The 57671-nt window shown below is 44.0% G+C and carries 59 protein-coding genes, 2 tRNA genes and 1 rRNA gene (1 of these 62 running past the window's edge); 3 read left to right on the forward strand and 59 right to left on the reverse strand.

The genetic code is table 11. The features are described from left to right. From JOD03_RS10800 to JOD03_RS10885, 18 genes are all read right to left on the reverse strand, one after another. Nucleotides 1–63, reverse strand: a 16S ribosomal RNA gene (locus tag JOD03_RS10800); the annotation flags it as partial. 506 nt (nucleotides 64–569) lie between these two features. After that, complete coding sequence (gene lysS / locus JOD03_RS10805) at nucleotides 570–2060, reverse strand: lysine--tRNA ligase (RefSeq protein ID WP_204591015.1); 1491 nt, start codon at nucleotides 2058–2060, stop codon at nucleotides 570–572. Nucleotides 2061–2207: 147 nt separating this feature from the next. Then, nucleotides 2208–3182 (reverse strand): tRNA dihydrouridine synthase DusB, encoded by a 975-nt coding sequence (gene dusB / locus JOD03_RS10810; protein WP_204591123.1) that lies wholly within the window; start codon nucleotides 3180–3182, stop codon nucleotides 2208–2210. 34 nt (nucleotides 3183–3216) lie between these two features. Next, nucleotides 3217–3444, reverse strand: a complete 228-nt coding sequence (locus JOD03_RS10815) for a helix-turn-helix domain-containing protein (RefSeq protein ID WP_204591016.1) — start codon at nucleotides 3442–3444, stop codon at nucleotides 3217–3219. After that, on the reverse strand, nucleotides 3396–3902 hold the full coding sequence (folK, locus tag JOD03_RS10820; RefSeq protein ID WP_204591017.1) for a 2-amino-4-hydroxy-6-hydroxymethyldihydropteridine diphosphokinase: 507 nt from the start codon (nucleotides 3900–3902) through the stop codon (nucleotides 3396–3398). Before folK ends, JOD03_RS10815 begins: the two co-directional genes overlap by 49 nt. Next, the gene (folB, locus tag JOD03_RS10825; protein ID WP_204591018.1) at nucleotides 3899–4264 is read right to left on the reverse strand and encodes a dihydroneopterin aldolase; all 366 of its coding nucleotides are present in this window, start codon (nucleotides 4262–4264) and stop codon (nucleotides 3899–3901) included. The genes folK and folB overlap by 4 nt, the downstream gene beginning before the upstream one ends. Then, nucleotides 4264–5106 (reverse strand): dihydropteroate synthase, encoded by an 843-nt coding sequence (folP, locus tag JOD03_RS10830; protein WP_204591019.1) that lies wholly within the window; start codon nucleotides 5104–5106, stop codon nucleotides 4264–4266. The genes folB and folP overlap by 1 nt, the downstream gene beginning before the upstream one ends. Next, entirely contained in the window at nucleotides 5103–5954 is an 852-nt protein-coding gene (gene pabC, locus JOD03_RS10835; protein WP_204591021.1) for an aminodeoxychorismate lyase, read from the reverse strand. Before pabC ends, folP begins: the two co-directional genes overlap by 4 nt. After that, a complete protein-coding gene (pabA, locus tag JOD03_RS10840) occupies nucleotides 5954–6544 on the reverse strand; it encodes an aminodeoxychorismate/anthranilate synthase component II (RefSeq protein WP_204591023.1) in 591 nt (196 codons plus the stop codon). Before pabA ends, pabC begins: the two co-directional genes overlap by 1 nt. Further along, nucleotides 6541–7953, reverse strand: coding sequence for a chorismate-binding protein (locus JOD03_RS10845; protein WP_204591125.1), 1413 nt, complete (start codon nucleotides 7951–7953; stop codon nucleotides 6541–6543). The genes pabA and JOD03_RS10845 overlap by 4 nt, the downstream gene beginning before the upstream one ends. Before the next feature lie 108 nt (nucleotides 7954–8061). Further along, nucleotides 8062–8988: a cysteine synthase A gene (gene cysK, locus JOD03_RS10850; RefSeq protein WP_204591025.1), complete on the reverse strand. Its 927-nt coding sequence runs from the start codon at nucleotides 8986–8988 to the stop codon at nucleotides 8062–8064. A gap of 71 nt (nucleotides 8989–9059) precedes the next feature. Further along, entirely contained in the window at nucleotides 9060–9986 is a 927-nt protein-coding gene (locus JOD03_RS10855; RefSeq protein ID WP_204591027.1) for a peptidyl-prolyl cis-trans isomerase, read from the reverse strand. Further along, entirely contained in the window at nucleotides 9964–10851 is an 888-nt protein-coding gene (hslO, locus tag JOD03_RS10860) for an Hsp33 family molecular chaperone HslO (protein WP_204591029.1), read from the reverse strand. The genes JOD03_RS10855 and hslO overlap by 23 nt, the downstream gene beginning before the upstream one ends. Then, nucleotides 10844–11629: a type III pantothenate kinase gene (locus JOD03_RS10865; RefSeq protein ID WP_204591031.1), complete on the reverse strand. Its 786-nt coding sequence runs from the start codon at nucleotides 11627–11629 to the stop codon at nucleotides 10844–10846. The genes hslO and JOD03_RS10865 overlap by 8 nt, the downstream gene beginning before the upstream one ends. An 87-nt stretch (nucleotides 11630–11716) precedes the next feature. After that, nucleotides 11717–13693, reverse strand: coding sequence for an ATP-dependent zinc metalloprotease FtsH (gene ftsH, locus JOD03_RS10870; RefSeq protein ID WP_204591033.1), 1977 nt, complete (start codon nucleotides 13691–13693; stop codon nucleotides 11717–11719). A 177-nt stretch (nucleotides 13694–13870) separates the two neighbouring features. Next, nucleotides 13871–14413, reverse strand: coding sequence for a hypoxanthine phosphoribosyltransferase (gene hpt, locus JOD03_RS10875; protein ID WP_204591035.1), 543 nt, complete (start codon nucleotides 14411–14413; stop codon nucleotides 13871–13873). Continuing rightward, nucleotides 14407–15765 carry a tRNA lysidine(34) synthetase TilS gene (gene tilS, locus JOD03_RS10880; protein ID WP_204591037.1) on the reverse strand — a complete coding sequence of 453 codons (1359 nt, stop codon included), beginning with the start codon at nucleotides 15763–15765 and terminating at the stop codon, nucleotides 14407–14409. The genes hpt and tilS overlap by 7 nt, the downstream gene beginning before the upstream one ends. 19 nt (nucleotides 15766–15784) lie before the next feature. Further along, on the reverse strand, nucleotides 15785–16096 hold the full coding sequence (locus JOD03_RS10885; RefSeq protein ID WP_204591039.1) for a hypothetical protein: 312 nt from the start codon (nucleotides 16094–16096) through the stop codon (nucleotides 15785–15787). A 252-nt stretch (nucleotides 16097–16348) separates the two neighbouring features. Between JOD03_RS10885 and JOD03_RS10890 the strand changes: the two genes are divergently transcribed. Next, nucleotides 16349–16425: transfer RNA gene (locus JOD03_RS10890), tRNA-Met, on the forward strand. A gap of 10 nt (nucleotides 16426–16435) precedes the next feature. Continuing rightward, nucleotides 16436–16507: transfer RNA gene (locus JOD03_RS10895), tRNA-Glu, on the forward strand. A gap of 492 nt (nucleotides 16508–16999) precedes the next feature. On the opposite strand, the gene JOD03_RS10900 is transcribed toward JOD03_RS10895, so the two are convergent. The 21 genes from JOD03_RS10900 to metG all read right to left on the reverse strand — a co-directional run bounded on the left by JOD03_RS10900 (nucleotide 17000) and on the right by metG (nucleotide 38836). Next, on the reverse strand, nucleotides 17000–17437 hold the full coding sequence (locus JOD03_RS10900; protein WP_204591041.1) for a S1 domain-containing RNA-binding protein: 438 nt from the start codon (nucleotides 17435–17437) through the stop codon (nucleotides 17000–17002). A 97-nt stretch (nucleotides 17438–17534) separates the two neighbouring features. After that, complete coding sequence (locus JOD03_RS10905; protein ID WP_204591043.1) at nucleotides 17535–17945, reverse strand: FtsB family cell division protein; 411 nt, start codon at nucleotides 17943–17945, stop codon at nucleotides 17535–17537. A 433-nt stretch (nucleotides 17946–18378) separates the two neighbouring features. Further along, nucleotides 18379–18669 (reverse strand): RNA-binding S4 domain-containing protein, encoded by a 291-nt coding sequence (locus JOD03_RS10910; RefSeq protein WP_204591045.1) that lies wholly within the window; start codon nucleotides 18667–18669, stop codon nucleotides 18379–18381. 1 nt (nucleotide 18670) lies between these two features. Beyond that, on the reverse strand, nucleotides 18671–20131 hold the full coding sequence (yabN, locus tag JOD03_RS10915; protein WP_204591047.1) for a bifunctional methyltransferase/pyrophosphohydrolase YabN: 1461 nt from the start codon (nucleotides 20129–20131) through the stop codon (nucleotides 18671–18673). Nucleotides 20132–20138: 7 nt separating this feature from the next. Beyond that, nucleotides 20139–21749: a putative polysaccharide biosynthesis protein gene (locus JOD03_RS10920; RefSeq protein ID WP_204591049.1), complete on the reverse strand. Its 1611-nt coding sequence runs from the start codon at nucleotides 21747–21749 to the stop codon at nucleotides 20139–20141. Between the two features lie 256 nt (nucleotides 21750–22005). Beyond that, nucleotides 22006–25527: a transcription-repair coupling factor gene (mfd, locus tag JOD03_RS10925; protein WP_204591051.1), complete on the reverse strand. Its 3522-nt coding sequence runs from the start codon at nucleotides 25525–25527 to the stop codon at nucleotides 22006–22008. A gap of 53 nt (nucleotides 25528–25580) precedes the next feature. Further along, nucleotides 25581–25805 carry an anti-sigma-F factor Fin gene (locus JOD03_RS10930; protein ID WP_204591053.1) on the reverse strand — a complete coding sequence of 75 codons (225 nt, stop codon included), beginning with the start codon at nucleotides 25803–25805 and terminating at the stop codon, nucleotides 25581–25583. Between the two features lie 47 nt (nucleotides 25806–25852). Beyond that, entirely contained in the window at nucleotides 25853–26416 is a 564-nt protein-coding gene (pth, locus tag JOD03_RS10935) for an aminoacyl-tRNA hydrolase (protein ID WP_204591055.1), read from the reverse strand. A 96-nt stretch (nucleotides 26417–26512) separates the two neighbouring features. Next, on the reverse strand, nucleotides 26513–27151 hold the full coding sequence (locus JOD03_RS10940) for a 50S ribosomal protein L25/general stress protein Ctc (protein ID WP_239584955.1): 639 nt from the start codon (nucleotides 27149–27151) through the stop codon (nucleotides 26513–26515). 64 nt (nucleotides 27152–27215) lie between these two features. Beyond that, the gene (locus JOD03_RS10945) at nucleotides 27216–28175 is read right to left on the reverse strand and encodes a ribose-phosphate diphosphokinase (RefSeq protein WP_204591060.1); all 960 of its coding nucleotides are present in this window, start codon (nucleotides 28173–28175) and stop codon (nucleotides 27216–27218) included. 31 nt (nucleotides 28176–28206) lie between these two features. Next, the gene (glmU, locus tag JOD03_RS10950) at nucleotides 28207–29571 is read right to left on the reverse strand and encodes a bifunctional UDP-N-acetylglucosamine diphosphorylase/glucosamine-1-phosphate N-acetyltransferase GlmU (protein ID WP_204591062.1); all 1365 of its coding nucleotides are present in this window, start codon (nucleotides 29569–29571) and stop codon (nucleotides 28207–28209) included. 476 nt (nucleotides 29572–30047) lie between these two features. Next, the gene (gene spoVG, locus JOD03_RS10955) at nucleotides 30048–30353 is read right to left on the reverse strand and encodes a septation regulator SpoVG (protein WP_204591127.1); all 306 of its coding nucleotides are present in this window, start codon (nucleotides 30351–30353) and stop codon (nucleotides 30048–30050) included. A gap of 177 nt (nucleotides 30354–30530) precedes the next feature. Beyond that, entirely contained in the window at nucleotides 30531–30908 is a 378-nt protein-coding gene (locus JOD03_RS10960) for a RidA family protein (protein ID WP_204591064.1), read from the reverse strand. Continuing rightward, nucleotides 30905–31738, reverse strand: a complete 834-nt coding sequence (gene purR / locus JOD03_RS10965) for a pur operon repressor (protein WP_204591066.1) — start codon at nucleotides 31736–31738, stop codon at nucleotides 30905–30907. Before purR ends, JOD03_RS10960 begins: the two co-directional genes overlap by 4 nt. A 63-nt stretch (nucleotides 31739–31801) precedes the next feature. Beyond that, nucleotides 31802–32659, reverse strand: coding sequence for a 4-(cytidine 5'-diphospho)-2-C-methyl-D-erythritol kinase (gene ispE, locus JOD03_RS10970; RefSeq protein ID WP_204591069.1), 858 nt, complete (start codon nucleotides 32657–32659; stop codon nucleotides 31802–31804). Between the two features lie 126 nt (nucleotides 32660–32785). Continuing rightward, entirely contained in the window at nucleotides 32786–33049 is a 264-nt protein-coding gene (gene veg / locus JOD03_RS10975; protein WP_204591071.1) for a biofilm formation stimulator Veg, read from the reverse strand. A 94-nt stretch (nucleotides 33050–33143) separates the two neighbouring features. Beyond that, nucleotides 33144–34043, reverse strand: a complete 900-nt coding sequence (gene rsmA / locus JOD03_RS10980; RefSeq protein WP_204591073.1) for a 16S rRNA (adenine(1518)-N(6)/adenine(1519)-N(6))-dimethyltransferase RsmA — start codon at nucleotides 34041–34043, stop codon at nucleotides 33144–33146. Beyond that, the gene (gene rnmV, locus JOD03_RS10985) at nucleotides 34040–34597 is read right to left on the reverse strand and encodes a ribonuclease M5 (protein ID WP_204591075.1); all 558 of its coding nucleotides are present in this window, start codon (nucleotides 34595–34597) and stop codon (nucleotides 34040–34042) included. Before rnmV ends, rsmA begins: the two co-directional genes overlap by 4 nt. A gap of 71 nt (nucleotides 34598–34668) precedes the next feature. Next, nucleotides 34669–35910, reverse strand: a complete 1242-nt coding sequence (locus JOD03_RS10990; RefSeq protein ID WP_204591077.1) for a ubiquitin-like domain-containing protein — start codon at nucleotides 35908–35910, stop codon at nucleotides 34669–34671. A gap of 136 nt (nucleotides 35911–36046) precedes the next feature. Beyond that, nucleotides 36047–36814 (reverse strand): TatD family hydrolase, encoded by a 768-nt coding sequence (locus JOD03_RS10995; protein ID WP_204591079.1) that lies wholly within the window; start codon nucleotides 36812–36814, stop codon nucleotides 36047–36049. Between the two features lie 66 nt (nucleotides 36815–36880). Then, nucleotides 36881–38836: a methionine--tRNA ligase gene (metG, locus tag JOD03_RS11000; RefSeq protein ID WP_204591081.1), complete on the reverse strand. Its 1956-nt coding sequence runs from the start codon at nucleotides 38834–38836 to the stop codon at nucleotides 36881–36883. Nucleotides 38837–39181: 345 nt separating this feature from the next. On the opposite strand from metG, the gene JOD03_RS11005 reads away from it, so the two are divergent. Beyond that, entirely contained in the window at nucleotides 39182–39460 is a 279-nt protein-coding gene (locus JOD03_RS11005; protein ID WP_204591083.1) for an AbrB/MazE/SpoVT family DNA-binding domain-containing protein, read from the forward strand. A gap of 54 nt (nucleotides 39461–39514) precedes the next feature. Here JOD03_RS11005 and rsmI read toward each other — a convergent pair whose 3' ends face one another. From rsmI to JOD03_RS11105, 20 genes are all read right to left on the reverse strand, one after another. Continuing rightward, nucleotides 39515–40402, reverse strand: a complete 888-nt coding sequence (gene rsmI / locus JOD03_RS11010; protein WP_204591085.1) for a 16S rRNA (cytidine(1402)-2'-O)-methyltransferase — start codon at nucleotides 40400–40402, stop codon at nucleotides 39515–39517. Further along, nucleotides 40374–40664 carry a GIY-YIG nuclease family protein gene (locus tag JOD03_RS11015; RefSeq protein WP_204591087.1) on the reverse strand — a complete coding sequence of 97 codons (291 nt, stop codon included), beginning with the start codon at nucleotides 40662–40664 and terminating at the stop codon, nucleotides 40374–40376. Before JOD03_RS11015 ends, rsmI begins: the two co-directional genes overlap by 29 nt. Then, nucleotides 40648–41394, reverse strand: coding sequence for a tRNA1(Val) (adenine(37)-N6)-methyltransferase (locus JOD03_RS11020; protein ID WP_204591090.1), 747 nt, complete (start codon nucleotides 41392–41394; stop codon nucleotides 40648–40650). Before JOD03_RS11020 ends, JOD03_RS11015 begins: the two co-directional genes overlap by 17 nt. Before the next feature lie 61 nt (nucleotides 41395–41455). Next, on the reverse strand, nucleotides 41456–41806 hold the full coding sequence (yabA, locus tag JOD03_RS11025) for a DNA replication initiation control protein YabA (RefSeq protein WP_338032469.1): 351 nt from the start codon (nucleotides 41804–41806) through the stop codon (nucleotides 41456–41458). 25 nt (nucleotides 41807–41831) lie between these two features. Then, nucleotides 41832–42635: a PSP1 domain-containing protein gene (locus JOD03_RS11030; protein WP_204591094.1), complete on the reverse strand. Its 804-nt coding sequence runs from the start codon at nucleotides 42633–42635 to the stop codon at nucleotides 41832–41834. Then, nucleotides 42628–43629 carry a DNA polymerase III subunit delta' gene (holB, locus tag JOD03_RS11035; RefSeq protein ID WP_204591096.1) on the reverse strand — a complete coding sequence of 334 codons (1002 nt, stop codon included), beginning with the start codon at nucleotides 43627–43629 and terminating at the stop codon, nucleotides 42628–42630. Before holB ends, JOD03_RS11030 begins: the two co-directional genes overlap by 8 nt. A 226-nt stretch (nucleotides 43630–43855) precedes the next feature. Then, nucleotides 43856–44185: a cyclic-di-AMP receptor gene (locus JOD03_RS11040; RefSeq protein WP_094941883.1), complete on the reverse strand. Its 330-nt coding sequence runs from the start codon at nucleotides 44183–44185 to the stop codon at nucleotides 43856–43858. A gap of 20 nt (nucleotides 44186–44205) precedes the next feature. Continuing rightward, on the reverse strand, nucleotides 44206–44841 hold the full coding sequence (gene tmk, locus JOD03_RS11045) for a dTMP kinase (protein ID WP_204591098.1): 636 nt from the start codon (nucleotides 44839–44841) through the stop codon (nucleotides 44206–44208). 1 nt (nucleotide 44842) lies between these two features. After that, the gene (locus JOD03_RS11050; RefSeq protein ID WP_338032470.1) at nucleotides 44843–46261 is read right to left on the reverse strand and encodes an aminotransferase class I/II-fold pyridoxal phosphate-dependent enzyme; all 1419 of its coding nucleotides are present in this window, start codon (nucleotides 46259–46261) and stop codon (nucleotides 44843–44845) included. Between the two features lie 40 nt (nucleotides 46262–46301). After that, nucleotides 46302–46724 (reverse strand): MarR family winged helix-turn-helix transcriptional regulator, encoded by a 423-nt coding sequence (locus JOD03_RS11055; protein WP_204591102.1) that lies wholly within the window; start codon nucleotides 46722–46724, stop codon nucleotides 46302–46304. A gap of 299 nt (nucleotides 46725–47023) precedes the next feature. Continuing rightward, a complete protein-coding gene (locus tag JOD03_RS11060) occupies nucleotides 47024–47752 on the reverse strand; it encodes an amino acid ABC transporter ATP-binding protein (RefSeq protein WP_275580386.1) in 729 nt (242 codons plus the stop codon). After that, on the reverse strand, nucleotides 47749–48372 hold the full coding sequence (locus JOD03_RS11065) for an amino acid ABC transporter permease (RefSeq protein ID WP_204591129.1): 624 nt from the start codon (nucleotides 48370–48372) through the stop codon (nucleotides 47749–47751). The genes JOD03_RS11060 and JOD03_RS11065 overlap by 4 nt, the downstream gene beginning before the upstream one ends. 118 nt (nucleotides 48373–48490) lie before the next feature. Further along, on the reverse strand, nucleotides 48491–49267 hold the full coding sequence (locus tag JOD03_RS11070) for a transporter substrate-binding domain-containing protein (RefSeq protein ID WP_204591104.1): 777 nt from the start codon (nucleotides 49265–49267) through the stop codon (nucleotides 48491–48493). A 1332-nt stretch (nucleotides 49268–50599) separates the two neighbouring features. Then, the gene (locus JOD03_RS11075; protein ID WP_204591106.1) at nucleotides 50600–51562 is read right to left on the reverse strand and encodes a 2-hydroxyacid dehydrogenase; all 963 of its coding nucleotides are present in this window, start codon (nucleotides 51560–51562) and stop codon (nucleotides 50600–50602) included. Further along, complete coding sequence (locus JOD03_RS11080) at nucleotides 51552–52718, reverse strand: glycerate kinase (protein ID WP_204591108.1); 1167 nt, start codon at nucleotides 52716–52718, stop codon at nucleotides 51552–51554. Before JOD03_RS11080 ends, JOD03_RS11075 begins: the two co-directional genes overlap by 11 nt. 12 nt (nucleotides 52719–52730) lie before the next feature. Next, on the reverse strand, nucleotides 52731–54047 hold the full coding sequence (locus tag JOD03_RS11085) for a TRAP transporter large permease (protein WP_204591109.1): 1317 nt from the start codon (nucleotides 54045–54047) through the stop codon (nucleotides 52731–52733). Further along, on the reverse strand, nucleotides 54025–54537 hold the full coding sequence (locus JOD03_RS11090) for a TRAP transporter small permease (RefSeq protein WP_204591111.1): 513 nt from the start codon (nucleotides 54535–54537) through the stop codon (nucleotides 54025–54027). Before JOD03_RS11090 ends, JOD03_RS11085 begins: the two co-directional genes overlap by 23 nt. 102 nt (nucleotides 54538–54639) lie before the next feature. Further along, nucleotides 54640–55680, reverse strand: a complete 1041-nt coding sequence (locus tag JOD03_RS11095; RefSeq protein WP_204591113.1) for a TRAP transporter substrate-binding protein — start codon at nucleotides 55678–55680, stop codon at nucleotides 54640–54642. Between the two features lie 48 nt (nucleotides 55681–55728). Continuing rightward, nucleotides 55729–57222: an aldehyde dehydrogenase family protein gene (locus tag JOD03_RS11100; RefSeq protein WP_338032471.1), complete on the reverse strand. Its 1494-nt coding sequence runs from the start codon at nucleotides 57220–57222 to the stop codon at nucleotides 55729–55731. A 29-nt stretch (nucleotides 57223–57251) separates the two neighbouring features. Continuing rightward, nucleotides 57252–57671, reverse strand: partial view of an iron-containing alcohol dehydrogenase gene (locus JOD03_RS11105; protein WP_204591115.1) — the 3' end only. It continues 741 nt past the right edge of the window; only the last 420 of its 1161 coding nucleotides appear in the window; its start codon lies off the right edge, out of view; the stop codon is at nucleotides 57252–57254.

Below are 57671 nucleotides of genomic sequence, written 5' to 3' on the forward strand. Positions count from 1 at the left end.
GACTTGCATGTATTAGGCACGCCGCCAGCGTTCGTCCTGAGCCAGGATCAAACTCTCCATAAAAGAGAACTTAATGTAAGCTCATTTTGTTGCTGACTTAATTTTTGAACGTCCATCACAACCCGTTAAAGGATGCGACTTGGTTCGTGTTTACGTCACGCACACCCAACGGGGGTCGGGGCGGTGACGCTCTATCTTGACGTCTTGCATGTTCAGTTTTCAATGTTCATTTTATGCGCCGCTCGTTTTGGCAACTTTAATATGATACCAAATTACGAATCGTGATGTCAATCACTTTTTTGAAAAAGTTTTCTCGATGCATTTCGTAATTTAGCAACTTGATTACTATAGCACGGGATTTTGATAGAGACAAGCACTTTCACTCAACTTTTTTCAACAAAGTTTCCCGCATTCAACATTTAGTCGAATGCTTGCTACTGTTCACTAGATATTGTGCTTTCATCTGGATACTTATAAGAAGAAAAACAATTCACGCAACTTCTATCTCAAACAAAACAAAAGCCCTTGCCCCGATATTCCTTGAGGCAAGAGCTTTCTCATTTATTAAACTATTCTCTGTGGCGCATTAATGGGAAGAGAAGGACGTCACGAATCGATGGTGAGTTCGTTAATAACATCACTAAACGATCGATACCAATCCCTAGTCCACCTGTTGGAGGCATTCCGTATTCAAGCGCTTCGATGAAATCATCATCCATTTCATGCGCCTCGTCGTTTCCTGCTTCTTTTTCCACAAGCTGCGCTTCAAAACGCTCGCGTTGATCAATTGGATCATTCAATTCCGTGAAGGCATTCGCATGCTCACGACGAACGATGAACAATTCGAAACGATCTGTGAAGCGACCGTCTTCTGGATTCTTCTTCGCTAGAGGAGATACTTCTACCGGATGTCCGTAAATGAATGTTGGTTGCACAAGTAGCTCTTCAACTTTTTGCTCGAAGAATTCGTTCAGTACATGGCCTACTTCCATAGAAGGTTTTACATCTACACCATGCTCATTTGCCAAAGCATGCGCTTGTTCTTTGGTCATCTCTTGCCAGAAGTCTACACCTGTCACTTCTTTCACTGCATCTGCCATGTGCCAGCGTTTCCAGCCTGGTGCTAAATCGACTTGGTCATCGCCATATTGAACAGTCGTTGAACCAAGTACTTCTTGTGCGATATGGGCGATCAGGTTTTCTGTAAGGTTCATGATGTCTTGATAGTCTGCGTATGCTTCGTACAATTCAATCATTGTGAATTCTGGGTTGTGACGAGTCGAGACGCCCTCGTTACGGAAGACACGACCGATCTCATATACTTTTTCAAGACCACCGACAATCAGACGCTTCAAGTGAAGTTCGATTGCGATACGCATGTAGAGTTCCATATCTAATGCATTGTGGTGCGTAACGAACGGACGAGCCGCTGCTCCACCTGCGATGGAATGCATCATTGGTGTCTCTACTTCTAAGAAACCTTCGTTATCCAGGTAACGACGCATCGCTTGGATGATACGGCTACGTGTGATGAATGTGTTTTTGCTGCTGTCACTTGTCATCAGGTCTAGGTACCGTTGACGGTAACGCTGTTCAACATCTTTTAAGCCGTGGAACTTCTCCGGCATCGGACGAAGGGATTTCGTCAAAAACGTAAATTCCGTCGCTTTAATAGAAAGTTCTCCAACGTTTGTGCGGAACACTAAACCTTTCACACCGACGATGTCTCCAAGATCAGCTGTAAGGAATGTTGCGTACGCCTCGTCACCGATTGCGTCTTTACGAACGTAAATCTGGATTTGGCCACCCAGGTCTTGAATGTGCGCAAAGCCAGCTTTTCCTTTTCCACGCTTTGTCATGATGCGCCCTGCAGCGATGACTTCATGTGGTGTTTCGTCGAGTTGTTCTTTCGTGTATCCTTCAAACTCCTCTTTTATTTCATGACTCAGGTGACTGCGGTCAAAACGTGTTCCAAATGGATCCATGCCTTGCTCTTGCATTGTCGTCATCTTTTGACGTCTCACCTGTAATTGATCGTTTAATTCTTCCATGTTCGACATAGTGTCACTCCTTCGCTCTGTTCTACGCCAGATTGCAATAGTTCTATTGTACACAAATTCCGTTTAAACTTCATCTCGTTGAACTGAAGTCTGCGAATTCAGTTTATTACCATGAAAAAAACTACCACCTCTAGGTGATAGCTCTGTTTAGACATACGCGATTTCTTCTTGTGATGTCATCGCCTCTTCTGCAAATGCATTCAAGTACGCTTTCATCTCTGTTGCATCATCGAGTTGATTGATGACGGTGCGAGCGCGACCATTGCCGCGAATACCTTTCAAGTACCACGAGGCATGCTTGCGCATTTCTCGTACAGCTACTTTCTCACCTTTCAATTGTGCAAGACGTTCAAAGTGAAGTAAGCAAACATCAATCTTTTCACGAACAGAGGGCTCTGGTTTCAGTACACCTGACTCTAAGTACTCTACTGTACGGTAAATCATCCACGGGTCACCGAGAGCTGCGCGGCCAATCATCACACCATCTACACCTGTCTCATCGAGCATTCGCTTCGCATCTTGCGGGGTCTCCACGTCTCCATTTCCGATGACCGGGATAGAAACGGACTGCTTCACATCGCGAATGACGTTCCAGTCTGCATGACCTTCATACATCTGTTGACGTGTGCGTCCATGAACAGCAACTGCTGCGCCCCCTGCACGTTCGATTGCTTGCGCGTTTTCTACGGCAAGGATGTGGTCCTCGTCCCAACCGATACGCATCTTAACTGTTACGGGCTTGGATACCTTGTCGACAACAGCTGAGACCATCTCGTAAATCTTATTTGGGTCAAGTAACCAGCGGGCACCCGCTTCACACTTGATAATTTTATTGACCGGACATCCCATGTTGATATCGATGATGTCAGCGGTTGTATTTTGGTCGACATATTGAGCGGCTGCAACGAGCGTGTCTTTTTCGCCTCCAAAGATTTGGAGAGACAATGGATTTTCTCGCTCATCGATATACAGCATGCTCAGTGTCTTCTCATTCTTCTGGACAATTCCTTTGTCACTGATCATCTCAGCATATACGAGTCCTACGCCAAACTCTTTGACCGTCAAACGGAATGCCGAGTTTGAAATCCCCGCCATCGGGGCTAGTACAACGCGGTTGTCCATCTCGATGCCGCCGATCGAGAACGGCTTCGTTGGCTTATGTGTCACGTTGTTCACCTTCCTTACTACCTTTAAGTTCTTCTAATTCTATATCAAGGGCTTGGGCAATCTGTGTCCATTGTACTTCTGTCGGCTCATTGACACCTCGTTCAATCTTACCAAGCGTCGCTGGAGCCACTTGCAGGATTCTCGCCAATTCAATCTGGCTCATCCGTTTTAACTTTCGGTATGCACGAATGCGTCGTCCCCATCGAATGCTGTCCATAAGCGAATGCCTTCTTTCTCGGGATCGAATTCCGCTGCCAGTTGATGAAGTGCTGGGTCCGTAGAAATCGATGCCAGTGGGATTACTACAAAAGCACGTTCTGCCATGCGCGGATGCGGAATGACTAAATCATCCGACTCTATATTTTCATCATTATACAATAAAATGTCAAGGTCCACAGTCCGTGGCCCCCAGCGAATGATACGTTTACGCCCAAGTTCTTGTTCGATTCGTTGACATGCGGCGAGCAGTTCATGCGGAGACAGTGTCGTCTCAAGTTCGACTGCAATATTTAGAAAAGCAGCTTGGTCCGTATAGCCGACAGGATCTGTTTCATATATAGAAGAAACCGTCTTTACTGTGATTTCTGGGTCAAATTGCACCATTTGGACGGCGTCTTTTAAGAACTGTAGGCGGTCGCCCATGTTCGAGCCGATTGACAAGTACGCTTTCTTCATACCTCACCTCGTGTAATTTCAACAGCCACAGATGCGTAATGCCCAGCAATAGGAGGTGTTGGCTTCACAATCAACACCTTGCACCCCTTCACTTGCTCCGCGTATCCATCGAGAATCGCAGCTGCAATCTTTTCAGCGACCGACTCAATCAATTGATAGGGACGGCCTTCTACAATCTCCTTACACAACGCATACACTTCCGCATAATTAACAGTCGCAGCCAAATCATCCGTCTCGCCCGCTTGTCTTAAATCGACTGCCATCTCGACCGTGACACGAAACAACTGTCCAAGGACGGTCTCTTCCGGAAGCACGCCGTGATAGCCATAAAATTGCATATCATTTAAGTAGATTTTATCCATTAGGTTTCCTCCACATAGTGTGTTTTGCCAACGAGGACATCCATCATACGTGTTGTCCGTACCAATTCTTTTACATCATGCACACGCACCATGTGCACCCCTTTATCAATACCGAAGCTTACAGTCGCAGCTGTCCCTTCAACTCGCTCCTCTACAGGCAATTTTAAGACATTGCCAATCAGACTTTTACGTGAAGTTGCAAGTAACACGGGATACCCCATTGCCACAAGTTCCGGAAGGTATTGCATCATGAAAATGTTTTGAGTCGTGTTCTTCCCAAACCCGATGCCTGGATCTAACCAAATTTGTTCATCATGAACACCGTGGTCTTTCGCAATCTTCAGCGACTCTTCCAAGTCCGCTTTCGCATCTGACCAGAAGTCTTGGTAATTCGCCGACTCTCTATTGTGCATTAAAATCAATGGTGCTCCGTACTCCGCAGCTAGTTGCGCAATGCCCGGATCGCGTCGCACACCCCAAATATCATTTAAAATGTCGACTCCTGCATCTAGTGCCGCTTTTGCAACAGCAGATTTATATGTATCAATAGAAAGAAAGACTGGAATTTTGGCCTCACGAATGGCACGGATAACTGGAACGACCCGTTCGATTTCTTCTTCATCAGAAATCGGTGTGTAGCCAGGACGTGTCGATTCTCCGCCAATGTCTACAATTTTAGCTCCTTGTTCCACCATTTCACGCGTACGCGCAACAGCCTGTGCTACAGAGTTGTATTGCCCCCCGTCTGAAAAGGAGTCCGGTGTGACGTTTAAAATCCCCATAACAATCGTCTCTTTTGAGAAATCGAGCGTTACACCGTGCGCCGTCCAATTCTTTGTCATGCTAGTTCGTCCCCTTTCGGTAGTGCATCCACATAAGCTGCATGTACATTTCGATAGATTTCGCCATTATTTCCCGGGAAATGATAGGTTTCGAGCTTTCGAATCGGTACAATTTCCTGTACCGCATTCACCACCCAAAGTTCATCTGCTTGTTCGACTTGTTCACGTGAATAATGCCCTTCTTTGACTGGAATTCCAGTTGTGTGCGTGTAGTCAATCAACCACTGGCGCGTAATGCTATTGAGAATTCCTGTATCCAGGGAAGGTGTATAGAGCATCCCGTTTTGTACCCAGAAAATAGAAGAAGTGATACCTTCAGCTACAATTCCGGAAGCTGTACACATAAAGCCTTCCTGCTCGGCAAGCGAAGGCAGTTCGAAACGCGCGAGCACATTGTTTCCGTAATGATGCGACTTCACTCGTGTCGGCCCTTCCGGTGAGTTGCGCGGTGTTGCAATCCAACTCGCTGTCTTTTCTGTACCACGCACGGTCGGCGGAAGCGCTTTGCGCATGACTAGTACTGTCGGATTCGGATAATGGTCAGGTTGCAATCCGATATCATGCACACCAGCTGAGACATTTAACCGAAAATACCCGTCTTCATCACCATTTCGTCGCGTCAGTCCCTGCACAACCTGAAGCAATTCTTGTTTCGTGTACGTAAGCTCGATTCGAAAAGCAGAAAGCGTCTTCTCGAGACGCTCCCAGTGCTGCTCCCAAAGGAACACTTCTCCATTGTATGTGCGAAATGTTTCAAAAAAACCGAGTCCGTATAAATACCCGTGATCATAGGGAGAAATCGTGACTTGTTCTTTTGTGAGAAATTCACCGTTTTTCCAGCAGTCCATCAGACCGACACTTCCTTCGGTTCACAATACGTTTCAATAAAGTTGCGGATGAGCTTCTTCCCTTGCTCGGTCATAATCGACTCGGGGTGATATTGCACACCTTCCACCGCAAATTCCCTGTGACGCAGCCCCATAATCTCGCCCTCTTCTGTCCAAGACGTGATTTCGAGACACTCTGGTAACGAGTCTTTTTCGACAAGCAACGAATGATAGCGCGTTGCTTGAAATGGGTTCGGCATCCCTTCATTCACACCTTTACCGTCGTGGAAAACAGGTGATGTCTTACCATGCATCAGACGTTCCGCGCGGATGACCTTCCCGCCGAACGCTTGCCCAATAGATTGGTGACCAAGACACACGCCAAGTACCGGGATTTTGCCAGCAAAGTGCGTGATGACATCTAGACTGATGCCAGCCTCATTTGGTGTGCACGGTCCAGGCGAAACAACAATCATATCCGGTTGCAACGTTTCGATTTCGTCGAGCGTGATTTCGTCATTGCGAACAACGCGAATCTCGCGTCCCATCTCGCCCATGTACTGAACGAGATTGTACGTGAATGAATCGTAATTATCAATCATCAAAATCATGCCTGTTTCGTCCCTTCCGCCATGGCTTTTGCTTGCCACAATGCTTTTGCTTTGTTTAAGGATTCAATATACTCTGCCGCAGGAATGGAGTCGATCACAATTCCCGCGCCCGCTTGGATATGCGCCATACCGTCTTTGACAAAAGCCGTTCGGATGACGATGTTGAACTCAAGGTCGCCCGTATAGCCAAACCACCCGATAGACCCTGTATATAGACCGCGGCGAACAGGCTCAAGTTCTTCAATGATTTCCATCGTACGAATCTTCGGCGCTCCCGTAATCGTACCCCCTGGGAACATGGCTTGAACGATTGCAGCACTCGTCACTTCTTGACCAAGTTCTCCTTTGACGTTTGAAACGATATGCATCACGTGTGAGTACCGCTCGATCACCATGAACTCATCTACTTCCACTGTTCCATACCGTGACACTTTCCCCAGATCATTACGCTCCAAGTCAACGAGCATGACGTGTTCCGCTCGCTCTTTTTCGTTGTCAATCAACTCTTTCGCGAGCGCGATATCTTCTGCTTCATCTTTACCTCGTGGGCGTGTGCCTGCAATTGGACGCGTAGAAAGCTCCATTCCTTTTTTCTTCACAAGAAGTTCTGGCGAGCCAGAAACCACTGCAAACTCGTCCGCTTGAATGTATGCCATATAAGGAGATGGGTTGAATGTGCGCAGCGCTTCATACATCACAGCCGGCTCGACACCAAGCTCTTTCGACTGACGCACAGATAAATTGACTTGGAATACATCTCCTTGCGCAATGTACTCTTGAATACGACGAACAGCCGCTTCAAATTGAGGACCACTCATTGAGACATGCAACGTGCTGTCGTCTTGAACAACTTCGCGAGCAGCTCCCGCTTCAAATAGACGCGTAGCGATTCCTTGTTGAATGGCTGCTTTCCATTCATCTGCCCAAGTTGCTAAGTCGACCTCTGCATTCGGTAACTTCATCAACACTACTTGCTCATGTGCGATATCATAGACCGCCCAATGATCAAATAAATAAAAGAAGTTCATCGGAATTCCCAAGTCGTCTTCTGTAGACTCTGGTAATACTTCGATGACACGTGCATAATCGTAGGTCACAAAGCCAAGTGCGCCCCCTTGAAAATCGGGAAGCTCTGGATTGTAAGAAATAGCGTAACGGTTGACGAGCTGCTCAATTAGCGTAAGCGATTCCCCTTGCTGCGCTTCGATACGCCCGTCCGACCATTCAATATGTATGCCATCTTCGGTAGAGTGCACAGTTGCGAATGGGTGGAAAGCCGCGGTGCTCAAGTTACCACCGCGCGCACTTTCCAGTAACGCATGGCGGCTCGCTTTTTTTGCGAGTTCTTGGTAGCCATAATAAAATTCATCTTTGGATGCTGAGAATGTGATAGTTTCGGTTGTTTGGATCACTGAGGTTACTCCTTTTTTCACCAGAATGTGCTTTAAGTGTACCTGTATTTGAGACGTTAGAAAAGAAAAAAGACCGCCCCTTCGGACGGTCTAGTAACTAGAGAATTAATTGTTTTCGAAGTTGTAAAGAGGTGTGCTCAAATAGCGCTCTCCGTTTGATGGAATGATGGCAAGGACCTTCTTGCCTTTTCCAAGTTTCTTGGCAAGTTCAAGTGCCGCATAGACAGCCGCACCGGATGAAACTCCACCAAGAATCCCTTCCGCTTTTGCAACTTCACGCGCTGTCGCATAGGCATCTTCATTCGATACTTGGATGACACTGTCATAAATCTCAGTATCCAATACGTTTGGAACAAAACCTGCACCAATTCCTTGGATTTTATGAGGACCTGGTGATCCACCCGATAAGACCGGGGAATCCTTTGGCTCGACAGCGGCGATGTGAATGCCCGGGAAGCTCTCTTTTAAGACGCCACCCGCTCCTGTGATTGTTCCACCAGTACCAATCCCTGCAACAAAACCATCGAGTGTATCGAAGGCTTTAACGATTTCAGGGCCTGTTGTTAAGCGGTGCACTTCAGGGTTTGCTTCATTATTGAACTGCTGCGGCATAAAGTAGCCTTCTGTAGCGGCTAGTTCTTCTGCTTTCGCAATAGCCCCTTTCATCCCATCAGCGCCTGGTGTCAACACAAGTTCAGCACCATACGCACGCAACAGGTTGCGACGTTCCATACTCATTGTATCTGGCATGACAAGTACAGAATTGTAGCCTTTTGCAGCAGCTACCATCGCAAGTCCGATCCCTGTGTTTCCACTTGTAGGTTCCACAAGCGTAGCACCTGGTTGTAAGTCGCCTGATTTTTCGGCAGCTTCAATCATTGCAAGGGCAATACGATCTTTGACACTGCTCCCTGGATTAAAATACTCCAATTTCACGTAGACTTCTGCATCATTTTCATTTGTGACACGATTCAATTTCACAATAGGGGTATGCCCTACTAGTTCTGTAATGGATTGTGCTGTTCTCGCCATACGCTCACTCCTAATTCCTAGTTTTTTGATAGGTTTTATTTAGCTTACCAATACTCTAAATTGTCTGTCAACTAGTTCCTATTACCATCATATACCCAGCTTGCATCAAATTCTTCCCAAAAAGCACGTGGTGTCACGGATTGTGGAAGTTGTTCAAGCGCCAGCTCTCGTTGAATATGATTTTTTACTTGTTCAAATGTAAAACTGTTGCCAGGAGATACACTCTGCACCTGAACAATTGCAAAGCTTCCATCCGTAAGTGGCAGGGGTTGACTCAGTTCCATCGGCTCAAGTTCTCCCGCTGCACGTACGAGATTTGGGTCGAGCGCTGTTGTATTCGCACTGATAAAGCCAAGGGAGCCACCAAGAGACGCTGTGCTTGCATCTGTCGAGCGCTCACGTGCCAACCCTTCAAAAGACGATCCATTTTCAAGTTCTTGTCGAACAGAGTCACCCTCTTCTTGTGAAGGTACAAAGATGGCTTTGACATCATAGGAAGTTGGTATTTCATATAGTGTCTTATTTTGCTCATAATAGGCCTCAAGTGCCGAGTCTTCCACTACGACATCTTTTGCAAGCACTTTTTCCAAGATGATCCGTGCACGAATTTTCTTGGTCATCTGCTCTTCATTCAACCCTAAAAAGGTTTGGTCTGTAGCTTCTGTTGCGCTGCGGTAAAGAGCGAGCTCAAGCTCAATTTCTTCATCCGTGACCTCAATCGCATGTTTCTCCGCTGCCGCTTCCATTACTTTTTCATTCACCAAGGCTTCTAATGACTCACGACCGACTCGCGATTCCATCTCAGCCACCCATTCCTCATGGCGAATCGCTTCTCCTTCTACTTCTGCAACAGTTTCCGTGTTGCCGGTATCGTTTGGAATCAGCCAAGCAATAAACCACAGTAAGTTTCCAAGTAGTAGGATTCCCATGACAAGAAGGGCTGGTTTTGTTTTTAATCGTTTTGATTTACGTGGTTCAGTTTGGACGTTTTGCCTCATCAATCATTGTCTCCAGTTCATCTACGTTATAGTGATACTGTTCCATACAGAAATGACATTGCGCTTCAGCACCGCCATCTTCTTCAATCATAGCACGAATTTCGTCTGGTCCGAGAGAAATAATCGCTGCACCAAAGCGGTCTTTCGAACAGTTACAGCTAAAGGATACTGGTTGGCTATTCAAAATCGTGACATTGTCTTCTCCTAAAATTTCTTGTAACAGTTCTTCTGGAGTCAAACCACGTTCAATCAGCTTAGAAACAGGCTCCATACGCACCAAGTGGTTTTCAATTTCTGTAATCGTCTCATCTTCTGTGCCAGGCATTAATTGGATGATGAATCCACCTGCTGCAAGGATTGAGTTGTCTGGTTTTACAAGAACACCGAGCCCTACAGAAGATGGCACTTGCTCAGACGTTGCGTAGTAATACGTGAAGTCTTCTGCGATCTCTCCCGATACGATAGGCACCTGGCCACTAAAGAAGTCACGCATGCCAAGGTCTTTCACAACTGTTAGCGCACCTTCTGTCCCAACTACGCGACGCACATCAAGCTTGCCCTGCTCGTTTAAATCAAAATGCACATGTGGATTGGTAATGTATCCACGTGCTTCTCCGTGCGCATTGGCATCAATAATGATCGGTCCTGCGGGGCCATTGCCTTCCACTTTGACCGTCAATTTGTCGTCTCCTTTTAACATCGCACCCATCATAACAGCGGCTGTCATCGAACGACCAAGTGCCGCTGAAGGAATCGGCCATGTGTCGTGGCGACGTTGTGCTTCTCCTACCATGTCTGTTGTCCGTGCTGCAAATGCACGTACTTGTCCATCAAACGCTAAAGCGCGTACTAAATAATCACTCATTGTTTATTCCTACTTTCTCATTTCGTTTATAAAGTAAATACAAGCCTTTTAAAGTTAAAAAGGGGTCTATCTGGTCAATGACTTTAGTTTCTGCAGCAATCAGCGGCGCTAAACCACCCGTTGCAATGACTTTTGCGTTTTTCGTACCCGCTTGCTTCATGCGGTTGACGATTCCCTCGACTTGGCCAACATAGCCGTAGACGATTCCTGCCTGCATCGCAGAAACCGTATTTTTGCCAACGATATGACCAGGCGTCGTCAACTCAATCCGCGGTAATTTACTCGCACGTGAGAACAACGCTTCTGTCGAAATCCCGATGCCCGGTGCAATTGCACCACCCATGTAATCTCCGCGTTCATTGATATAGCAATAGGTCGTTGCCGTACCAAAATCTACGATGATGAGGGGGGCTCCGTAATAGTGTATGCCAGCCACTGCGTTGACAATGCGGTCTGCACCCACTTCTCGAGGGTTTTCATATTTGATGTTGAGGCCCGTCTTGACACCCGGTCCTACAACAAGAGGTTTTTGTTTAAAGTATTTGGTGCACATGGCTTCTAGCGAAAACATGATCGGCGGTACGACAGACGATAAGATGATGCCATCGATATCTTCGAATGCAAGACCTACGTGTTGAAACAAGGCCTTCACCTGCATCGCATATTCATCTTCCGTTTTCATGCGATCCGTCTCCATTCGCCAGTGGTGTTGCAACTGGTCGTTATGATAGACGCCTAGCACAATGTTAGTATTTCCGATATCCATTACGAGTATCATACATGTCCCTCATTTCACCTTGAATCATACCACAGCCAATTAAGAGAAAGAAAAGCGTAAGCACCAGAGCGGCACTTACGCTTTCTATTATTTACGGTCTTCTTGAATTGGATTGTCAGGACCTGCATCTTGAGAAGATGTTTCAGATGGTAAGTCACCCGTCGTCGGATCAGACGGTGCGCCTGTTGCATCTGTCGTTTCTTCTTCAACTGCTGGCTCTTCAAACTTACGTTCAGGAAGTGTGCCGTGCTCTTTCAAGTGAATGATTTGCCCTGCATCTAGTGTTTCCACTTCAAGCAATGTTTCAGCAATCAAGTTTAGAAGATCACGTTTTTCCGTTAGAATTTCTTTTGTGCGCGCATATTGCTCTTTGATCATACGCTGCATCTCTTGGTCGATTTCATAGGCAATCGCATCGGAGTAGTTTTGCTCCGAATTGAAGTCACGTCCTAAGAAGACGTTGCCTCCTTGCGATTGACCGAATTGCATCGGTCCAAGCTTGTCACTCATTCCGTATTCTGTAACCATGCTGCGGACAATGCCCGTCACACGTTGGAAGTCATTATGTGCACCTGTCGAGACTTCGCCAAACACGATGTCCTCTGCTACACGACCGCCAAGAAGTCCGGAAACTTTATCAAGAAGTTCAGGTTTTGTCATGAAGTAACGATCTTCTTTCGGAAGCATTACTGCGTATCCGCCGGCTTGTCCACGAGGGACAATCGTCACTTTATGCACTGTCTCTGCGTTATCAAGCGATAAGCCGATAACTACGTGACCAGCTTCGTGGAATGCCACGATTTTGCGCTCTTTTTCAGAGATAACTTTTGTTGATTTCGCAGGACCTGCGATAACACGGTCTGTTGCTTCATCAATGTCATGCATATCAATCTTACGTTTGTTACGGCGTGCTGCAACTAGTGCTGCTTCATTTAACAAGTTCTCAAGGTCTGCACCTGAGAAGCCTGGTGTACGCTGTGCGATTGCTTTTAAATCTACGCCTTCTGCTAAAGGTTTGTTACGCGCATGTACTTTAAGTACCGCTGCACGACCTTTTAAATCCGGGCGACCAACCGTAATTTGACGGTCAAAACGTCCAGGACGAAGAAGAGCTGGGTCAAGAATATCTGGGCGGTTCGTTGCGGCAACGATGATAATTCCTTCGTTCGCTCCGAAACCATCCATCTCAACTAATAATTGGTTCAATGTTTGTTCACGCTCATCGTGACCGCCACCTAAGCCGGCGCCACGTTGACGACCTACTGCATCAATCTCATCAATAAAGATGATACACGGTGCGTTTTTCTTCGCGTTTTCGAATAAATCACGTACGCGGGATGCCCCGACCCCTACGAACATCTCAACGAAATCCGAACCGGAAATCGAGAAGAATGGTACGCCAGCTTCCCCGGCTACAGCACGAGCAAGTAACGTTTTCCCTGTTCCTGGAGGACCAACTAGTAAGATCCCTTTTGGAATACGTGCACCAAGTTCTGCGAATTTACTTGGATCTTTTAAGAAGTCAACGACCTCTACAAGTTCCGCCTTTTCTTCGTCAGCACCTGCAACGTCTTCGAATTTTGCTTTTTTCTTATCATCGTACAATTTCGCTTTGCTCTTCCCGAAGTTCATCACACGGTTTCCGCCACCTTGTGATTGGCTTAATAGGAAGAAGAACAAGATGATGATGATTAGGAATGGTAGAAGTCCCGTTAAGAACTGTACCCATCCACTTGTTTGTGGAGCTTCTTCAGTATCCCATTCTGTTCCATTCGCATCAGCAATCTCATAGATGTCTTGCTCTGAGAACTGACCGTTGTATGGAATGCGGGCATTAAAAGTCTCGCCTTCTTTTGCACCGACTTTTTCACCTGTGATTACATACACGTTGTTCATAGGTTGTAATGTAAACGTTTCAATTTCACCATTTTCCATGGCCGTAATAAACTGATCTGTTGTCAGATCTTCTGTTGGCGCTCCGCTTTGATTAAACGTAGCAAATATCCCAACGATCACAAAAAAAATCAATAAATATAATATCGCGTAGCGCAGTGCTCGATTCATTCCTAGCCTCCTCACGGACTTAGTCAAAAAATCACATCTCAAAACGGTCGAGATGAGGTGTTTTTAGGTGATGAAAGAAAGTTTTTCCACTTTCTTGTCGTTCAAAAAACTATAGAATATCTTATCATAGGAAAATTAGCACGTACAATGAAATGCCTTTATTCCAAGATGTTCAACTTAAAACGAGTAAACTTCTTTTTTCAATACACCTACGTATGGCAGATTGCGGTAGCGTTCTGCATAGTCAAGACCATAGCCGACCACGAAAGCATCCGGAACGATAAAGCCTACATAGTCTGCTTCTAGATCCACTTTACGGCCTGATGGTTTATCGAGAAGTGTCACAATTTTGATGGATTTTGCTTTGCGGTATTTGAAGAGGTCGATTAAGTAGCTAAGTGTCTTTCCGCTATCAATGATGTCTTCTACGATGATGATGTCGCGACCTTCCACACTTGTGTTCAAATCTTTCACGATTTTTACTTCACCAGAAGATACAGTTGCGTTTCCGTAACTAGAAACGTCCATGTAGTCCATTTCAACGTATGCGTCCACATGTTTCATTAAATCAGACATGAACGGCATAGCTCCTTTCAGAATACCGATCGCAAGTGGGAACTTTTCTGCGTACTCTTGTGAGAGAACTGCACCAAGTTCTTTTGCCTTCTCCTGAATTTGCTCGTCCGTTAATAAAATTTCTTGAATATCCTTTTCTAACATGTGGAATCCTCCTGTTTTATCCATATCACCCAAGGGGTTTTTTTCGTTTTTGTCAGCCGGCTGCTATGGCGTAGGCCGATTAGTCCTAGTATACCATTCTTTTGTGTGACAAGCAGGGGCCAGCCCTCACGTTTTTCACGCGGGATTTTTGAATCGATGAAAAGTCGTGATACCTTCTTGTGATGGGTTCCTAGATCGAGTACATCACCCATTCGTCTCGTGCGAATATGAAGCGGGAAATCCTCGTTTTCGAGTACTGCATACCACCGTTCTCCTTCATACATTTTGTCACTTTGCGTGATGAGGAGCTGCATGTCTTGACCAATTGAAACCCATTCATCAACTGGCAGCGCACCGGAAAGTGGGATAGGTTTTTGATCTCCCTTCGCCACCGTCACCGTTGTATAAGCACGTGTCCACACGTAGCCATTTGGAAGAGAGACCGATTGCGTACCCTCTCGCCGTTCTGTCACTTGAATGATGGAAGCGACAGTTGAAGCGGATAGGGCAGAGGCATGCGGTTGCAAGTACTTCCATACTAAAAGAATGAACCGACGTTGTAAAGCAATCGCCATTTCGCAAAATTCAGTCGTATCAAGGGTTAGAGAACCTTCTTGAAATGTCACGAGCTCGTCAAATTTTGTTCGTGCCAGTGTTTGGAGAATGTCTTCATCTTGCTTGCGTTCTTCGACTAACCGCCGCACCTGTTGATCAAGTGTGCGATTTTCTTCGTATAAAGATGGCAGGACCCGTTGCCGGAAGCGATTTCGCATATACGTAGTAGATTCATTACTTGCATCTTCTCTATACGGTTGATGAAGGGTATGTAAGTAGCGTTCGATTGTTGTGCGGTTCACACTGAGCAAGGGGCGGATTAAAGGTTTCCCAGCGAATTCCCGCTGTTCCGGTATTCCCCGCATCCCTTGGCCTTGGACTAGCTCCATCAATACGGTCTCAATTTGGTCATCCCCGTGATGCCCTTGTGCCAACACGTCGTAACCGTATGTTGTTAGGATAAATGCAAAATAGGCATACCGCTCTTCGCGGCATACCTGCTGTGTATTCCCACCATTTTGAAGCTTGTCTTTCACAGCTAGCTCTTTACTATAAACAGGAATGTCGAGTTGTTCAGCAAGAGCTTCCACAAATACTCGGTCTTGAGTTGATGCGTCTCCTCGTAATCCGTGGTCTGCATGCACGATACCGAGCATCCAATTGTTTTGCTGCGCATAGTGATGAAAAAAGCGGACAAGCGCAACAGAGTCAGCCCCCCCTGAACAGGCCAGAAGGATTCGCTTCCCTTGGTACATCATGTGATGTTCGGTCATGTAAGTCAGTACCTCTTGCTCCATTGTCACGCCTCCTTTTTGTTCAGTTTACCACGCGGGTCACTTGGCGGGGAGTAAAAAGAGACCAACTTGGCAAACGCTTCGAGACATGCAGACAGATGACGGTTTGATCATCCGTCGCCGTTCCAAAAAATCGCGTTTTCCATTCCATAAATTCAGCAGCGGTCGGAGACTCTTCTGTCCACCACGCCATATAGTGTTGTTCCTGCACATCAAGTTCAATCGTTTCTTGGAACACTCCATCAGAAATCATCCATATTTGGTCGCCGTGTTTCAACTCCATACTTTGTTCGACGAGTGCAGAAGAATGATAACCATAAAAAAATGCTGTCACCACCCACTTTTCTTTTTGGACAAGATGCCCCCTCTAAGACGCCAATCGATGGAATGGTTGTGGTACTGAAAGTAAACGCATAACAAATTCCCCTTTCTGTTATGCAAAAGCATACGGCGTTAGACGGAAAAAATCTGTCATGCTGTGCGGGGAAAGAAAAAAAAGAATTCGACGTTTTTCATTCTTTTTTTCAAAACTGTATTGACTTCTTTTCGCTACGCTTGTATGATACTAATTGTCCGAAAAAAACAAGGCGGCCTAGCTCAGCTGGCTAGAGCGTACGGTTCATACCCGTGAGGTCGGGGGTTCGATCCCCTCGGCCGCCACCATTTTTATTTCGGCCCCTTGGTCAAGCGGTTAAGACACCGCCCTTTCACGGCGGTAACACGGGTTCGAATCCCGTAGGGGTCATAACAAGCACTGGTTCGCATAAGATATGCGGGCTGGTGTTTTTTTAGTTTTAGATGTGGAGCCGACTGTTCAGAAATTGTGCGAAATGACAGCGTGGACCGTGAAGCGCTTTTTGCTTCATGGGCTGCGATGGCTTTTTGCGGGATTTCTAGGAGGCGCAACTCGATTCCATTTAGAGTCGAAACTCGTTTCTTTTAGATGTGGAGAACGCCACTGACTTTAGTACGTTAGCAGATTGATTAGTACATTCATCCGGCTAATTGTGACGTTAGTGGCTTCTATTAGGACATTAACTCGCTCCATTCTTACATTAGCGGTCCCCATTCCGACATTGCTCATATTATGGAAACTAATTCGCAGGCCAAACCCTTCATTTCTTAAGATCTTACTAGTAAGACCTTCCCCATACAAAAAACCGCCCCTTCAATTGAAGGGACGGTTTGACACACTCTATGTTATGAACACTTTTTTACGCGTAGTCAGACAATAGGATTAGCCTCGTTTTGCGCCACGGCCACCACGTTTAGATTCAGTTGCACGTTTAAGTGTAGAAAGACGCTCTTCGCTGTCTTTTAAGAAACGTGACATTTTTGATTCAAAGTTCTCTTTTGGTTGTGGACGATCACGATCATTTGATCGGAAATTGTTGTTACGTGGACGTTGTGGTCGCTCAGGACGCTCAGGTCGTTCAGCTTGCGGTTTCGCTTTACGGATTGACAATCCAATCTTCCCGTCCGCTTCAACATTCATCACCTTCACTTCGACCATATCGCCAACCTTTAAGTGATCGTTGATATCTTTGACATAATTATCCGCAACTTCACTGATGTGAACCAGACCTGTTTTCCCACCTGGCAGTTCTACGAATGCGCCGAAGTTTGTGATCCCTGTTACTTTACCTTCTACCTTGCTGCCTACTTCAATTGACATAAAAAAAATGCTCCTCCTTAAAAATACACTGTGACGTACTACGCCACGCTATCTTAATTATAACCAACAAAAAAAGAGTGTCAATCATGGCACTCTTTTACTCGCCCGATTTATCTTCTTCCTTGTCTTTTGGAAGAGTGAAAATCAGTTCATTTTCTTCAGATAGGAAATAATCTTTCCGCAAAAGTTTACCGATATATTCATCGTCATTTAATTTCGCAATTTCAAGTTCTAATGACTCTTTGTGATCAAGAGTCTCCGTTAACACTTGCTCTACCTCGACATGTGTAGCTTTTTTATTCGCTAAGGTCTGCTGGCTAGAGACAAGGGAGTGAACAAGAAAGCCGATGACCGCAATCGCGAGTAATCCAAAAACCGATAGACGACGATAGAGGCGCACGCGTTGCGCTTGCTGGCGTTTCTTTTTCTTTTCCACGGAGCGCACGTATTCGGAATTGATCGATGAAATTTGTTGTTCTAATTGATTGGTCCGATCATTTTGATTCATCAGGCTTCCCCCCCTCCTACGTGGTTTGCCTATAGTATACCGAACTTTCAGGTTTCTTTGTAGTGTAGTTGGAAATATTTTTCCGCTTCCTCTATAGGTCAATCGGTAGAGAATTGCCACGAATTTGACAAGAATTCTTACGAGCAAGCGCACTATGGTCACAAGAAGGTGAAGAAACTTCCAAAGTGGTCTCATGAATACCAGGTCCATCCCCCTTCCGATGAGACGTATGGGATCTTTGAGAACCTGATGATAAAGCGCAGCGCTCCATTGCTTTGACGGCTGTGACATCCATGCGTTTTCGGTTGCGGAGGGAGATGTGATGATCCGTGCTAGTGAGGGAAGATAAAGGTGTTTCTTGAGTATAGGTCAAGTCGTCTCTCCTTTCATTCCCTTCACTGTATGACAAAGAAAAACGGAGTATGCCCTTGGGCTACTCCGCATCATCGATAAATTCTGGTTCTACTTTCGCTAATCGCTCTTCGTTTAAAATCGTGAACATCATCGCTGCTTCTTCTTTCTTCGCATTTTCACGAATACTCTCGACGCGTGCTGTGACAATCTTTTGTCCAAAACGAATGCGTAGTTCGTCTCCTGCTTTCACTTCACTGCTTGCTTTCGCTGTCTTGCCGTTGATTTCAATCCGTCCTTGGACGGCCACTTCTTTTGCGAGTGTACGTCGTTTGATCAGACGTGACACTTTCAAGTATTTATCTAAACGCATATTAACCCCTTCTTTCTTCGTGCTTCGCTTGTTGCCAGAACTCTTCAAGTTCATCGAGCGTGTAGTCGCCAAAGTCCCCACGTCCTTCACGGACAGAAGTTTCGACAAAGCGGAAGCGTCGCTCAAATTTTTGGTTCGCTTGCTGCATCGCAAGCTCTGGTGAAAGTTTCAAGAAACGTGATAGGTTCACAAGTGTAAACAACACATCACCAAGTTCATCGACTTGTTGCTCTAGCGTCCCATGTTCAATCGCATGCTTCCACTCTTGTAACTCTTCGTCAAACTTGCTCCAAGCCCCTGCTACATCCGGCCAATCAAACCCAACCGTCGCCGCTTTCTTTTGGAAGTTGAACGATGTCAGTAGAGACGATTCTTCGCGGCGCTGCCCTTGTAACAGATGCTCGACCTTTGGCTTTTCCGTTTCCTTAATGGCTTGCCAGTTCGAGAGGACCTCCCCAGAAGAGTTCACTGTCACTTCTCCAAAGACATGCGGGTGACGGCGCACCATCTTCTCAGAAATCGATTGAAGGATGTCTTCCATGCTGAAGTATCCCTCGTCTTCTCCAATCTGTGCGTGCAAGAATACCTGCAACAACACATCGCCAAGTTCTTCGACAATCGCTTCGTCGTCTTGCTCGTTGATGGCTTGGATCAATTCATAGACTTCTTCAATAGCGTAGCGCTTTAATGACTCATGCGTTTGTTCGCGGTCCCATGGACACCCTGCTGGACTGCGCAGGATGGCTACGATTTCGCGGAAGGTCTGCCACTCTTTGTAGCGCTGTTCACGCTCGTTAGCAGGCGGTACGTAAACCGTCGTCAAATTCGATAGTTCCATTCCTCGGTCAAGTTCAAATAAGGGCACAGTACGAATAACTTCCTTAGAAGAACCCGCTGCCGTCACGATTGTGACTGGGAAATCGTCTGGATACTTTTCCATCAGGGTCAGTTTCACTTCAGACGCACTAAACGCATCATACACTTGGCCGATGAACAAATGTTGATTCATCTGAATGTCGTCGCGTCGCATTGCGGTCCCATCCAGTAGCTGAAAGCCTTCAATCGGATCGACACGTACTGCAGTAAACAAAGGGTCGAGGAAGCTTTGTCCGCCTTTAATTTGAAGAGACACTTTCCCTTCGCGTTCTGCTTCAATCAAGTGCTGGACGGTCTGTTCCGCAACGAGTGGATGGCCAGGTACCGCGTAAATCACATCTTCTTTAGCAGCGAGTGCAATCAAGTTGTCCGCGATTTCACGGTAGACTGCTGAAAATTCTTCGTGCTTTTCATAGACCGCATCAAAACTTGTGAATGTGATTCCTTCTTCCACAAGCTCTTGCACGACCGGGTGATCTTCCGTACGAATATAGAAAGATTTTGCTTGTTTTATAAATTTATAAAGACCTAACGGCAGCTGATCGAGTTCCGCTGCTCCTAGTCCAATTACTGTAAGTGCCGGCATATATGTGTCATCCTTTCTTTCGGTTCAGAAGCAGTTGAACGCCTGCTAAGCGCTTCCCAAACGGAAGGAGGTACCATTCTTTCGGTCGCAACAGTTGGCGCTTCATGATCAATATCAAAAACATGACTACTCCAACTGGAACGCTAAACGCTGTAATCATGAGAGACTGTAGGCGACTTGATAAAAAATCTAAGAGAAAGGCGTCGAGCACTACTTCGATGCTGACCACACTTACACTCATTGCACCTACTGCAAGTGCAAGTCCTGCATAGAAAGCCGCCCCGGCAAGTCGCTCCTTCCACTGACGCTTTACTTCGTAAACAATTCCCGCAAGCGCTACAACCATCGCTAAGTTTCCTGCGATTGCTGCTCCGAGAATTCCATAACTGTCAATCAGCCAGACATTGCTAATTGCTTTCACAATCAGGCCAATCACAAGCCAAAGTGTCGGACGCCAAATCCGGCCCACGCCTTGCAGGATAGCCATAAATAGAAGAATCAACGATAACCAGAGGACTTGGCCACTTCCAACCATAAGCACGACAGATAAGTCGCGTGTCTGGAATAACGTTTCGTTCACATAAGGCATCGTGGCAATCAATCCTGCAGCTGCTGCACTCCCAAAGACAAGTGCGACGCGATACGACAATTGAATGAATGGCATCGCGCCTCGTCCATCTTGTTGTTTTGAGCGACTTGCAATGAGCGGAACCAAAGCGAAGGCAAGTGACGTTGTCACAACAATTCCCATTTGAATGAGCGGTTGGACACGGTCATAGATTCCTTTTGTTTCTTTGGCTTGCTGCAAGTCCACTCCCGCCGCTGTCAGACCATTGACGACCGTCATGGAATCGACGAGTTGCATCATCAGGAAGAACAGGCTACTAATACTTGCGCTGACACTGATCCATGTGAGGTCTCGTAAAATCGTTTTAGTGGACAAGGATGAGCTCGTCTTCCGGAGGATGGCACGGTCTTTTTTCGTCAGCCACCAGCCAAGAAGAAGGATGCCCGCTGCTTCTCCTATACTTGCTCCTAAAAGAGCGACGGCTCCTGTTGCATAAAGATCATTGGTCCAGTTTAACACGAGATAGGCGCCGACGAGAATGAAGCCCACTCGGACAGCTTGCTCAATCACTTGGGCAAAAGCGAGTGGCGTGAGTCGTTCCGTTGTTTGGTAAATACTTTTCAGAACGGCTAAAAACGGCATTGCCAACAGGACGACTGCACCAATCTGTAGAAGAGGTGCAAGTTTGGCATCTCCCATCGCCTCAGCAAGTGCGTCCGCTCCAAGTAAAAAGGCGATGAAAAACAGGATGGAGAGGATGCTGATATATGTAAAGCCAACTTGTTTAATTTTTTGAACGCCTTCCATGTCACCTTTTGCCATCTGATCAGACATCAGTTTGGCAAGCGCGACAGCAAACCCGACAGACGTCCAGGTCGTAATCATACCGATGAACGGATAGATTTGTTGATAGATGTAAAAGCCTTCGTCCCCGACCATGTTTTGGAACGGGACACGGTAAAGAGCGCTCAGAATTTTGATGATTAGCGCAGAAATGGTGAGCATGGCTGCACCTTTCATATAACTGGACATTTTCCACTGTGTTGACATAGGTACACCTGCTTACTTCGTTTCTCTTTCCGTAGTATACCAAAAAACCGCACCTCAAGAGGCACGGTCTCAGGATCACCCATTCATTTGTTTGGCTAAAAAACTAGCAGCTGTCTCGAGCGTTTCGTATAATGCCTCTGCATACTCTGTAGCGAACGTACCAAGTTCGTATTCCAGTTGCTTTCATACCTTGCCACCCTTCCTACTCTTTCTTGTGTAGTATGGTGAAAAGTGGCAAAAAGTATGCATGTATACATTAAGAAGTTTGTCGAATTGCTTGCGGGGATACTTCCATCATTTTTTCTAGAACATCAAACGGATGGTGTTTTCCGCCTTTTAAATCGATTTTAATCAAGAATTGTCCTTGATCAACACCAAAATTGACTTGTTTCCCATACGTCATCGATTTCTCATAGAAGATCGCAGCATCAAACTGTTGAGACGTCGTTTCAGTAAAGCGCACGACCAACTTGCCACCTTGCTCTTTGATGCTCTCCACGCCACTTTGACGGCCCCACACTTTCATACGGGCAATCCGCAACAAGTTCTCGGCTTCAAGCGGTACATCGCCAAATCGGTCTTGCAGCTCGTCGTAAATATCATGGTACTCTTCTTCTTTATCAAATGCCTTGATGCGCTTGTACATTTGAATCTTTTGATAACCGTCTGCAATGTACGTATCCGGAAGATAAGCATCAAATGGAACGGAGATTTCAATCTCCACCACTTCTTCTTGTTCTTTCCCCGTACGTTTCCGCTCAACAGCTGCTTCAAGAAGCTGTGTATAAAGATCATATCCGACAGAATCGATAAATCCATGTTGCTGAGAGCCTAAAAGATTTCCGGCACCGCGAATCGACAAGTCACGCATTGCAATCTTAAACCCAGACCCAAGCTCTGTGAACTCTTTGATGGCTTGTAGACGTTTTTCTGCGACATCTGTCAGCACTTTATCACGCTGATGCATGAAGTAAGCGTACGCCACTCGGTTGGAACGACCCACGCGTCCACGCAATTGATAGAGTTGAGAAAGACCCATGCGGTCCGCATCGTGCACAAATAACGTATTAACGTTCGGAATATCAATACCCGTCTCGATAATCGTTGTCGTGACAAGTACGTCATATTCCCCTTGTAAGAAACTGATAAGAATCGACTCGAGCTCTGTCTCTGTCATCTGACCGTGCGCATAGGCGACTCGAGCAGATGGAACGAGGCTCTGGATTTCTTCGACCTTACGCGTGATATCTTCCACACGGTTGTAGAGGAAGAACACCTGCCCACCACGCACCATTTCTCGCTCAATGGCTTCACGTACTAGAGCCCCATTGTATTCAACTACATATGTCTGAATCGGGAAACGGTTTTTCGGCGGCGTCTCGATTACCGACAAGTCGCGCACTCCAATCATCGACATATGAAGCGTACGCGGAATTGGCGTCGCTGTAAGTGTGATGACGTCTACGGATGTCTTCAACTGTTTGATTTTCTCTTTGTGTTTCACGCCAAAACGCTGCTCTTCATCCACAATAAGAAGGCCTAGATCATGGAACTCCACGTCTTTTGACAGTACGCGGTGCGTTCCGACGACCACATCGACCAATCCTTTTTTCAAGCCGCTCGTCGTTTCCCCTTGTTGTTTCTTTGTGCGGAAACGGCTCAATAAGCCGACTTCAATCGGGAAATCTTGGAATCTTTCCACCAATGTATCAAAATGTTGTTGCGCGAGTATCGTCGTCGGACACAAGAACGCGACTTGCTTACCGTCCATTACTGCTTTAAACGCAGCACGAATCGCAACTTCTGTTTTCCCATAGCCAACATCTCCACACACGAGTCGGTCCATCGGGCGTGCTTTTTCCATATCGCGCTTGATTTCTTCAATTGTGCGCAGTTGGTCCTCTGTTTCTTCGTACGGGAAGGCTGCTTCAAATGCTTGTTGTAGATCGCCATCCACTTCATATGCATGACCAACTTCGGCTTCGCGCTTGGCATAAAGCTTGATTAACTCGTCTGCAATATCTTCTACTGCTTTGGAGACCTTCGTTTTTGTCTTCTTCCAGTCCGCTCCACCTAGTTTGTGCACTTTCGGCTCTTTTTCACCAGAACCGACATATTTTTGAATCAAGTCAATCTGATCGACCGGCACAAATAACTTATCATCGCCTTTATAGCGAATGTGCAAATAATCTTTGTGAATACCGTTCATCTCGAGCGTTTCGATTCCGATATACTTCCCAATCCCGTGATGAATATGCACGATCCAATCGCCCGGTTTGATATCCGAATAACTCTTGATCCGCTCGGCGTTTGAGAGTTTTTGGCGGTTCGCACGTTTTTTAGGACGCGCTTTAAAAAGTTCGGCATCTGTAATGACTGTCAGGCGCTGCAAGGGCAACTCAAAACCTGTATTGAGATCCCCATCTAGCAAATACACACCAGGTTCCGTGATGACAGCCTCTGGGTGCAGAATCTTTGAAGACATGTCATAGTCTTCAAATACCTCTTGAATTTTTTTCAGACGCTCGTTTCCTTCTGCTAGAATCACAACCCGGAAGTTTCCTTGTTTCCAGCGCTCCATTTCTCCAGCGAGTAAGTGCATCTGGCCATGGAATTCTTGCATCGGTTTACACGAAAAGCTGAGTGTCGATTTGACAGGAATGCCGCCAAATGTACGCGCAAACAGCGAATAATAGATCTGCTTTTGCTGCATGCCTTGCATGATGGCTTTCAAAGAAGAAGCTGGTTTCGCTTTATGGACGATCAACCCTTCTTCTAATAGCGACATGAACCAGTCCATCTCTTCCCGCTCTAACGTCTCTGCTGTCTCTTGAATGCGTCCGAGCTCATCAAAGATTACCAGAGTGTTTGGACTTACGTAATCTAGTAAATCTGACGTGTAGCCATCTAAAAGTGGTAAATACTTCGCGACCCCGTCCGGAACGAGTCCATCTTTCAATAATCCGATGTCACGAGAAATCGTGTCCATGAACTGTTGTTGTGTTTGCGGGTTTTTCACTTTCTTTAAAGATTCACCTAGCGCCACTTCAAGGCGCTCTTTCAGTAATAGGCGCTTTTCAGTCGACCACAAATAATCCGTTGCAGGCAAGATGCGAATTTCTGTTAAGCGTCCCATTGACCGCTGATCATCTGCTGAAAACTGGCGAAGGGAATCAATCTCCGTATCAAATAGTTCGATGCGCACAGGGTGTTCCGATTGCAGTGGATAAATATCAACGATCCCCCCGCGCGTGGCAAACTCTCCAGGTGCAGACACCATGCCTTGCCTAGTATAGCCAAGGTCTACAAGCGTGTGAAGGAGCGTTTCCGGCTCGATGTCTTCACCTTCTCGTAGTGTTAGCGTGAGTTGTGCCCATTCCGATACCGGGGTAAGTTTTTTGCGGAAAGCTGCCACAGGCACAATGAAGATTCCTTTACGATCGGTCGCCATATAATCTAGTGTTTCAATGCGCTCTGCCCGAAGTTCAGGACTCGCAATCGCCATATCGGCAGCGATTAACTCATCTGCCGGGTACAAAAAGACATTGTCTTCGCCCATGATGCGGGCATAGTCGTCTTTCACTTTTTGGGCATGCAAAAGGTTCGGTGTCACAATCAACACCGACTGATTGGTTTCATCATAAATTTGTTTTCCAAGAAGTGTTCGAGCGCTGCCGGTGAGTCCGGTGATCAATTGATGGTCGGTCCCTTTTTGCAAAGTGTCGATCCAGTCTCGCACTTTTTTCTCTTCTTGCAGTAGCTGTAGTAATGCGTGCATAGCAAATCCTCCAGTGAAAACAGAAAAAGGCTTTGGAGCTGATCCCAAAGCAGTTACTGTATCCATTTGTTTAGTGAAAAGTACAGTGGATTGCGCTCCATCGCATCTCGGCAGTCCAAACAAACGCGATCTACGAACCACCGACCAGGTCTTTCTTCGGTCATGAGCGGGTGCCACTGCACTTCTTTTGTTGATACGCGTTCCACAATTTCGGTGAACGACTCGTAAGGAATCGCACTCGTCTCTTGTCGGCAATATTTACATCGGCTTCGTATCATGCGCACACACCGCCTTTTATAGACAGTGTATCCAGTTTCGGTTCGATTTATGCACCGTTATAGTCGTTCATTACTTCTAAAAACGGTTTGTCCATCCAAGTTTTACATGCCTCAGCACTGTTATCGATTGCACGTGCCATGTCCGGCTGCTCTTCCTCCCGGAAATTCGCAAGCACGTAATCTGCAACCTTCATCCCAGCTGGCGGACGACTGATACCAATCCGGATTCGGTTGAAGTTTTGCGTTCCCAGGTGCTGAATTAACGACTTGATCCCGTTGTGTCCTCCAGCACTTCCTCGCTGACGCAAACGAAGCTTTCCAGTCCCGAGATCCAAGTCATCGTAAATCACAACGATATCGTCCACTGGAATATCAAAGTATTTCATCAAAGGAGCAACCGCTTCCCCTGATAAATTCATATACGTATAGGGTTTAACGAGCAACACTTTCCCTTTTGGGGTATGGGCAATCGCGTACAAAGCATGGAATTTCGTTTGATTGAGTTCCACACCATACTGTTTCGCCAACTCGTCAATCACCAGAAAACCAATATTGTGGCGTGTCTTTTCATATTTTTTCCCTGGATTCCCTAGGCCTATGATCATTTTCATTTATCAATACCTCTTGTTCTAAAATGCGTACTGCTCTTAAGTGTACTAGAAAAGAAGAGGAACTGCCATTCCTGACAATTCCTCTTTTCATTACTCTTATTCAGCTTTTTCTTCTTCAGGTGCTTCTTCCGTAGCTTCTACATCAGTAGCATCTGTTTCTTCGTCAGTAGAATCAAGCTCTTCTAACTCATCGTCAGAGCGCGGTGCTGCTACTGAGAATAATGCATAATCATCTTCTTCAAGTACTTCAAAATCGATTTTGTCGCGTACTTCACCAAGTGTTAGAGTATCGCCGATCGCCAGTTCACTTACGTCCACTTCAATGTGGCCTGGAATATCCGATGGTTTTACACGAACTGTTACTTGGTAGTTAGCTTGCGTCAATGAACCACCTTCGTTTACGCCAGCAGCGTCGCCTACAGGTGTTACATTTACCGATACTTCAAGCTCTTCAGACATGTTAATTGCCAAGAAATCAGCGTGTACAAGATGCCCTTTGATTGGATCTTGTTGATAATCCGTTAATACGGCATTGACGGATTTCCCATCAACGTCTAGCTTCATAACTCCGTTACGTCCAACTTCACGTAACGTTTTGATTAGCTCGATTTCTTCTACAGCAATCGCTGTACTTTCAGTTTTATATCCATAGACTACGGCCGGTACAAAGCCCTTTGCACGTAGTGATGTATTTTCTTTCTTTGACTCGCGTTTCTGAGTTGTTACCTTTGTCATAGTCATTCACTCTCCTAGTTATACTAGTTAAATGTTTACCCCGTGACTTCAGGAACTAAACCTATCAATCAAATAAAGTGCTGACAGACTTCTCTTCATAGACACGTACGATTGCATCTGCAAGAAGCTTGGCAATAGATAGTTCCACGATTTTTGACGATTTTTGTGAGTCATCTAACTTAATGGAATCTGTAACGACTAATTCCTTGATGACTGAGTTTTCAATACGCTCCATTGCTGGCCCAGAAAGCACTGGGTGTGAACAACAAGCATAAATTTCTTTTGCGCCATTTTCTTTTAATGCAGACGCTGCAATAGAAATTGTTCCAGCTGTGTCGATAATATCATCGATTAAAATAGCTGTTTTCCCTTCTACATTCCCTACGATATTCATAACTTCTGCCACATTTGGACGTGGACGACGTTTATCGATAATAGCAATCGTTGCTTTTAAGCGGTCTGCCATTTTACGAGCACGCGTTACGCCACCATGGTCTGGTGAAACAATAACGATTTCAGAAGGATCAAAGTTTTTCTCAAGGAAGTAATCCGATAACAATGGCACTGCCACTAAGTGGTCGATTGGAATATCGAAGAAACCTTGAATCTGTGGTGCGTGTAAATCTAAAGTGATTGCACGCGTTGCGCCAGCAGATGTTAAAAGGTTTGCAACGAGTTTCGCTGTAATCGGCTCACGTGAACGCGCTTTGCGGTCTTGACGTGCATAGCCATAATACGGAATTACTACGTTGATTGTACGCGCAGAAGCACGTTTTAATGCATCTAACATAATAAGCAGTTCCATTAAGTTTTCATTCACTGGAGATGACGTAGATTGAATAACGAACACGTCACTACCGCGAATACTCTCTTCAATATTGATTTGCACTTCTCCATCACTGAAGCGTGTAACCGTTAATTTTCCAAGGGGAACTCCAACTTCTTTCGCAATGCTTTCAGCGAGTTCCGGATTCGAATTTAGTGTGAAAATCTTTAACTTTGAACCTGCGTATTGATAGGGCATGATAATCCTCCTGGGTTTGGGTAGATTGGGTTTACTTAATACGTTTAGCGTAACCTTCTTTATTTTCCTGCTTTACGCGTCCAATGGCTAGTGAATCTTCTGTTACATTTTTCGTCACGGTTGTTCCAGCTGCGACATAAGCGCCTTTTCCGACTGTGACAGGTGCGACAAGATTCGAGTTACAGCCGATAAAGGCATTGTCCTCGATTGTTGTTGTAAATTTATTTTTTCCATCATAGTTCACTGAAATCGTACCACAGCCGATGTTCACGTTCTTTCCGATTTCCGCATCACCCATGTACGTAAGGTGAGAAAGTTTGGAACCTTCTTGAATCGTCGACTTTTTCACTTCCACGAAATTCCCGATTTTCACGTGATCGCCAAGATCAGAACCTGGACGAATGTGCGCGAATGGACCAACTGCCACGTGGTCTGCAATTTTGCTGTCCATCACAACAGACGAATGAACTGTCGTCTCGTTGCCAATATGCGCATTTTTCAAGTGCGTATTCGGACCAATCGTGCTCTTTTCTCCGATGACTGTGTTGCCTTCTAACATTGTGCCCGGAAGAAGAACAGTGTCTGAACCGATAACGACGTCTGCACCAATGTAAGTAGATGCTGGATCGATAATCGTCACACCTTCACGCATATGGTGAAGGGCTAAGCGATTGCGCATGTAGCTCTCTGCTTGAGAAAGTGCCACACGGTCATTGACTCCTAAAAGTTCCTCTGCATCAGCAGCTGCGAACGCAGCGATTGCTTCACCTTGTTCTTTCAAGATGCTGATTACGTCTGTTAAGTAATATTCGCCTTGTGAATTGTTGTTATCCACTTTTTTTAGCGCTTCAAACAGTGCTTGATTGTCAAAACAGTACGTGCCCGAGTTAATTTCCTGCACTTTTTGTTGATCTGGTGTAGCATCTTTTTGCTCTACGATGCCTGTTACTAGGTCATCTTGTCCGCGCAAGATACGGCCGTAACCAGTTGGGTCTTCCACAATAGCTGTTAGAATAGTGGCTTTTGCTCCCGCTTCTTTGTGCGTCTCCATCAACTGTTGAATCGTTTCCGGAGTGATTAGCGGTGTATCGCCACAGATGACGATTGTTGTGCCTTCACGTCCATCTAACACTTGCTCTGCTTGTTGCACCGCGTGCGCTGTGCCAAGTTGCTCTTCTTGCACGACGTATGTCGAACGGTCGCCAAGCGTCTCTTTCACCATTTCAGCTCCGTGGCCGACAACTGACACGATTTCAGAAGCGCCAAGCTTCTCCATGTTGCCGACAACGTGGTCGACCATTGGTTTGCCACAGACTGGGTGAAGAACTTTATATAAAGATGATTTCATTCGTGTGCCTTTACCAGCCGCTAAAACGACTGCAAATAAGTTTGTCATTGGTCATCCTCCATGTCATTTCCTCTTTTGACTATAGCCGATAAAATTGCATTTTTCAACAATTTCTCTATTGACAAAATTGCGAGAAAACATTATGTTTATACGTTTCGATTTTTGTCACTCAAGCCCTTGCTAGAAAGATCTTGGGAAATTGGGGGTGGGCTTGCGGATTGATTTCCATAATATGGGCATTGTCGGAATGGCGACCGCTAACGTAAGAATGGAGTGAGTTAATGTCTGAATGGAAGCCGTTAACGTCATAATTAGCGTAGTAGTGCACTAAAGTGACGGAATCAGCCGCACCCGCAAAGGCTGAAAGGAGTTGCGACTTCGAATGAAATCGAGTTGCGCCTCCTAGAAATCCCGCAAGAAGCCATCGCGGCCCATGAAGCAAAGAGCGCTTCACGGTCCACGCTGTCATCTCGCACAATTTCTGAACAGTCGGCTCCACATCTAAACAGAAAAAAACAAAGCTATTAAGAATAGCTTTGCTCGGCTGCCATTGGCGCAGTTTCGTCCTGTGGCTGTGTATCTGATTGATGGTACGCGGCAAGAACAGCATCTTGCACCTTCGTACGTGTTGTGGCATTGATTGGGTGCGCAATATCCCGAAACTCGCCGTCTGGTGTGCGCTTGCTTGGCATCGCAACAAATAATCCGCCATTGCCATCAATTACACGTAAATCATGAACGACGAATTCATGGTCTAACGTAATCGACGCAATCGCTCTCATTCTGCCCTCTGTCTCTACTTTTCGTAACCGAACATCCGTTACTTCCACGGTTGTCACCACTCCTCATTCTAAGATGTACTTGTCCTGCTCTTATAAAATTTCTATAAAAGTGTAACAATTCCTTCTAGTTTATTAAAAAAATTTCAAATAGTCTAATAAATTTAAGAATTCGAGGAAGAACGTAAAAAATCCGCTTGCCTCCTAAGAGACAAACGGATCATTTAATTACTCAGCCACTACTGCAATGACTTCAATTTCAACTTTCACATCTTTGGGTAGACGCGCAACTTCAACAGCAGAGCGTGCTGGCTTATGACCACCAAAATGCTTTTCGTACGCTTCATTAAATTCTACGAAGTCGTTCATATCTTTCAAAAACACCATTGTCTTCACAACGTGTTGAAGAGATGATCCGGCTTCTTCGAGAACCGCTTCTAAGTTTTTAAACACTTGTGCTGTCTGTTCGACGATGGAACCGTCGACAAGCTCGCCGTCCGCTGTCAATGGAATTTGACCCGAACTATAAAACATACCGTTTACGACCATCCCTTGTACGTAGGGACCGATGGCTGCTGGTGCTTTTGTTGTAGAGACTGTTTTCATTCGTGTTGTCCACCCTTCTGAAAATAGTTGCCTTCTTCAAGTACGATGGAGCCGTTTCGCTCATCGACTTGCTTTAATTTTAATAAAGAGACGTAATCTTGTACAAGTACTTCCGCTGTATGTTCAGCTTCAATCAGTACCGCGACCCCTGCAAGTTCGCCATCAAATTCAGCAAGTAAGCTCTTCATGCCATTCATCGTTCCGCCCACTTTCATAAAGTCATCGGTGAGAAGGACACGTTTGCCTTTTTCCATACTGCGTTTCGATAACACCATTGTTTGAATGCGACGCGCTGAACCTGAGACATAGTTGATACTCACTGTTGGTCCTTCGGTTACTTTGCTGTCTCGGCGCACAACGATAACAGGCACATTTAGATGGCGTGCGATAGCATGAGCGATCGGGATTCCTTTCGTTGCAACCGTCATGATAGCATCAATTTTTTGCTTGGCATACACCGATGCAAAGACTTTTCCAATGCGATTCATCAACTCTGGATCGCCTAAAAGGTCCGTCATATATAAATATCCACCTGGCAACAGTCGATCAGACTGTGACATTCTTGTTTTCAATTCGTCTGTAATCGCACGAATTTCCGTTTCATCTAACTTAGGAATGTATTTCACACCGCCTGCTGCGCCTGGTACGGTTAACAGATGCCCTTTGCCTCGTGCCTCTAACGTTTCACTGACAATCGTTAAATCTTCACTGATAGAAGACTTGGCAGAATCATAAAGAGATGCGAAATACGTTAAGGGAATAAGACGGTGGGGATGTTCCAGCAAGTGCTGTGTCATATCGACCAGCCGTTCACTACGTTTCCACTTCACGTGATTTCCTCCAATTCCGAATATTTTACAGTAAACGTACCACAATTATACGCCTTTAGGCAACTACTCCCGGTCTCCTAGCATTCGTACGCAATAGACTTCATCACAGAATCCACGTAATGCATTGACGACGCGTTGAGCACGAGACTCTTGCTGAACGATTCCAAACACGGTGGGGCCGCTTCCGGACATCAAAACGCCTTCTGCACCGAAGCGCTTCATCTGCTCTCTTAACTCTTTCACTTCTGGATAAAGATGTAACGTTACGTCTTCAAGCGTATTGCCTAGGCCATCGACCATGGCTTGGAAGTCTTTCTCTTCAATAGCGCGAATCATCGCCTGTGTATCCGGGTGAAAAGCAGTCTCTAAGTTCAATTGCCCATAGATTTCTGCGGTAGACACTCCAATGACAGGTTTGGCGAGAATGACCCAACATGCAGGTGGTGCAGGAAGATGTTTAATCTTCTCCCCACGTCCTGTCGCCAGCGCCGTTCCTCCGTATACACAAAATGGAACGTCCGAACCGATCTGGGCACCAAGCTCTGCCAATTCATCAAGTGACAAGCCAAGTTCCCATACATGATTCAGACCACGAAGTGTCGCAGCTGCATCAGAACTACCTCCAGCAAGACCCGCTGCAACTGGAATCGTTTTTTCAATTGTGATGGAAACGCCTTTCGTGACGTTATATTTCTTTTTAAGAAGGTCTGCAGCCTGATAAGCCAGGTTCTTCGCGTCATTCGGAATGAAGCGGTCGACAGAGACGATTTCAATGACGCCATCTTCCCGTGCATCCAATCCAATGCGGTCTGCAAGGTCCACAGTCGTCATGATCATCTCGACTTCATGGTAACCATCGTTACGTTTATACAAAGTATCTAGTGTTAAGTTAATTTTGGCAGGTGCTTTTACAAAATACATACCGGTCTAATCCTTTCGATGCAAAGCGTGTTTGCTAAATTCTGTGTTCTCAGTGTAACACAAAAAAGCACCTCTCTCCTTATGGAAAGAGGTACTCTTATGTATAAGTGCTAAAAGAATAAAAGCCTATTTGACGGAGACTAAGTTGTTGGCATCATCGTAAATCGAGATTTCAACTGCTTCAGTCAAAACGTCCGCATAACTATACGATACACGTTCAAAAGCGTTCTCTTCTTGATCTAAATCTATTACAAATACAGCGTGGTACGTTTCGCGCAAAATTCCTGCACGTTCTACTGTTTTCTTGCGACCACCATTGGCGCGTAACTGCAAACGTTTGCCTAGGTGGCAATCTAACGACTTTTTAATATCCGCTAATGTCTTTGGCATTCTGCATACACCTCACTGATATTTAGTGTAACACGATGTCATGAAAATGTCAAAATTTAATATTTTAACAAGGATACACAAGCACTGTCAACGATTATTTATTTTCAGAACGCCACATTGGGTAAAAAGTGTCGTATAAAGCATCTGCTAATGCTCCAAACTCTTGTATGGATAGGGTTTCTCCGCGTCGAGACGGTTCAATACCAGTATCTTGCAGTGCTTTCAGGATTTCCTCTTTATGTGCTTTCCCTTCAGGAAGAGACGTCTGGAGGTTGTTCAAAATGGTTTTACGTCGTTGAACAAACGATCCGCGGCTAACGAGGAACAAGAAATCTTCGTCTTTTACGATTACTACAGGTTCTGTGCGACGCGTTAATTTGATGACAGCAGAGTCAACATTCGGCGGCGGCATGAAAACAGTCTTCGGCACCGTCATTGCGACCTCTGCATCCATATAGTACTGGATAGCAATCGACAACGAGCCATACTCTTTCGTCCCTGGTTTTGCAGTAATACGGTCTGCTACTTCTTTTTGCATCATCACGACCATTCCACGGATTGGCAAACGATCATGAAGCAGCTTCAAAAGAATAGGTGTCGTCACGTAATATGGCAAGTTTGCAACGACCATCACATCTTCATAGCTCGCAAGCTCTCGTTCGAACACGGAGTCTGTGTCCGCTTCTAAGATGTCGCTATGAATGATCTGTACATTATCATATGGGGACAATGTATCTTCTAGAACCGGAAGAAGGCGTTGATCGATTTCAAACGATACGACCTTTCCTGCAGCGCGCGCCAGGTGTTCGGTGAGTGCTCCGATACCAGGTCCGATTTCAATGGCTGCTGAATCTTTTGTCAGTCCTGCGTGGGACACGATGTTGCGTAAAATATTTGGGTCAATCAAAAAGTTTTGTCCAAGGCTCTTTTTGAATGAAAACCCGTATTTTTTTAAAATTTCCTGCGTGCGTACAGGGGTTGCGATATCTTTCATTTTTTATCCTCCTGTTCCAGTGCATCGAGGGCTTGTTGCCACTCCTGCTGGGTGACCCGGAACATATCTAGTCGTTTCAATAGTTGTTTGCCATTTGTATAGCCAATTTGCAAGTGCTCCCCTAACCGCTCTCTACGCGCTGCTGCGTCAGGGTGGCCAATCAGCCGTGCCTCGATCAATTGACGCTGTGTAAATGTGGCTACAGGACGATCCTCAGGGGTGTAGACGTGTTCAAGGGCTGCACGAATGTCTTCATCCGTCGCGTGCTCGATTCCGACACCACTACCGTTTTTGGCAATCGCTTGGTGTTTTGGCAAAAATGCATGTTTGACGCCTGGGATGGCCTCTTCAATAATCGCCCGGATGCGTCGTCCTGGATAGTCAGGGTCCGTAAAGACAATGACACCGCGGACGTCTTGGGCACGTTTAATCTTGTGTAAGGTCTCTTTCGACACAGCAGAGCCATTCGTTTCAATCGTATCGGCTTGTACAGCACGTCGAATGGCTGTTGTATCGTCTTTACCTTCCACCACGATTACTTCTTTGAATGTCATGTGGAATCCCCTTCCTCCATTGTACGCAGAAAAGCTCTCCCTGTCATCGCAAGGAAGAGCTGATCCCGGTACTAATTAATAATTTTAATACGAACAGTTTTTCGTCCGAATGCGTAGGCTTGATCTTTTGTTGGAACAAAAATATCGATTTTGTTGCCTTTGATGGCACCGCCAGTATCTCCAGCGATGGCATAGCCATACCCCTCTACCCATACTTTTGAGCCAAGCGGGATGACGTTAGGGTCGACTGCAATGACTTTCAAGTGTGGATTGGCTTTTAAATTGATTCCCGTTGCGGTGATTCCTGAACAACCTGTGCATGAAGCTGTATAGGCTGTTGCTGTTACATAGAATTCACGTCCAGCAGGTTCAGATGAGTCATTCCGTGAGACCGGTTGAGAAGCAGGTGCAGAAGCTTTTTGAGTTGTTGCCGCTGCTACTATCACTTTTGTTCCGACGTGCACGACTTCATTCGTCGCCTTTTCTTTCACTTCTTCAGAAACGACTTTCTCTTCTACTACTTTGCCGTTTTCTTTTGTGATTTCGACTGTACGCGCTACTACTCCAGGTTTCCCTTCACGTACCACTTTTTCTTTGCCTTTTAAAAGCGAATCGTCTTTTTTAGTTTCCGTTTTAAACGCTATGTCTTCTTCCACTACATCGGTGACTTTTTCTACACGAGTAATTTCAATTACAGAATCAGGTGTCACCACCTTTTCTGGTTCTAAGTTGACTCGGTCGAGTTTGGATAAATGAATGCTATTTTGTTTTAAAAAGTCAGCGACCGTAGTCGAAGTGGACCAAACGAGTGTTTCTTCAGTTCCGTCGATCAATTTTACTTGATACGCTTTTGCTATCGAAATTTCATTTTGTTGTCCGACCTCCGCATCTGCGGCAGGTGCAATCTGGTCATACTCGGTTACTTCAACGCCAGCTTGGGCTAAGATTTCTGATACGCGATCCGCGGTTGTATCGATGGTTTGTGTTTTTCCATCAATTCGAATCGTAATGGTTTGTGCCTGTTCCCACTCCACTGCTAAATCATGAGCAATTGAAGTGTTCAATGAGGGATATACATGATCGGCTTCTGCAACATCGATTTCTTGTTCCTCGAGAAGTTCGCCTACTGTATCTGCATGAGTTGCTAATTCTTGTTGTTGTCCGTTGACAGTCAAGCTGACCGTCTTTTTCGTTCCTTCGAATAGTACGAAAGATACGACTGCAAGAAATACAAGTAGAGTGACGATTGTCATCCACGTATCCTTGCTCCTCAATGAGTTAGAGAACAGGTTTTTCATGGTAAAATTTGACACGAAAAACGCCTCCTTATTCACTCGGATGATTATATCTAGTTGTCGAGATAATTGTCAAGCTCGATTGTCTGACCTTTATGTCGATCTCGTGTCATCCGGTATAGTTTTCAGTATGGAGGCGTTCATCGTTTTTTAATCAAATCCCGAAAAATTTCTCTGCATTTTTTGTCGTGCGCGTTGCTACTTCTTCCACGCTCAACTCTTTTAACCGCGCGATTTCTTCAGCCACGAGCGGTACATAGGACGGTTCATTCCGTTTCCCGCGATATGGGTGCGGTGCGAGGTAAGGTGCGTCTGTTTCAATGAGCAAATGATCTAAGTCAATTTCTTTTGCAACTTCTTTTGGTGTCTTCGCATTTTTAAACGTCACAGGCCCACCGAGTGAAATCATAAAGTTCATACGGATGGCTTCTTGCGCTGTTTCCACACTGCCACCGAAACAATGCATAATTCCACCGGTCAGATGAGCCTCTTCTTCTTGTAAGATCCGCAGTACATCACCTGTCGCATCACGATTGTGAATGATTAGAGGAAGTTGTACGCGTTGCGCCAAACGAATATGTTTACGGAACAGGTCTTGTTGCACATCTTTCGGTGATTTGTCCCAGTAATAATCAAGACCGGTCTCTCCGATTCCTACAACCTTCTCATGGCTCGCCAACTCCTCTATCCATGCTAGGTCCTCTTCCGTACAGTCGACTGCATCTACCGGGTGCCAGCCTACCACTGCGTAAATGTCCGGATCAGCTTCTGCGATAGCGATTGCGCGGTTGATTGTTTTTGTATCAAATCCGATGACGACCATCTTCTGTACACCTTTTTCACGCGCACGTGAGATGACCTCTTGTAGATCTTCGTCGTACTGGTTTGCGTTTAAATGAACATGTGTATCTATAAATTGCATCGTCTCATCCTTTCTTGGTTCTGTGAGAAAAAAGAACCCGCACATACTGGCGGGCTCTTCACTGATTTATTTGACTTGTGCACCGTTTTCAAGCTTGTCATCCACTTCAGCGAGTGTCAGGTAGCCATTTTTCGATCCAGCTAATATCATTCCTTGTGACAACTCTCCGCGCAATTTGACCGGCTTCAAGTTGGCGACAACAATCACTTTTTTACCGATGACGTCTTGCGGCTTGTAATGCTCTGCAATACCGGAGATTACTTGACGCTGCTCGTAGCCAAGATCGAGTTGAAGTTTCAAGAGTTTTGATGTTTTCGGCACGGGTTCACACGCTGTCACCGTTGCTACGCGTAAATCTACTTTCATAAAGTCATCAATCGAAATTTCTTCAACTTCTGGCGCCTCTTCTTTTGGTTCTTCTACTACTGGAGTCGCGCCACCTTGCATCTGCTCACGAATGTACGCTGCTTCTTCCTCTACATCAAGACGAGGGAAGATTGGAACACCCTTTTCAACAACTTTTGTTCCTTGTGGAATACCGTGGAATGCATCTAAACCTTCCCAAGCTAATCCCTTCTCAGAAAGCCCCAGTTGACGCATAATCTCCGCTGGGTTTTTCGTCAAGAATGGTTGAATGAAAATAGCCGTCAAACGCAAACTTTCTGCCAAGTGCACCATAACAGACGCAAGTTTCCCGCGGTCTGCTTCGTCTTTTGCAAGAACCCATGGTTGTGTTTCATCAATGTATTTATTCGTTCGTGAAATAAATGTCCAAATATCTGACAACACGATGCTAAACTGCATCTTCTCCATGTTGTCTTCTACTTTTTGTTTCGTTTCCGCAAAGAGCTCATGCAATGTTTTGTCGAATTCCGTCTCGACAGCCTCTTCTACCGGAATCGTTCCGTCAAAGTACTTGTTGATCATCGAAATTGTGCGGTTCAGCAAGTTCCCTAGGTCATTTGCTAAGTCATAGTTTGTACGCTCTACAAATGACTCCGGCGAGAACACTCCGTCCGCACCAAATGGCAACTCACGCAGTAAGAAATAACGTGTCGCATCTAAGCCGTATCGCTCCACAAGCATTTCTGGATACACGACATTGCCTTTTGATTTCGACATCTTGCCGTCTTTCATCATAATGAACCCGTGCGCAAATACTTTTTTCGGAAGCGGTAGATCAAGTGCCATCAAGAAAATCGGCCAGTAAATTGTGTGGAATCGAACGATGTCTTTTCCAACAACGTGAACATCCGCTGGCCAGTAGTTTTTGAACTTCGAATCGTCATCTGACCCATATCCAAGTGATGTGATGTAGTTGGATAATGCATCTACCCATACGTAGATAACATGTTTCGGGTCTCCAGGTACTTTGATTCCCCAGTCAAAGGATGTGCGTGATACAGAAAGATCTTCTAGACCTGGTTTGATGAAGTTATTGATCATCTCATTTTTACGCGATTCCGGTTCGATAAATCCTGGGTTTTGTTCATAATAGGTAAGCAAGCGGTCTGCATACTTTTTCATATTGAAGAAATACGATTCTTCTTTGACCTTTTTAACAGGACGTCCACAATCCGGACAATTGCCATTGACCAATTGCTTTTCAGTGAAGAACGATTCACACGGAGTACAATAGTTGCCTTCGTACTCGCCTTTGTAAATATCGCCATTGTCTAAAAAGCGTTGGAAGATCTTTTCGACAGCGTCTGTGTGACGCTTTTCTGTTGTACGAATAAAGTCATCATAGCTGATGTCCATGATTTCCCATACTTTTTTTGCTGCTTCTGCAATTTCATCCACGTAAGCTTGTGGCTCTTTGTTATTTTCTTGCGCTTTTTCTTGGATCTTTTGTCCATGCTCATCCATTCCCGTCAAGAAACGTACGTCATAGCCTTTCAAACGCTTATAACGCGCAATCGCATCGGAAGCCACGGTCGTGTAAGCTGTCCCGATATGGAATTTACCGCTTGGATAATAGATCGGGGTTGTAATGTAAAATGTCTTTTTCTCTTGAGTCATGCGAATGCGCCTCCACTTAGTTTCATTATTGTTCATTGTATCGAAATCGACGTGTCGATTCAATTAGTCCGGAAAAAGTGTTTGTCGACAAGACTTTGTAACATCATTCGACAAATCCACTTATTCCCTTAACTTGCTCTTTTTACGTCACTTTTGGTAACTCGAAAGAAATTGACGTTATATTTTTATTATCATTTATTAATATTATCATTTTTTTACCATTTAAGTCGATTATTTTGAAGTTAAACGAATTGACGTATTTGGGAGTTGTTGGTATGATAAAATCCATAACCAAAACTATTTGTCGAAAAATGACGAATTATATTCCGAGAGGGGAAACAACTAATGAAATCTACAGGTATTGTACGTAAAGTTGATGAACTAGGACGCGTAGTTATTCCAATCGAACTTCGCCGCACACTAGGTATTGCAGAAAAAGACGCTCTTGAAATTTATGTGGATGACGATAAAATCATCTTGAAAAAATACTTACCAAACATGACATGCGCAGTTACTGGCGAAGTGTCAGACGACAACTTACGTTTAGTTGGCGGAAAATTAATTCTTAGCCCAGAAGGCGCTGAGCAATTAATCAACGAGATCCAAACAAGCTTAACAAAATAAGCGTATTCCTCTTTTTATATAAAGCTGCCTTTCCTCGGAAAGGCAGCTCTCTTTTTATTCCTCTTCTAAATGATACGCCGCATACACGTCGCGCTTGTTCATCTGGCGTGCGACCGCCACTTCTTTGATTGCCTGCTTTGAGGATAGGTCTTGTTGAAGCATCAGCGCTTCTACGTGACGCTTTACATCTAACTCTTCCCACCATTCTGCAGATTTGTTTTGCTCTACTACTTGTTCAGAAGTCCCTTCAATGACAAGGCAAAACTCCCCGCGCACCTCTTTGCTCGACGCCCATTCTATCGCTTCTTCTACAGTCCCTCGAATGAACTCCTCGAATTTTTTCGTCAGTTCACGAGCTACTACAATTTTACGTTGACCACCTAATACATCCTGAATGGACTGCAAAACTTCTTTTAATCGGTGCGGTGCTTCATAATAGATGGATGTCTCCGTTCGGGCCAACAGCACCTCTAACGCCTCTTTGCGCTCTTTTTTCCCGCGTGGAAGAAAGCCATAGAACGTGAAAGGTTGCGCATTGATTCCAGAAGCAATAAGAGCAGTCAGTGCTGCGTTAGCTCCAGGTACCGGTACAACTGCGAACCCTTCAGCTAAGGCTTTGCGAACAAGATCATCTCCCGGATCAGAAATACACGGCATACCTGCGTCACTTACTAAGGCTACAGATTTGCCCTCTTTCAGCATGTGTAACAATTTTACACCGCCCGCTTCTTCGTTATGAGCATGATAGCTCACTAATGGGGTCTCAATCTCATAATAATGACAAAGTTTTTTCGTATTTCTTGTATCTTCAGCTGCAATCACGTCTACTTCTTTTAAGATACGAATCGCCCGGAAGGTCATATCTTCTAAATTTCCAATCGGCGTTGCCACTAAGTATAGACAACTCGTCGATTCAAATTGATGGGAGGATTGGATGTGCATGCTCTCGCTTCCCTTCTATATACTGCTCTTTTTGTTTTCGTGTTAACTGCTTAAATGCATACTCTTGTTTCATCGCAAGTGAACGTGTTTCAAATTCCTCAAAATGGACTAATTTTACTGGGAGTCGTGGCCGAGTATATTTAGCCCCTTTGCCGTCATTGTGTTCCTTCAATCGACTTAGTACGTTCTTTGCATAGCCCGCATAAAAAGTCGCATCTTTGCAACAAACTACATAGAAATAATGACTATTTTTTATTTCCATATAAAATCACCTCAATTTCAGGTGTGTAGCTCCCATTTTCCTGATACACCGTTACAGGAGGCAACACCTTTAAATCAGGCTTCCCATCTTTGATTCCTTCTATTAATACTGTATTTGCTTCTCGTCCTTCTTTTGGATAGACCAGTTGAATACGTTTCGGTTCTAGTCGATTGCGCCGCATCGCGTCAATCAACTCAATCAAGCGGCCTGGACGGTGCACAAACGCAGCCTTCCCACCTTGCTTGAGAAGGCTGCTCGCGTTGGCAACGGCTTCTTCAAGTGACAAGTGGATTTCATGGCGCGCAATGGCCTGATGCTCCGATAATTTTTTATCCGGTGCTGCTTCTACCGGAAAATAAGGCGGGTTGCACGTCACCATATCATACTTCTCTGACCCCAACACTTTGGCGATTCCGCGCACATCTCCTTGCTGAATCGTGATTTGTGATTCTAGTTCGTTGTAGTGGACGCTACGTGTTGCCATATCCACCAAACGCTCTTGTAGTTCTACACCAATAATCGGCGCACTTGTTCGTGCACTGAGAAATAACGGAATCGCTCCATTTCCTGTGCACAAATCTACAATTTTCCCTCGCTTGAGTGGAATGGACGCAAAACGTGCAAGCAATACTGCATCAAGTGAGAACGAAAATACAGAAGGACTTTGTATGATCCGCAAATCCTCTGCAAGCAGATAATCCAATCGTTCATCTCCTTGTAAGTACTCCATTTGATTCACCTCTTCCTAGCATTCGAAAAAAGCTGACACCGCAATCGGTATCAGCTCCTCATTACGTATCTTTATTTAAAAATGCGAGACAGAACATACAATCAAGCTCTTTTCGCGGACTCCCAAATTGAGGATGGCAGACATGAAAGCCTTCTTGATAGAGGCGAGCCAAGTTATCATAGCCTTCTCCGACATCCCGCTTGGGTGGTCGCTTTTGTTCTTGTTGTAGTTTCGCTTCTTCTGCATGCATCGCATCGAGGCGCTCACGCAGATGGCGATTCTCTTGCTGCAATGTCTGATGTTCTTCCATCATTATGGCAACGAACTCTTTTAAAGCCCGAAATTGCTCTTGCGTGGACTTTAATTGTTCTTCAAACGCAACAATCGTCTCCAAAAAATTACGGTCCATCACAACTCACCTCATCCATCTCTGCAGGTTACGAATGCTGCACTAATTCTTCTAGGGAATACTCCAGGACACGCTGCCCTTCGTATAGTTCAACGCGTAAAACGCGCTCTAAAATGTTCAAGCCGACAACCTTCCCTTTCCCTTCAGGTGTTGTCACGCGCTGCCCTAAGTCCGGCAGAAGCGCACGAGCTTGTTCATACTCATCATTTTCATATTTCAAGCAACACATTAAACGACCACAAAGTCCTGAAATCTTAGAAGGATTCAATGACAAGTTCTGATCTTTCGCCATCTTGATAGAGACAGGCTCAAAGTCGCCTAGGAATGTCGAACAACAGAGCATACGCCCACATGGCCCAATTCCACCAAGCATCTTCGCCTCATCTCGTACTCCGATTTGACGCAGTTCAATACGCGTGCGGAATACAGAGGCCAAATCTTTCACAAGGTCTCGGAAATCGACACGGCCTTCTGCAGTGAAATAAAAAATAATTTTGTTGCGGTCAAATGTAAATTCGACATCCACAAGTTTCATCTCTAGTTTGCGTTCACGGATCTTGGCATCACCAAGAGCAAGTGCTTGTAGGGATTCAGACTTATTTTCTTCAACTTGCAAACGATCTTTTGGAGACGCTGGTCGTACAACTTTTCGGAGCGGTAAAACGACATCGTTTTCTTCAACTTCCCGAACGGCTATAACAACCTTTCCAAATTCGACACCACGTGCGGTTTCGACAATCACATAGTCATCTAGTTCACAGACATAGTCACCTGGATCAAAATAATATATTTTACCCGCTTTCTTGAAGCGGACACCGATTACTTTATACAACTGAATTAACCTCCCGCAGCTCTATAACTAGCTGCTCCATTAACAACGTACGATTCGCATTCTGATGAAGGCGACGTCTGGCTTTCATGATGTGCTCTAGCTGGTAGGTCAGTTGCTCAAACGTGCTTCGCATCGCGATTTGCTCCCATAGCGCACTCTTATCGGGAAACGTACTGCTGCTGCCGGGATTTGCTTTGTTTGCAACGATATCTCGATAAGCAAAAAGCAGTAAATCCAGCACGCGCTCTGCTTTTTCTTTATCTTTGAGCAGCGGAATGACGTGCTCATGCGCTTGTACAAGTGCATGGGCTGTTCCACGTTCCAATGCTTCCATTAATTTTAACACGCCTTTTCGTGCAAGTCCAAACTCCTCTTCCTCTACCATCGCCAGTGCATCCTCTAAAGAAGAAGCAAGTTTGCTAACCGTCGAAGCCATGCTTTCTGAAACATTTTGTTCCATCAGCTGCACTTTCAACTGCTCAGGAGGAACAGGTTGCAAGGTCATCTGCTGACAGCGCGAGCGAATGGTCGGAAGCAGGGCGTGTGGCTGATTCGTCAGTAGAATAGCCGTGACTTCACTTGTTGGTTCTTCTAGAAATTTTAGAAGCGCATTGGCACTCGATGCATTCATACGATGCGCATCATGTACAATATAAAATTTCCGACTAGACTCACGAGCTGTCTTGCTAAGTTCATGAATCAATTGATCGATTTGCGCCCGCTTGATGAATTGACCGTCTGGTTCAATCGTATGTACATTCAAATGGTTGCCTGATGTCACTAATCGACATGGTCGACATGTTTCACATGGAACATTTTGCGCATTTTCGCAAAGTGTCAATTGAATGATAAAGTGGGCGACCGCCAGTTTCCCAGTGCCTTGATCGCCGGTTAACAGAAGGGCGTGGCTGAGTCGATCGTTTTGAATCATTCGGGTAATTTGGGCGACCAGACGCGGCTGACGTTCTGGTGCTTGAGTTGCTTGCCAGTCCATGACTGAGTCTCCCTTCGGTTAAATATGGACGAACCTGCTCCACATTTCTTAGTATCGAGTTGCAGACGTTAGAAATTCACGCAAAAACCATTCACCCCAACGGAGGCAAAAAGCGCCTCCATTGGTGCGCCTGGATTTCACGCGATTTCTGAGCGAACGTCTTCCACATCTAGTTTTAAAAAAAGCCGCATGCGCAAATTATGCGACACACGGCCCTTCGTGTTTATTAGAAGTGATGGAAATGCTCGATTGGCATGACGAACACAGTTGCTCCGCCTACCTCTACTTCCACCGGATACGGAATATACGAATCCGCATTGCCACCCATCGGAGAAACCGGGGCGACCATCTGTTCACGTGCGCGACAGTTATCTCGTATTAAATCAAGTACAGTAGGTACAAGATGATCTTCAGTTCCAATTAAAAATGTTGTGTTTCCAGAACGCAAGAAGCCTCCGGTACTCGCAAGCTTAGTTGCTCGGAATTTCGCCTTAGTCAGGGCATTCGACAAACGGTTGCTGTCCTGATCCTGAACGACTGCGACGACTAATTTCATAGGACCCACCTCCATTTTCTTTAGTATACCATATTTAGGTCGCGACGAATGTGTGCATACATCTCTTCTTCGACCTCTTCTATTGATTTTCCTGCGTCAATTCGAACGATACGCTCTGAAAATTTTTCGAGAAGATGCTGATAGCCTTCGTACACTTTTTTATGGAAAGCCAGCCCTTCTTCATCAAGACGATTTACTTCCCGCACGTCAGATGCTTCGATTCTTCGTAAGCCTTCTTCCGGTGTGATATCAAAGAAGTATGTGCGCGTGGGAAGAAAGCCCTCAATCGCAAATTGATTGATGGACCACACTTCATCCACACCTAAACCACGTGCATAGCCTTGATATGCAAGAGAACTATCGACAAAGCGATCGCAAATGACAACTTTTCCTTCTGCAAGGGCTGGTCGCACTTTCTCGACAAGGTGCTGACGGCGTGCCGCTGCGTATAAGAGTGCCTCTGTGCGACTATCCATTGCTGTATTTTTTGTATCATGCAAGACTTCTCGTATTTGTTCCGCAATTGGAATGCCACCTGGTTCACGCGTCATCATGACGTCGACACCTTCTGCTTTCAGACGTTCAGCCACACGATTCGTGATGGTCGTCTTTCCTGCGCCATCTGGGCCTTCAATTGTAATAAAATATCCACTCATTTTAATTGGTTTCCTCCAGTACATAAACCTGTCGTTGTGCTAACCTATGTTCTCCTTGAAATGCAGCCTTGCCCATCAAACATTCTTCTAGCTGCACAAGTGTCTTTACTGTAAACCGTTCTCCAGGAAGAAGCAACGGAATTCCAGGAGGATACGGGATGATGGCGCCTTTTGCGATGCGTCCGATTGCCTTCGTATAGGAAATCCATTCTCCGTTTCTGCGTTGCACTTCTTCAAGAGCAACCTCAGGCTTCGTCAGCTGATTGGCCGCAACAGCCGTCACTACTGGAAGGGCTTGTGGACGCACAGACTTCAACGCCTCACAAGCGCGCTTCACGCGGCTTCGCAACTCCGCAAACCGGTAATCTTCCCCGTATTTCAATAGAGGCAACATCCATAAAACATGCTGACCGTGTGCAAGTTCAACATATACGCCTTGTTGTTCGAGCGCATCGCGGACTTGGTGCCCAGCATGCGTTCCTATTCGAATCATCAGTTTCAATGGATCGTCTACTTCGACGATATCGAGCCCGGAAATCCCTTGTAAACTATCTAAGAATAATGCGCGCTTATCCATGAAATGATGGTAATCCCTGGCTGTGAATGAAGCGAGGTACGCACGGGCATCGTCAAGAGACGCCATCACGGGATATGAAGGACTGCTTGACTGCAACATACGGAGTGCATGCTCCAAGCGGTCTTTCCCTACAAATTTAGATTTGCTATGTAAGAATGACCCCATTGTCATCGCCGGCAAACTTTTATGAGCGGACTGAACGACAACATCTGCTCCACATTCAAGAGCCGATACTGGAAAGTAGTCAGACCCCTGGAAATGAGCTCCGTGCGCTTCGTCGACGAGTACTGGTACACCTTTTGTATGACAAAATTCCACGATTTCGAGTAAGTCCGATACAACGCCGAAATAGGTCGGAGTTGTCAGAGCCACCGCCCGAATGTCCGGAAACTCGTGAAAAGCCTGTTGAATGCCTTGCAAGGAGACATGCGCAGCAGTTTCTGTTCGGTGATCCCATTCTGGAGTGATAAACATAGGGCGGACTCGCGCAAGCTCGACTGCATGAAATACAGATTTATGCGCATTGCGCTGAATAAGGACGCGGTCTCCAGGGGTGGTCGCCGCAAGCATCATCGCTAAGTTACCGACCGTGGACCCGTTCACTAAAAAGTAACTCGCATCACTTCCGTAAAAGGTTGACAACAGGTCTTGTGCTTCTTGAATGACGCCTTCTGGAGCGTGCAGATCATCGAGTCCTGTAAGCTCTGTCACGTCATAACTCAAACTATCTCGCAATGCTTTTGGCAGCGTGCTAAAATAGCCATTTTTATGTCCTGGAACATGCAGCGACATAGGCTGCTTCTCCACAAACTGCTGAAGTTTTTCTACTAGGGGTCGCCGCATTTTCATTCCTCTTTTCTATGTGTTTTCAGTATACCATCCATCAAGAAGGCGATTGATTGATTTTTTTGAGCATCCGGTATAACTGTTCTTTTTCTTGATCCGTCAATGCCGAAAAGTTTTCTTCTAAATAAGTAAAATGCTCATCTAACAGACTCGTGATCAAACGATTGCCAAGCTTTGTGATTTCTACAAACGAGCAGCGTCGATCTGTTGGACATGGACGTTTCGTAACAAGTTCCTTTTTCAATAGACGATTCGTAACGCTCGTTATACTGCCACTTGGAATGCCAAGTACCGTACTGAGTTGTTGCACTGTATAGGTTTGCTCAGGAGTCCCCTGCAACAGTTCTAACACACGGAAACTGTCCAACGTTAGACCATACCCTTCCATTCGTCTCGTCACACTTTGGAGATATTGTTTGCTCGTTTGAAACCAAAGCGCATACAAATTATCTGTCGCCATCCCGCATTCCTCCTGTAATCGCTTTCAAAACTTTACCTATAGGATATCTAAAAAATTCGCAATAATCAAGGTATAACAACACCTTCTATTTGTATTGACTCCTAATTAGCCTAATGATAGGATTAAATGTTTTTGACATATATATGGGGCCCTATTTGGAGGGACTTGTTGACTCCTTTGCTTCTGAGCAAGCAAAAGGAATGACGGGTCAGACGATGATCTTCGATGGTGGCTATACAGCTCAATAATAGACAAAAAGACAGTCCAATGCGGACTGTCTTTTTTGTTTTCTTCTATTATTATAGTACTTTACTTAAGAAAGATTTCGTACGCTCATGTTGCGGATTGCCAAACAACTCTTTTGGCACATTCTCCTCAACGATGTATCCTCCATCAATAAAAATCACGCGATCTCCAACTTCTGCAGCGAAGCCCATCTCATGGGTTACGACGACCATCGTCATCCCCTCTTTCGCCAAGTCCTTCATAACATCCAAAACGTCTCCTACCATTTCTGGGTCAAGCGCTGATGTCGGCTCATCGAATAACATGATTTTTGGATCCATCGCAAGTGCACGCGCAATAGCCACACGTTGCTTCTGACCACCCGACAACTCCCCAGGGTAGGCTTTGGCTTTTTCACGTAGACCGACTTTGTCAAGAAGCGCAAACGCCTTCTTCTCAGCATCTGCCGGTGATAGTTTCTTCAACTTCACAGGTGCGAGTGTAATATTCTGAAGAACCGTCATATGTGGAAACAGGTTGAATTGTTGGAACACCATACCTACGTCTTGACGAATTTTATTAATATTGTTCTTATTGTCGGTAATATCTTGACCATTTACAAACACATGACCATCTGTGATTTCTTCTAGACGATTTAAGCAACGTAAGAACGTACTCTTCCCCGAACCAGAAGGTCCAATCACACATACTACTTCAGACGGTTCAATCACTGTACTGACGTCTTTTAAGACTTCAATGTCTCCGAATGACTTCTTTAAGTTTTCGACACGAATCATACTCATCGTAAGACGAACCTCCTTTCTAAGTAGCTAGAGAGTAGGGACAATAGATAAATAATCACAAAATACATAATTCCTAGTAATAAATAAATTGTAAACGGATCATATGTAGCACTTACTACCACTCGACCACGTTGCGTCAAATCTGCGACTCCAATGATCGAAAGAAGCGATGTATCTTTTAATGAAATAATCGCTTGATTCGTAATGGTTGGTAACATCCGGCGGAACGCTTGTGGAAGTACAACGAAACGCATATTTTGCGTGGAATCTAGTCCTAATGAGCGAGCTGCCTCTGTTTGTCCTTTATCAATCGATTGAATCCCTGCACGGATGATTTCAGCGAAGTATGCACCCGCATTAATAGCCACGGTTAAAATCCCAGCCCATGTATTATCAAGTGAAATAAATGACAGTGAATTTAAACCAAAATAGATAAAGAATAACTGAACAATAAATGGCGTTCCCCGAATTGCATCTACAAAAATCTTTGAGATCCACTGTAGCGGTTTAATTGGTGATAGGCGGAAAAGAGCCATCACTAAACCAATTAAGAAACCTAAGACAATGGCCACTGCAAAAATATAAAGCGTTACTTGAAGACCATCAAGTAATGTAGGCATCGCGGCTTTTATCTTATCATAAAGTTCCGTTAATGCTGGTATAAAGTCTTGCACCTAACTTCAACTCCTTTGTATCAAAAAAGACGCGGTTACTGCCGCGCCTTTCCAGTTTGATTAGTTATTCAGTGATATACGTGTTGATGATTTCGTCATATTCGCCGCTATCACGAAGTTCTTGTAGACCTGCATTGATTTTCTCAAGTAGATCTGCATTTTCACCTTTTAGAACTGCGATACCATAGTTATCACCATTCAGACGTTCACCCACGATTTGAAGATCTAAGCTACTTTGTGCAATTGCATATGCAATTACTGGGTAGTCTTCAATCAGAACATCTGCATTGCCATTTGAAACTTCTTGGAACATAGATGGGCTGTCTTCTAAAGTCGTGATTTCATACCCATATTCATCTTTGTTATCTTCTGCAAATTTAGCACCCGTTGTACCTGTTTTTACAACTACACGTTTGCCTTCTAAATCTTCTAGGCTAGTGATTTCATTGTTTGAAGCAGCTGTAACTAATGTTAAACCAGCTTCAAAGTATGGATCTGAGAAATCAACGACTTCTTTACGCTCATCTGTAATACTCATTCCTGCAATCGCCACGTCTAATTGACCGGCTTGTACTGCTGGAATAATTCCACCAAAGTCCATTGGATTCAGTTCAATTTCAAATCCTTGGTTTTCAGCGATGGCACGAATCAAGTCAACATCGATACCTTTGTATTCGCCGTCTTCTTCATATTCAAATGGTGGATACGTTGTATCAATACCTACTTGATACACTTTTCCTTCAGAATCTCCTGAACCTGCATCGTCTGACCCACATGCTGCTACGATAAGTAGTAGTGCTACGAGTGCTGCGAGTAACGCTAACATTTTGCTCTTCTTCATGTGTAGAACCCCCTTGTGTTATGTTACGTTTTTCACTATACCATACTTTAGACCCTAATTGTAGCAATAGCCAGAGAATTCACACTAGATGTGGAGCAGGCTCCCCCTGAAATTCTGTCAAATGACAGCGTGGATAGGGAGGCGTCTTTTACCTCAATGGCCGTGATGGCATTTGGCATGGATTTCAAGTCTGCGCAACTCGATAACTCCTAGATGTGGAGCCACCTGTTTTAGAAACTTTATGTATTTAACCTGAGCGATCGTGCATCGGCCATGAATGAGGAGGTATTGGCCATGATTTATAACCACATATACGATTTCGATTCTGGTCTTTTCCCCGGTTCTTCGAGTACACAGGAGACCCAGCCGGTCTCCCGGACCGGATTTTGAGTGATTGGCGACTGTTTACGTAATCAATATTTCATATGTGAATCGCCACATCCGCAGTCTCACACCAATCAATTAATGACAGTCCACTACTACGATAACCTTCGATTTTTGTAAACCAATAAGGTTCTTTTTCATTTCTTTTTAAAGAAAAATCCTCCTAACTTTCTATTCTGGGAGTAGTAGCTCATGGGTTTCTTCTATTAAAATGTGTTCACTATCTGAGGCTTAGGTTAATCTTTTGTCATATTACTGTTTAGAGACCCACCCAGTGATGCTTTCTATCGTACTGACACTTGCGACGACTGGAATGAGGAGTTTTGTAAGTTATGTGTCGGGAATTAAGATGAATAAGATCACAAATACGCGTTATTTATCAGTAATAGAGAAAGAGGAACAAGCGGAGAGACCTATCCCTTCGTCCAAAAATATATGAATCCATTGAGAAGAAAAGGACTGCACGAGGATTGCCTTCGATTCAATCGAGTCACGAGCTGAGCATTCTATTTACTACTAGTAGGGGAAATCGCTTTAGTGCTCCTTACTTCAGTCAGTATTTTGAAAAGAAGATTACGAAGGCTTCACATGTCCATAAAAATAAACAAATCGCTCCTCAATTTCTAAGACACGTATTTGCGATCATCTCGCAACTTTAGGGTGTTGAAATTTATGATATTATGCGATTTCTCGGGCATGAGCGTAAAGAGACGACGTGGATTTATTTGGGGAACTTACTGAAGAGAGAATAATGCGATTATTAAATGGAGTGATAGTAGTTTAAGAGGCTTTATATAAAAAGTAAGGTGTATAATCCTTAATAAAATTCCAAATTAAGTATCGATTTATTGTTTGATCTATATGTATTAATACTCCTGTATAAATCAAATAGTTATTCTTCATTAAAATATTTATACAGGAGTTGAATAGAATCTCTATGTTATCAAATTATGACACTACATGCTTTGGCCGGTTTCCTAAAACACCAGCTATTAAGTTTTCTGCTGCAAGATTTGCCATCTTGTATCTAGTATTTATACTAGAACTCCCTATGTGGGGAAGTGCAACCAAGTTAGGCAATGTAAGTAGGCGATTATTAAGGTTTATAGGTTCTGTTTCAAATACATCTAATCCTGCTGCATAAATTTCCTTATTAACTAGTGCATCATACAAAGCTTTCTCATCAACAATGCCTCCTCTTGACGTGTTGATAAGTATTGCGCTTTTTTTCATTAATTTAAACTCTCTTTCAGAAATAAGGTTTGTAGTCTGAGGTGTATAAGGGGTCATCACTACAATGAAGTCGGATTCTTTCAACAAATCATCCAGTTCACTATATTGAACATTCAAAGATTGCTCCATATCTAATTTACGTGATCTATTATAATATACAATGTTCATATTGAATCCAAGAGCTCGTTTCGCAATAGCCTCTCCAATTCTGCCCATTCCTATTATACCCAAGGTAGAATTGTATATATCTTGACCTGCTAATTGTAATGGTGACCAAGTCTTCCATTCACCATTACGTAAATATGTAGATGCTTCAATCAACCTTCTTGAAGTCGCCATAAGCAGAGCAAAAGTCAAATCAGCTGTTGTCTCTGTTAGAACATCGGGTGTGTTAGTAACTATGATTCCTTTTTTCTTAGCTGCCTCAATATCAATGTTATTATAACCTACCGCCATATTACTAATTACTTTCAATTTAGGCGAGCCATCAATTAATTTTTTATCAATATTTTCTGTGAGTAAGCACAGCACACCATCCACATTGATCATTTTTTCTGCTAGTTCTTCTTGTGGTATAGGTGTTTCTTCTTCATCCCATAACTCAACTGTACATACTTCACTAATTTTTTTTATTATTCCTTCTGGTAATTTTCTCGTTATCAATACTTTAGGTTTCATTGTGATTTCTCCTAACCGGTGGTATGATGACATATTTTAAGACCCTGAGTACCGCTTCAGTTTTATATGGTATCCATTTTAATGTATTTAATATGGCGTCATTTAAAGAACATGGGCCTGGAAGAATAGAAAAGGCCGATAGAAGCCCTAATTCATCAAATTTTGAAGGTTTTAATTCTACTTCACCACACAATGCAATCACTGGGATATTGTATTTTTTCCCAATATCACTTACTCCTTTGATTACTTTACCCCCTAACGTTTGTGCATCCAATCTTCCTTCACCCGTAATTATAAGATCTGAATTTTTAACTACTTCTTCAAAGTTTAAATATTCCATTACTACTTTAATACCTGATTTAACAGAAGCATTAAGAAATGCCATAAGTGCTGCTCCAAGTCCTCCAGCAGCTCCACCACCTGTAAGTTCTTTTACGTTAATTCCTTGTTGTTTTTCTACAACCTCAGCATATCTATTTAATGCAAGGTCAAGAATTTGTATATCTGCAAGGCTAGCACCTTTTTGAGGACCAAAAACTTCACTAGCTCCATTTGGGCCACATAATTTATTGGTAACATCACAAGCTATAATAAAAGAACAATCCAGTAATCTATTATCTAAACCACTACTATCGTAATGCGAAAGATTAATTAAGCTTTCCCCACCATCACCAAGTTCGATTCCCTTAGAATTATAAAATTTGACCCCTAAAGCTTTGAGTAATCCCATGCCTCCATCATTTGTCGCACTGCCACCTAAACCGATGACAAATTTTTTGTAGCCCTTATCTAAAGCGTGTCTAATTAACTCACCTGTTCCAAACGTACTAGTCAGTAAAGGATTTTTTTCTTCTTCTGATAATAGTGTTAGTCCTGAGGCTTGAGCCATTTCGATAATTACTGTCTCTTGATCACCTAGTATTCCATAATCTGCCCTTATCTTTCGCATTAAGGGATCATGAACTTCGACGGAAATTGTCTTGCCTCTGGTTGAATAAACCATATTTTCTAAAGTTCCTTCACCTCCGTCGGCTAATGGAATTTCTTTAATACAAGCATAAGGATATACCCGAGTTACTCCTTCCGAGATTTTCTTTGTTATATTTATTGCTGAAGCCGAGCCTTTAAATGAATCTGGGGCTATAATAATATTCACTTTGTCACCCACTCACTTTAAAATATTTGGTAGCCATAGAGAGATGGCTGGCAAATAAGATATAAGAATAATATCTATTAATAAGACTAGATAAAAAGGTAGAAGAGGCTTTATTATTTGTTCAAGCCTTAAATTCGCCACCTGGCAAGCTACGAAAAGGTTAACACCGATAGGTGGAGTAACCATTCCTACAGCCAAATTAACTATCATAATTATTCCAAAATGCACTGGATCAACACCAAATTGAATTGCTACTGGGGTTAATATAGGAGCCATAATTACAATAGCAGCACCAGTTTCTAAAAACATGCCAACGAGTAGTAAAAGTAAATTTACTAATATTAAAAAGACCACTGCGCTAGTAGAAACTGATAAGAACCACTCTGCTACTAAATCTGGAACTCTTTTTGCTGTTAATACCCAACCAAATAAACCAGCATTACCGATAATAAACATAATGATAGAGGTTGATAATACTGAACTGCGCAAGACTTCCATTAGGTTTTTAATACTTAAAGTTCTGTAAATGACTAGGCCTATAAATAGAGCATAACCTACTGCTACAGCCGCAGCTTCAGTAGGAGTAAATATACCTCCGTATATACCCCCTAAAATTATTATGGGCATTAGAAGGGGCAAAATAGCACTCCTAAAAGCTTTAATTCTTCCACTTGTACTCATCAATTCAGCTTCTTCTATGGCTTGATCAGATAATGGATCAAGGTTCGAATTCCCATACCCCTTGTATTTCGAAATGAAATATATCGTAACCATTAAAGAGAATGCAATCAGTATTCCCGGTCCTACTCCTGCCATAAATAATTCTCCGATGGAAATAGATGCTCCAGCTGAAAGAGCAAAGATAATCATAGGAATCGATGGAGGTATGATTACACCAAGCTCACCCGATACGGCCTGCACCGAAGTAGAGAACGGTTTAGGAAAGCCACGCTTTATCATAGATGGTATAAGAATACTACCAACGGCAGCTACTGTAGCAGCACTTGATCCTGATATTGCCGCAAAAAACATGGCAGTAACTACCGAAACTAAAGCTAATCCACCGGTTATCTTTCCTACTAAAGAATACGCAAAGTTAACTAATCTTTGAGAGATACCACTATACTCCATTAAACTGCCTGCTAGTATAAAGAATGGTATTGCCATTAAGGGGAAAGAGTTTAAAGTTGAAAATATTCGTTGCACTGCAACCTGGACAGAAATTCCATCATTAACCATTGTAATCATTGACGATAAGCCCATGGCAAAAGCTACTGGAAAGCCCAGAAAAAATAAAACTAGTAAACTAAGAAATAATAGGCCTATCATGGGTATCGTCTCCTTTAGAATCTTTAGAAATCAATTCGATAATTACAACTAAACAATTAATTAATGAATAGAGAGCTCCTGCTGGAATAGCAGCATATGACAGGTTAACAGGTAAATCTAAAGCACCTGAGGTTTGACCGTGTAAAGATTGCATAATTTCAATTCCATATTTGAGTAATAAAAACATATAGATAATATTTAATATGATAATAATGGTATTAAGAATTAGTTTTATTCCTTTGGGAACAATATGTAAAACCGTCTCAACTGAAATCAATAATCCTTTTCTTAAAGCTATAGCGGTGCCTAGTAAGACTATCCATACCATTAAGCTCCTAATTATTTCTTCAGACCACGTTAATGGTGAATTTAAGATATATCTAGCAAAGACTTGATATAGTGTAAGCAATGCTACAACACCAAATAATACTGCTAAAAAGTTAAATATTATTTGATTTATTTTGTCTGTGACTCTCACGAAATTTTTCATTCCCGTTCCCCCTCGTAAAACTTTTTATCTTATGCGAAGGCTATAGGTAATATATAGCCTTCGCATAAGATAATGAAGGGGCAAGCCCCTTTTATTATCTTATTATTTTGCATTTCTAATAGTTTCATAAATATCAGTAATCTCAGGGAAATTTTCTTCAACAAAACCTTCTAGTTTTGCTTGGAAAGCACTAATGTCTGGTTCAATTAAAGTCATTCCTGCATCTTGCAGGTTCTGTAAATATTCAGTATCTCCTTGAGTCACCTCATCATAAGCAAATTTCTTTGCTTCTCCAGAGGCAGCTGTTAATAATACCTCTTGTAGATCGGGACTTAAAGAATCGAACTTTTCTTGACTAATTGCTACCGCAATCGGTTCACGGACATGTTCTGTTTTAACTAGATAGTCCACTACCTCATTAAATTTAGAGTTGTAAATCAAAGAAAGTGGATTTTCTTGACCATCAATTACCCCTTGTTGAAGTGAAGTGAAAACTTCGCCGAATGCCATAGGAGTAGGAGCTGCTCCCAGTTGCTCAAATGATTTTACAAATACAGGACTATCAGGCACACGAATCTTTAAGCCAGCCATGTCTTCAGGAGTATGCACTTCCTTGTCAACGGTTAACCAACGCGCTCCTCGTGTCCAATAAGAGATTACTTTATATCCTGATTCTTCAGCAATTTTATCTGAAATTTCTTGTCCTACTTCACCATCATAGACTTTATCGAAATGCTCTTGTGTATCAAATAAGAATGGAACTGTAAAGATATTTGCCGTATCAGAAGCTCCCGAAAGTACACCTGCTCCACCTGCCCAGATATCTGCTGTGCCAATTTTAAGTCCCTCTAATAAATCTTTGTCTGCCCCTAGAGCACTGTCACCATATATTTCGATTTTCAATTTACCGTCTGATAATTCTTCTACCTCTTCAGCAAATTTTTCAGCAGATTGTGCATGAATTTCTGAATTTGGCCAAACATGGCCCAATTTTAATACTACTGCTTCCTCATTGGTATCATTAGATTGACCATCGTTTCCTTGATTATTAGTTGACTGGTTGGACGTTTCATTAGATGAACATCCTACAGCAAAGACAACTATTCCCACCAAACAAAGAAATAAAAATAATACTTTTTTCAATTTCTCCACCCCTTATTAATTTTTATTTAAAAGGAAATTTCTTACCTTTTAAAACTGAACATAAACTGCCTTTAATTCTGTGAAAAATTCCAAATTAGAATATCCTATTGAAAATGCTCCAAATCCAGAATTTTTAGCTCCACCGAACGGTACATGGGCTGCACTTGCAGTGCCATGATTGATATGGACCATACCGACTTCTAATCCTTCTGCATATTCGCATGCAATAGATAAGTTACTTGAAAATACGGATGATGCTAATCCATATTCACTGTCGTTCGCTATTTCTAAAGCATCTGAAATTGTAGGAACTTCAATTATTGAAAGAACAGGTCCAAATATTTCTTCTCTTGCTATTCTCATATCGGAAGTCACTTGATCAAATACAGCTGGGTTCATGTACGGTCCCTCAGAATAGAAACCATCTGATAAGACCTCACCTCCGTATAACAATCTAGCTCCTTCTTTTTTACCAATCTCAATATACTTTTGAATACTTTCTAAGTGTTCAACATTTACTAGAGGACCCATTGTGGCTGTCTCATCCCACGCAGGACCTACTTTAATTTTTTTCATCTCTCGAATTATTTCTTCAACTAATTGTTCTTTAATGTTCTCTAAAACAATTACTCTACTTATTGAAGTACATCGCTGTCCGCTAGTATTAAAAGCAGCACTCACTATCTGATTTGCAATATTTGAGACGTTGTCTGCCTCAAGCACTATTGCAGGGTTTTTACCACCTAACTCTAACTGTGTTTTTATAAGTCGTTTAGCTGCAACGACATTTATATGTTGGCCCATTTCGGTGGAACCTGTGAAACTGATGCCCTTAACCAATTTATGATTTATTAGCGGTTCTCCGACCTGACTCCCTGATCCAATAACCATATTAACTACACCATCGGGTAGCCCAGCTTGTTTTAATAAATCCATGATTTTTACCGAAGTCCATGGAGTTATAGAAGCTGGTTTATAAACAACCGTGCATCCATATGCTAGTGCTGGTGCAATTTTTCTAATAGGAGTAACTGCAGGGAAATTCCAAGGTGCAATTGCTGCTATTACGCCAATTGGTTTTCTTATTGTTGAGGTCCACATCTTACTTTTCTCACTCGGTAGTGTCAGACCTTGAGCACGGAGGGCTTCTCCTGCACAGAAGCGTACCTCTTTTACAGCACGATATATCTCACCCTTTGACTCATTTAAAATTTTCCCTTGTTCTGCTGAGAGCATAAACGAAAGTTCTTCAACATTTTTTTCCAATAGATTCGCAAATTTATATAGAATTTCTGATCTAGTGGATGCCTCAGTCTTTGACCAAGTATTAAAAGCTTTTTGCGCACTCAATACTGCATTTTCTACATCTGCTTCATTTGATTTCGGAAAATTACCTAGAAGTAATTCTTGGTTGGCTACTGCGAAAATGGGATATGTTTCTTTACTTAATGAATTTGACCATTGTCCATTGATAAAGTTTCCATAGTTTTCACCTGCGTGATTTTTTAACCAAGCAAGCATTTTGGATTCATTCTTAGTCACATTATTTCCTCCTTATATGTTTAAAGCGCTTACAACACTTCACGACATAGATTTTTTAAATCTTCAATAGTCGGCTTCACCGGATTTATTGGAACATTCCCAGATTCCATAGCTTCCTGAGCAATCATTTCAAGATGCTTTTCCTCAACTCCATAATCCGAAAGCTTATAATGAATACCAATATCTTCATTGAGCCTTCTTATGACTTTTACAGAACGCTCGGCTGCGTCTCTCTTAGATAGACCGTCTAAGTTCTCTCCGAATATCTTTGCAACTTCAATAAATTTATCAATATTACCAACAAGATTAAATTTCATAACACTCGGCAATAACATGGCGTTAACAACTCCATGAGGAATTTTGAAATGAGCTCCTAATGGAATTGCTAAAGCATGGGCAAGGCCGAGTCTGGTGGAATTAAAAGCCATTGCTGCGATCGTACTCGCCAT

It is taken from the genome of Chryseomicrobium aureum, assembly GCF_016909155.1.
Taxonomy (GTDB): domain Bacteria; phylum Bacillota; class Bacilli; order Bacillales_A; family Planococcaceae; genus Chryseomicrobium; species Chryseomicrobium aureum.

Excerpts from the sequence above, each read along its gene's own strand:
- lysS (WP_204591015.1), bottom strand. The coding sequence starts at position 2,060 with ATGTCGAACATGGAAGAATTAAACGATCAATTACAGGTGAGACGTCAA.
- dusB (WP_204591123.1), bottom strand. The coding sequence starts at position 3,182 with ATGGACAACCGCGTTGTACTAGCCCCGATGGCGGGGATTTCAAACTCG.
- JOD03_RS10815 (WP_204591016.1), bottom strand. The coding sequence starts at position 3,444 with ATGGACAGCATTCGATGGGGACGACGCATTCGTGCATACCGAAAGTTA.
- folK (WP_204591017.1), bottom strand. The coding sequence starts at position 3,902 with ATGAAGAAAGCGTACTTGTCAATCGGCTCGAACATGGGCGACCGCCTA.
- folB (WP_204591018.1), bottom strand. The coding sequence starts at position 4,264 with ATGGATAAAATCTACTTAAATGATATGCAATTTTATGGCTATCACGGC.
- folP (WP_204591019.1), bottom strand. The coding sequence starts at position 5,106 with ATGACAAAGAATTGGACGGCGCACGGTGTAACGCTCGATTTCTCAAAA.
- pabC (WP_204591021.1), bottom strand. The coding sequence starts at position 5,954 with ATGGACTGCTGGAAAAACGGTGAATTTCTCACAAAAGAACAAGTCACG.
- pabA (WP_204591023.1), bottom strand. The coding sequence starts at position 6,544 with ATGATTTTGATGATTGATAATTACGATTCATTCACGTACAATCTCGTT.
- cysK (WP_204591025.1), bottom strand. The coding sequence starts at position 8,988 with ATGGCGAGAACAGCACAATCCATTACAGAACTAGTAGGGCATACCCCT.
- JOD03_RS10855 (WP_204591027.1), bottom strand. The coding sequence starts at position 9,986 with ATGAGGCAAAACGTCCAAACTGAACCACGTAAATCAAAACGATTAAAA.
- hslO (WP_204591029.1), bottom strand. The coding sequence starts at position 10,851 with ATGAGTGATTATTTAGTACGCGCTTTAGCGTTTGATGGACAAGTACGT.
- JOD03_RS10865 (WP_204591031.1), bottom strand. The coding sequence starts at position 11,629 with ATGATACTCGTAATGGATATCGGAAATACTAACATTGTGCTAGGCGTC.
- ftsH (WP_204591033.1), bottom strand. The coding sequence starts at position 13,693 with ATGAATCGAGCACTGCGCTACGCGATATTATATTTATTGATTTTTTTT.
- hpt (WP_204591035.1), bottom strand. The coding sequence starts at position 14,413 with ATGTTAGAAAAGGATATTCAAGAAATTTTATTAACGGACGAGCAAATT.
- tilS (WP_204591037.1), bottom strand. The coding sequence starts at position 15,765 with ATGGAGCAAGAGGTACTGACTTACATGACCGAACATCACATGATGTAC.
- JOD03_RS10900 (WP_204591041.1), bottom strand. The coding sequence starts at position 17,437 with ATGTCAATTGAAGTAGGCAGCAAGGTAGAAGGTAAAGTAACAGGGATC.
- JOD03_RS10905 (WP_204591043.1), bottom strand. The coding sequence starts at position 17,945 with ATGAATCAAAATGATCGGACCAATCAATTAGAACAACAAATTTCATCG.
- JOD03_RS10910 (WP_204591045.1), bottom strand. The coding sequence starts at position 18,669 with ATGCGTTTAGATAAATACTTGAAAGTGTCACGTCTGATCAAACGACGT.
- yabN (WP_204591047.1), bottom strand. The coding sequence starts at position 20,131 with ATGCCGGCACTTACAGTAATTGGACTAGGAGCAGCGGAACTCGATCAG.
- JOD03_RS10920 (WP_204591049.1), bottom strand. The coding sequence starts at position 21,749 with ATGTCAACACAGTGGAAAATGTCCAGTTATATGAAAGGTGCAGCCATG.
- mfd (WP_204591051.1), bottom strand. The coding sequence starts at position 25,527 with ATGCACGCATTACTACAGCTACTGCAAGAAGAGAAAAAAGTGCGAGAC.
- JOD03_RS10930 (WP_204591053.1), bottom strand. The coding sequence starts at position 25,805 with ATGATACGAAGCCGATGTAAATATTGCCGACAAGAGACGAGTGCGATT.
- pth (WP_204591055.1), bottom strand. The coding sequence starts at position 26,416 with ATGAAAATGATCATAGGCCTAGGGAATCCAGGGAAAAAATATGAAAAG.
- JOD03_RS10940 (WP_239584955.1), bottom strand. The coding sequence starts at position 27,151 with ATGACAAAGGTAACAACTCAGAAACGCGAGTCAAAGAAAGAAAATACA.
- JOD03_RS10945 (WP_204591060.1), bottom strand. The coding sequence starts at position 28,175 with ATGCCCTATCAATACGCAGGTTCAAAGTTAAAGATTTTCACACTAAAT.
- glmU (WP_204591062.1), bottom strand. The coding sequence starts at position 29,571 with ATGACAAACTTATTTGCAGTCGTTTTAGCGGCTGGTAAAGGCACACGA.
- JOD03_RS10960 (WP_204591064.1), bottom strand. The coding sequence starts at position 30,908 with ATGAAAACAGTCTCTACAACAAAAGCACCAGCAGCCATCGGTCCCTAC.
- ispE (WP_204591069.1), bottom strand. The coding sequence starts at position 32,659 with ATGTATTTTGTAAAAGCACCTGCCAAAATTAACTTAACACTAGATACT.
- veg (WP_204591071.1), bottom strand. The coding sequence starts at position 33,049 with ATGCCAAAGACATTAGCGGATATTAAAAAGTCGTTAGATTGCCACCTA.
- rsmA (WP_204591073.1), bottom strand. The coding sequence starts at position 34,043 with ATGAAAGATATCGCAACCCCTGTACGCACGCAGGAAATTTTAAAAAAA.
- rnmV (WP_204591075.1), bottom strand. The coding sequence starts at position 34,597 with ATGACATTCAAAGAAGTAATCGTGGTGGAAGGTAAAGACGATACAACA.
- JOD03_RS10995 (WP_204591079.1), bottom strand. The coding sequence starts at position 36,814 with ATGCAATTTATAGATACACATGTTCATTTAAACGCAAACCAGTACGAC.
- metG (WP_204591081.1), bottom strand. The coding sequence starts at position 38,836 with ATGACTCAAGAGAAAAAGACATTTTACATTACAACCCCGATCTATTAT.
- JOD03_RS11005 (WP_204591083.1), top strand. The coding sequence starts at position 39,182 with ATGAAATCTACAGGTATTGTACGTAAAGTTGATGAACTAGGACGCGTA.
- rsmI (WP_204591085.1), bottom strand. The coding sequence starts at position 40,402 with ATGCACATCCAATCCTCCCATCAATTTGAATCGACGAGTTGTCTATAC.
- JOD03_RS11015 (WP_204591087.1), bottom strand. The coding sequence starts at position 40,664 with ATGGAAATAAAAAATAGTCATTATTTCTATGTAGTTTGTTGCAAAGAT.
- JOD03_RS11020 (WP_204591090.1), bottom strand. The coding sequence starts at position 41,394 with ATGGAGTACTTACAAGGAGATGAACGATTGGATTATCTGCTTGCAGAG.
- holB (WP_204591096.1), bottom strand. The coding sequence starts at position 43,629 with ATGGACTGGCAAGCAACTCAAGCACCAGAACGTCAGCCGCGTCTGGTC.
- JOD03_RS11040 (WP_094941883.1), bottom strand. The coding sequence starts at position 44,185 with ATGAAATTAGTCGTCGCAGTCGTTCAGGATCAGGACAGCAACCGTTTG.
- tmk (WP_204591098.1), bottom strand. The coding sequence starts at position 44,841 with ATGAGTGGATATTTTATTACAATTGAAGGCCCAGATGGCGCAGGAAAG.
- JOD03_RS11050 (WP_338032470.1), bottom strand. The coding sequence starts at position 46,261 with ATGCGGCGACCCCTAGTAGAAAAACTTCAGCAGTTTGTGGAGAAGCAG.
- JOD03_RS11055 (WP_204591102.1), bottom strand. The coding sequence starts at position 46,724 with ATGGCGACAGATAATTTGTATGCGCTTTGGTTTCAAACGAGCAAACAA.
- JOD03_RS11060 (WP_275580386.1), bottom strand. The coding sequence starts at position 47,752 with ATGAGTATGATTCGTGTCGAAAACTTAAAGAAGTCATTCGGAGACATT.
- JOD03_RS11065 (WP_204591129.1), bottom strand. The coding sequence starts at position 48,372 with ATGCCTACATTACTTGATGGTCTTCAAGTAACGCTTTATATTTTTGCA.
- JOD03_RS11070 (WP_204591104.1), bottom strand. The coding sequence starts at position 49,267 with ATGAAGAAGAGCAAAATGTTAGCGTTACTCGCAGCACTCGTAGCACTA.
- JOD03_RS11075 (WP_204591106.1), bottom strand. The coding sequence starts at position 51,562 with ATGAAACCTAAAGTATTGATAACGAGAAAATTACCAGAAGGAATAATA.
- JOD03_RS11085 (WP_204591109.1), bottom strand. The coding sequence starts at position 54,047 with ATGATAGGCCTATTATTTCTTAGTTTACTAGTTTTATTTTTTCTGGGC.
- JOD03_RS11090 (WP_204591111.1), bottom strand. The coding sequence starts at position 54,537 with ATGAAAAATTTCGTGAGAGTCACAGACAAAATAAATCAAATAATATTT.